Annotated in this window: 49 protein-coding genes (1 of these 49 only partly in view); 12 read left to right on the top strand and 37 right to left on the bottom strand. The window is 51.4% G+C overall.

The genetic code is table 11. The annotated features are described in order from the left end of the window. From CWE06_RS08285 to CWE06_RS08245, 9 genes are all read right to left on the bottom strand, one after another. A protein-coding gene (locus CWE06_RS08285) for a hypothetical protein (RefSeq protein WP_126793034.1) crosses the window boundary here: on the bottom strand, positions 1–418 show its 5' portion. It extends 260 nt beyond the left edge of the window; 418 of the gene's 678 nt are visible here — the first part of the coding sequence; it begins with the start codon at positions 416–418; the stop codon falls past the left edge of the window. After that, positions 396–923 carry a methylated-DNA--[protein]-cysteine S-methyltransferase gene (locus CWE06_RS08280; protein WP_126793032.1) on the bottom strand — a complete coding sequence of 176 codons (528 nt, stop codon included), beginning with the start codon at positions 921–923 and terminating at the stop codon, positions 396–398. Before CWE06_RS08280 ends, CWE06_RS08285 begins: the two co-directional genes overlap by 23 nt. Positions 924–939: 16 nt before the next feature. Further along, positions 940–2,760, bottom strand: coding sequence for a glycerophosphodiester phosphodiesterase family protein (locus tag CWE06_RS08275; RefSeq protein WP_126793031.1), 1,821 nt, complete (start codon positions 2,758–2,760; stop codon positions 940–942). 3 nt (positions 2,761–2,763) lie between these two features. Then, positions 2,764–3,627, bottom strand: a complete 864-nt coding sequence (locus tag CWE06_RS08270) for a copper resistance D family protein (protein WP_126793029.1) — start codon at positions 3,625–3,627, stop codon at positions 2,764–2,766. Continuing rightward, positions 3,624–3,989, bottom strand: a complete 366-nt coding sequence (locus CWE06_RS08265) for a copper resistance CopC family protein (protein ID WP_126793027.1) — start codon at positions 3,987–3,989, stop codon at positions 3,624–3,626. Before CWE06_RS08265 ends, CWE06_RS08270 begins: the two co-directional genes overlap by 4 nt. Before the next feature lie 16 nt (positions 3,990–4,005). Beyond that, complete coding sequence (locus CWE06_RS08260) at positions 4,006–7,719, bottom strand: efflux RND transporter permease subunit (protein ID WP_126793025.1); 3,714 nt, start codon at positions 7,717–7,719, stop codon at positions 4,006–4,008. Next, positions 7,719–9,578: an efflux RND transporter periplasmic adaptor subunit gene (locus tag CWE06_RS08255; RefSeq protein WP_126793023.1), complete on the bottom strand. Its 1,860-nt coding sequence runs from the start codon at positions 9,576–9,578 to the stop codon at positions 7,719–7,721. The genes CWE06_RS08260 and CWE06_RS08255 overlap by 1 nt, the downstream gene beginning before the upstream one ends. Then, complete coding sequence (locus tag CWE06_RS08250; RefSeq protein WP_126793021.1) at positions 9,565–10,896, bottom strand: TolC family protein; 1,332 nt, start codon at positions 10,894–10,896, stop codon at positions 9,565–9,567. The genes CWE06_RS08255 and CWE06_RS08250 overlap by 14 nt, the downstream gene beginning before the upstream one ends. A gap of 68 nt (positions 10,897–10,964) precedes the next feature. Next, positions 10,965–11,453: a hypothetical protein gene (locus tag CWE06_RS08245; protein WP_126793020.1), complete on the bottom strand. Its 489-nt coding sequence runs from the start codon at positions 11,451–11,453 to the stop codon at positions 10,965–10,967. 261 nt (positions 11,454–11,714) lie between these two features. Here CWE06_RS08245 and CWE06_RS08240 point away from each other — a divergent pair, with 261 nt between their 5' ends. Both CWE06_RS08240 and CWE06_RS08235 read left to right on the top strand, forming a co-directional pair. Then, positions 11,715–14,243: a zinc-dependent metalloprotease gene (locus CWE06_RS08240; RefSeq protein ID WP_126793018.1), complete on the top strand. Its 2,529-nt coding sequence runs from the start codon at positions 11,715–11,717 to the stop codon at positions 14,241–14,243. Between the two features lie 38 nt (positions 14,244–14,281). Beyond that, positions 14,282–15,484 carry an Nramp family divalent metal transporter gene (locus tag CWE06_RS08235; RefSeq protein ID WP_126793016.1) on the top strand — a complete coding sequence of 401 codons (1,203 nt, stop codon included), beginning with the start codon at positions 14,282–14,284 and terminating at the stop codon, positions 15,482–15,484. A gap of 207 nt (positions 15,485–15,691) precedes the next feature. Here CWE06_RS08235 and CWE06_RS08230 read toward each other — a convergent pair whose 3' ends face one another. The 9 genes from CWE06_RS08230 to ampD form a co-directional block, all read right to left on the bottom strand. Beyond that, positions 15,692–17,767, bottom strand: a complete 2,076-nt coding sequence (locus CWE06_RS08230; RefSeq protein WP_126793014.1) for a M13 family metallopeptidase — start codon at positions 17,765–17,767, stop codon at positions 15,692–15,694. 126 nt (positions 17,768–17,893) lie between these two features. After that, positions 17,894–18,487, bottom strand: coding sequence for a GTP cyclohydrolase II (gene ribA / locus CWE06_RS08225; protein ID WP_126793012.1), 594 nt, complete (start codon positions 18,485–18,487; stop codon positions 17,894–17,896). Between the two features lie 205 nt (positions 18,488–18,692). After that, positions 18,693–19,199, bottom strand: coding sequence for a hypothetical protein (locus CWE06_RS08220; protein ID WP_126793011.1), 507 nt, complete (start codon positions 19,197–19,199; stop codon positions 18,693–18,695). Between the two features lie 239 nt (positions 19,200–19,438). Further along, a complete protein-coding gene (gene lpdA / locus CWE06_RS08215) occupies positions 19,439–20,863 on the bottom strand; it encodes a dihydrolipoyl dehydrogenase (RefSeq protein WP_126793009.1) in 1,425 nt (474 codons plus the stop codon). A gap of 105 nt (positions 20,864–20,968) precedes the next feature. Beyond that, entirely contained in the window at positions 20,969–22,696 is a 1,728-nt protein-coding gene (gene aceF / locus CWE06_RS08210) for a dihydrolipoyllysine-residue acetyltransferase (protein WP_126793007.1), read from the bottom strand. Positions 22,697–22,706: 10 nt separating this feature from the next. Continuing rightward, positions 22,707–25,376, bottom strand: coding sequence for a pyruvate dehydrogenase (acetyl-transferring), homodimeric type (gene aceE, locus CWE06_RS08205; RefSeq protein WP_126793005.1), 2,670 nt, complete (start codon positions 25,374–25,376; stop codon positions 22,707–22,709). Positions 25,377–25,385: 9 nt separating this feature from the next. Then, on the bottom strand, positions 25,386–26,156 hold the full coding sequence (gene pdhR, locus CWE06_RS08200) for a pyruvate dehydrogenase complex transcriptional repressor PdhR (protein WP_126793003.1): 771 nt from the start codon (positions 26,154–26,156) through the stop codon (positions 25,386–25,388). Between the two features lie 192 nt (positions 26,157–26,348). Then, positions 26,349–27,143 carry a regulatory signaling modulator protein AmpE gene (gene ampE, locus CWE06_RS08195; protein WP_126793001.1) on the bottom strand — a complete coding sequence of 265 codons (795 nt, stop codon included), beginning with the start codon at positions 27,141–27,143 and terminating at the stop codon, positions 26,349–26,351. 90 nt (positions 27,144–27,233) lie between these two features. Further along, positions 27,234–27,848: a 1,6-anhydro-N-acetylmuramyl-L-alanine amidase AmpD gene (gene ampD, locus CWE06_RS08190; RefSeq protein WP_126792999.1), complete on the bottom strand. Its 615-nt coding sequence runs from the start codon at positions 27,846–27,848 to the stop codon at positions 27,234–27,236. Positions 27,849–27,931: 83 nt separating this feature from the next. Here ampD and CWE06_RS08185 point away from each other — a divergent pair, with 83 nt between their 5' ends. From CWE06_RS08185 to yacG, 9 genes are all read left to right on the top strand, one after another. Further along, positions 27,932–28,447 (top strand): retropepsin-like aspartic protease family protein, encoded by a 516-nt coding sequence (locus CWE06_RS08185; RefSeq protein WP_126792997.1) that lies wholly within the window; start codon positions 27,932–27,934, stop codon positions 28,445–28,447. A gap of 29 nt (positions 28,448–28,476) precedes the next feature. Then, entirely contained in the window at positions 28,477–29,364 is an 888-nt protein-coding gene (gene nadC, locus CWE06_RS08180) for a carboxylating nicotinate-nucleotide diphosphorylase (protein WP_126792995.1), read from the top strand. Positions 29,365–29,521: 157 nt separating this feature from the next. Next, positions 29,522–30,004, top strand: coding sequence for a pilin (locus CWE06_RS12605; RefSeq protein ID WP_126792993.1), 483 nt, complete (start codon positions 29,522–29,524; stop codon positions 30,002–30,004). A 14-nt stretch (positions 30,005–30,018) separates the two neighbouring features. Further along, positions 30,019–31,032: a GspE/PulE family protein gene (locus CWE06_RS08170; RefSeq protein WP_126792991.1), complete on the top strand. Its 1,014-nt coding sequence runs from the start codon at positions 30,019–30,021 to the stop codon at positions 31,030–31,032. Further along, positions 31,025–32,221 carry a type II secretion system F family protein gene (locus tag CWE06_RS08165; RefSeq protein ID WP_126792989.1) on the top strand — a complete coding sequence of 399 codons (1,197 nt, stop codon included), beginning with the start codon at positions 31,025–31,027 and terminating at the stop codon, positions 32,219–32,221. The genes CWE06_RS08170 and CWE06_RS08165 overlap by 8 nt, the downstream gene beginning before the upstream one ends. A gap of 30 nt (positions 32,222–32,251) precedes the next feature. Beyond that, positions 32,252–33,193, top strand: coding sequence for a prepilin peptidase (locus CWE06_RS08160; RefSeq protein ID WP_126792987.1), 942 nt, complete (start codon positions 32,252–32,254; stop codon positions 33,191–33,193). Beyond that, on the top strand, positions 33,190–33,825 hold the full coding sequence (coaE, locus tag CWE06_RS08155) for a dephospho-CoA kinase (RefSeq protein WP_126792985.1): 636 nt from the start codon (positions 33,190–33,192) through the stop codon (positions 33,823–33,825). Before CWE06_RS08160 ends, coaE begins: the two co-directional genes overlap by 4 nt. Positions 33,826–33,867: 42 nt before the next feature. Then, positions 33,868–34,617 (top strand): cell division protein ZapD, encoded by a 750-nt coding sequence (zapD, locus tag CWE06_RS08150; RefSeq protein ID WP_126792983.1) that lies wholly within the window; start codon positions 33,868–33,870, stop codon positions 34,615–34,617. Positions 34,618–34,647: 30 nt separating this feature from the next. Next, a complete protein-coding gene (gene yacG, locus CWE06_RS08145) occupies positions 34,648–34,848 on the top strand; it encodes a DNA gyrase inhibitor YacG (protein WP_420808527.1) in 201 nt (66 codons plus the stop codon). A 31-nt stretch (positions 34,849–34,879) separates the two neighbouring features. On the opposite strand, the gene CWE06_RS08140 is transcribed toward yacG, so the two are convergent. From CWE06_RS08140 to CWE06_RS08130, 3 genes are all read right to left on the bottom strand, one after another. Next, positions 34,880–35,284, bottom strand: coding sequence for an NUDIX domain-containing protein (locus tag CWE06_RS08140; protein ID WP_126792981.1), 405 nt, complete (start codon positions 35,282–35,284; stop codon positions 34,880–34,882). 2 nt (positions 35,285–35,286) lie between these two features. Continuing rightward, on the bottom strand, positions 35,287–38,019 hold the full coding sequence (secA, locus tag CWE06_RS08135) for a preprotein translocase subunit SecA (protein WP_126792980.1): 2,733 nt from the start codon (positions 38,017–38,019) through the stop codon (positions 35,287–35,289). Between the two features lie 87 nt (positions 38,020–38,106). Further along, entirely contained in the window at positions 38,107–39,036 is a 930-nt protein-coding gene (locus CWE06_RS08130; RefSeq protein ID WP_126792978.1) for a M23 family metallopeptidase, read from the bottom strand. Between the two features lie 27 nt (positions 39,037–39,063). Between CWE06_RS08130 and CWE06_RS12640 the strand changes: the two genes are divergently transcribed. Further along, positions 39,064–39,369: a DciA family protein gene (locus CWE06_RS12640; RefSeq protein ID WP_126792976.1), complete on the top strand. Its 306-nt coding sequence runs from the start codon at positions 39,064–39,066 to the stop codon at positions 39,367–39,369. A 105-nt stretch (positions 39,370–39,474) separates the two neighbouring features. Here CWE06_RS12640 and lpxC read toward each other — a convergent pair whose 3' ends face one another. The 16 genes from lpxC to mraZ all read right to left on the bottom strand — a co-directional run bounded on the left by lpxC (position 39,475) and on the right by mraZ (position 57,619). After that, positions 39,475–40,389, bottom strand: coding sequence for a UDP-3-O-acyl-N-acetylglucosamine deacetylase (gene lpxC, locus CWE06_RS08120; RefSeq protein WP_126792974.1), 915 nt, complete (start codon positions 40,387–40,389; stop codon positions 39,475–39,477). Positions 40,390–40,707: 318 nt separating this feature from the next. After that, positions 40,708–41,880 carry a cell division protein FtsZ gene (gene ftsZ, locus CWE06_RS08115; protein WP_126792972.1) on the bottom strand — a complete coding sequence of 391 codons (1,173 nt, stop codon included), beginning with the start codon at positions 41,878–41,880 and terminating at the stop codon, positions 40,708–40,710. Between the two features lie 71 nt (positions 41,881–41,951). Then, the gene (gene ftsA / locus CWE06_RS08110) at positions 41,952–43,160 is read right to left on the bottom strand and encodes a cell division protein FtsA (RefSeq protein ID WP_241972522.1); all 1,209 of its coding nucleotides are present in this window, start codon (positions 43,158–43,160) and stop codon (positions 41,952–41,954) included. 45 nt (positions 43,161–43,205) lie between these two features. Next, positions 43,206–43,979 (bottom strand): cell division protein FtsQ/DivIB, encoded by a 774-nt coding sequence (locus CWE06_RS08105; protein ID WP_126792970.1) that lies wholly within the window; start codon positions 43,977–43,979, stop codon positions 43,206–43,208. A gap of 3 nt (positions 43,980–43,982) precedes the next feature. After that, positions 43,983–44,933, bottom strand: coding sequence for a D-alanine--D-alanine ligase (locus CWE06_RS08100; protein ID WP_126792968.1), 951 nt, complete (start codon positions 44,931–44,933; stop codon positions 43,983–43,985). After that, a complete protein-coding gene (gene murC / locus CWE06_RS08095) occupies positions 44,930–46,399 on the bottom strand; it encodes a UDP-N-acetylmuramate--L-alanine ligase (RefSeq protein WP_126792966.1) in 1,470 nt (489 codons plus the stop codon). The genes CWE06_RS08100 and murC overlap by 4 nt, the downstream gene beginning before the upstream one ends. Further along, on the bottom strand, positions 46,392–47,507 hold the full coding sequence (gene murG / locus CWE06_RS08090; protein ID WP_126792964.1) for an undecaprenyldiphospho-muramoylpentapeptide beta-N-acetylglucosaminyltransferase: 1,116 nt from the start codon (positions 47,505–47,507) through the stop codon (positions 46,392–46,394). Before murG ends, murC begins: the two co-directional genes overlap by 8 nt. Next, entirely contained in the window at positions 47,504–48,760 is a 1,257-nt protein-coding gene (ftsW, locus tag CWE06_RS08085; RefSeq protein WP_126792962.1) for a cell division protein FtsW, read from the bottom strand. The genes murG and ftsW overlap by 4 nt, the downstream gene beginning before the upstream one ends. Beyond that, positions 48,747–50,108: a UDP-N-acetylmuramoyl-L-alanine--D-glutamate ligase gene (gene murD, locus CWE06_RS08080; protein ID WP_126792960.1), complete on the bottom strand. Its 1,362-nt coding sequence runs from the start codon at positions 50,106–50,108 to the stop codon at positions 48,747–48,749. The genes ftsW and murD overlap by 14 nt, the downstream gene beginning before the upstream one ends. Positions 50,109–50,132: 24 nt before the next feature. Beyond that, positions 50,133–51,218: a phospho-N-acetylmuramoyl-pentapeptide-transferase gene (mraY, locus tag CWE06_RS08075; protein WP_126792958.1), complete on the bottom strand. Its 1,086-nt coding sequence runs from the start codon at positions 51,216–51,218 to the stop codon at positions 50,133–50,135. Continuing rightward, complete coding sequence (locus CWE06_RS08070) at positions 51,212–52,645, bottom strand: UDP-N-acetylmuramoyl-tripeptide--D-alanyl-D-alanine ligase (RefSeq protein ID WP_126792956.1); 1,434 nt, start codon at positions 52,643–52,645, stop codon at positions 51,212–51,214. The genes mraY and CWE06_RS08070 overlap by 7 nt, the downstream gene beginning before the upstream one ends. Then, positions 52,642–54,135: a UDP-N-acetylmuramoyl-L-alanyl-D-glutamate--2,6-diaminopimelate ligase gene (gene murE, locus CWE06_RS08065; protein ID WP_198679071.1), complete on the bottom strand. Its 1,494-nt coding sequence runs from the start codon at positions 54,133–54,135 to the stop codon at positions 52,642–52,644. The genes CWE06_RS08070 and murE overlap by 4 nt, the downstream gene beginning before the upstream one ends. After that, on the bottom strand, positions 54,128–55,864 hold the full coding sequence (locus tag CWE06_RS08060) for a penicillin-binding transpeptidase domain-containing protein (protein WP_126792954.1): 1,737 nt from the start codon (positions 55,862–55,864) through the stop codon (positions 54,128–54,130). Before CWE06_RS08060 ends, murE begins: the two co-directional genes overlap by 8 nt. Beyond that, positions 55,855–56,190, bottom strand: coding sequence for a cell division protein FtsL (gene ftsL / locus CWE06_RS08055; protein ID WP_241972518.1), 336 nt, complete (start codon positions 56,188–56,190; stop codon positions 55,855–55,857). The genes CWE06_RS08060 and ftsL overlap by 10 nt, the downstream gene beginning before the upstream one ends. After that, positions 56,190–57,164 (bottom strand): 16S rRNA (cytosine(1402)-N(4))-methyltransferase RsmH, encoded by a 975-nt coding sequence (gene rsmH, locus CWE06_RS08050; protein WP_198679074.1) that lies wholly within the window; start codon positions 57,162–57,164, stop codon positions 56,190–56,192. The genes ftsL and rsmH overlap by 1 nt, the downstream gene beginning before the upstream one ends. Further along, positions 57,161–57,619: a division/cell wall cluster transcriptional repressor MraZ gene (gene mraZ / locus CWE06_RS08045; protein WP_126792948.1), complete on the bottom strand. Its 459-nt coding sequence runs from the start codon at positions 57,617–57,619 to the stop codon at positions 57,161–57,163. The genes rsmH and mraZ overlap by 4 nt, the downstream gene beginning before the upstream one ends. Positions 57,620–57,671 lie beyond the last annotated feature (52 nt).

Genomic DNA, 57,671 nt, shown 5'->3' with positions numbered 1-57,671 from the left:
GGCGCTCATCTTCATCGTCGACCCCGGCGAGCAAAAAGAAAGTTCGTAACAAGGCGTTGGTGCCGAGCTCATGGCCACGGCGGAACTCAAGTTTGACCTGCGCACCTTGCTCGTTACCCGGTGCCGCTAACAAAGTGAATGCATAACGGTGCTCGCTCGAGGTTGTTCCCCAGCATACCCAGTAATTTTGATAACCATCGCGACCAAGAATTTGGCCGCGCTCAAAGTCGGTGTTGCAGCCGCGCCATTGCGACAAGGTAAAATCATTCAATACTTGCATCTGCCGCTGCACACTGGGTAATTCTCCCGGTGGTAAAGTCGTGCGTACAGGCTCCGAGCGACCACAACCACTCAGTGCCAAAATACCAACTAAACCAATCGAAGCGACGACAACTTTAACCGCATAAACGTGCTTCATGAACAAGTAACCACTCCTTTTTGTCGAGTCCACCACTGTAACCGCCAAGCCCACCGTCGAGGTTAATGACTCGGTGACAGGGAATTAAAATCGCAATCGGGTTGCGCCCATTGGCCTGGCCGACGGCTTGAAAGCCCCGCGGACGAAACACTTGTTCAGCTAACCAACGATAGCTTTCCGTTGCCCCATAAGGAATCGTGGTCAGTGCTTGCCAAACCTGCTGTTGAAACTCGGTGCCTTGCGGCACCAACGGCACCGTAAACTGCTGTCGCTGCCCGTCAAAATATTCGGCTAATTCTGTACTGAGCTGCGACAACCATCCTTCGGCCTGCGCTTGTTCAGCCGGCTGGGGCTGGGATTGCGTATTTGTCTGGACGCGAGATTTGTCCTGAACCCTAGATTTGTCCTGAACATAAGCCCCAAAATCTAAGCCACAAATTCCCGTAGCCGTTGCTGTAATCGTGATTGGCCCAAGTGGGCTATCGACCACACGCGATGCGATCATGATGATTCTCCTCGGTTTACCAGAGTCGATAGCGAAAACGTAACAACCACCGTTCGACAGGATTCAATTCCGCCCGCTGCTGCAATACTTCAGTCAGTAAATCGGGGCGATCGGTTATAATGCCATCGACACCGATATCGATCATTCGTTCCATGCCAGCGACGTCGTTGACGGTCCAAACATGTACGCCCTGCTCCTGTGCGCGCAGGCGATTTAAGTTTCTTGGGGTCGCTAAAGCCGCTCGAATACCATACATGTCAACGTCTTGCCCTGCTAACCTGCCGACCGACGTATGCACCAGCAAACTGGTTCGCAATTGCGGTTCAATGGCGCGCGCTGCAGCCAAGTCCACTGGAGCTAGTGACGCTAAAATCGTCTCATCGATGAATTCAAGCCGCCGCAGTTCAGCCAATACCATCGGCACTAAATCGGGCATCTGTGGCGCGCCCTTCACTTCTAAATAGAGTCCCGCTCGCCCGCGCAAGAGCTCGACTGCCTGCGCTAATGTGGGCAAACGCTCATTGCTAAACTCCGGCGCGAACCAACTGCCGATATCGAGATCCTGCACTTCGCTGAAGTCCACCGTCCAAATTGGTCTTGGCTCACCGGCTATCCGTAACATATCACGGTCATGAATGAGCACTAACTGACCATCGGCGGTATGGCGGGCATCAAGCTCAACATAATCAGCGCCATCGACAATCGCGCGTTCTATTGCAGCTAAGGTATTTTCGGGAGCGTCCCAAGAGTTACCGCGATGAGCAATATTCAAGACTTCTTCGCTCGGGCGAAATTGCTGAACCGCGTAGGTCACTTGCACCAGCGCAAAAAGCACTAAAACTACTTCAATACCGACCGCGAACAACCCGGTATTACGCGGCTCATTGGTTTGACTCAAGCAGACTTTTTCTTGGCTACCCTCGTTCAAGCAATATTGATGATACAAACGCAGCAAAGCTAAACTATTCCCACTCACGGCAATAAATGCCGCCACTAAGTTCGACAACGCATAACTGACCAACAACACCAAGACGGTCGCGGCAACCACGCGATCATTAGCGGGCAAGATGTTAAATAATGTCCACCCCAGCCCATCAAATAACCAGGAAATGAATAGCGGCAGTGACGCCAAAATGGCTGCAACTGACAACAAGGTCGCCGCAATCCTGCGCCGGGTGCCCAGTGTGAGTTCAGCACTACGATTCAGTGCTGAAACCGGCCCGCGGTTTTCTAACAACATGGCTGGCAAGGCCATGGACCAACGGAGATACAGGTTGCCATGGATAACCAACACCCAGACACTGGCAAGCAAGCAACAGGCGAGGAACGACCAAAGCTCAGGTGGCAGTGCGTTAATCACATAATAGATATCGTAGCCACCAAGGAAATACTGGAACGCCCAACCCACTGCCAGAATCACAGGAAGCAGCAGGGCTAAATGAATCGCGACTTGAATCAAGGCTAAAGTGAGAATGGCTTTACTGTGTAGCAACAAGTACCACAATGCCCGCGCCGCTGTATGAAATTGGCCATTGCGATCGCGCGTCGTAATCAACATCATGCCCGCATGCTGGAAAAACACCGCCACCGAAACCAAAGTTAACGACAGCAACGCCCACACTAAACCGCTAGGCTGCAATAAGAAACGCAACAAGTCTTCATTGCCAACCAAACTTGCGCCACTTGACTTGACCAAAGCGGTTAATAGCCACGCACTGGCTGGCACCAACACGGTCACCATGAGAATGGCAAAATACACATGAAAGGCTAACAATGAACGCCGGTGATAGCGGATGTTCGCCAGAACCTCAAGTTTTAGTCGGGCAATTGAAAGCATGGATTAATAACCAATCACTACGGTAAATACCGCCGTCAGCGCAAACACCACCATCACTAAAAGCATCTCTGCGTAGATAGTCCGGGTTAACCATCGCTGTGCGTGGGCTGTCGGCAAGCGCGGCACGAGAACAAATTTATTGATAGCAGCAAGCAGCAATAACAGACTCACCACCACCAATTTTGCGGTTAATGTCAGACCATAGCGCGACTGCCAGAATTCCGCTAGGTTTTGCAGCAAATAGAATGCCATCACTAGCCCTGAGCCCAGCAAAATTGCCACGAAAATTTGGGCGATTCGACCGAAACTCTCGAGTAATTTCGTCGTGGCCGCACTAACGGGCTGCTGCACTGCTAACCAAAGTGGCAACAGAGCACCACCCCACAGCGCCATTGCAATGACGTGAAGAGTTAGCAATAACTGTACACTGACAGGGGCCTGGGCTAAATGACCGCGTAGCGTAAAACTCCACGCAATAAGCACCAAGCTCAGGATCAAGATAGCTTGACCGACCGGCTTATTTGACCAACGCCATACGAGCGCAATCACAGGGAACAATAGGATTTGCGCCATTACGACTAGGCTGGGCGGATCGAAAATAAGAAAGCTCATGAGTTCGAAGTCGAACGCACCGCGCCAACCGGAGTCATTAATTCCAGCGATGAAACTTAAGTAACCAATAACCGCGAATACTAGGCCAAGCAAAGCTCCAGCGGTGATCATGCGTCGATGCCAAGCATTCACCTGCGGCGACGCCGCAGGGAATACTCGGAGGCAGAGCCAATGACTAAAGCTGCCTCCAATTAACGTTGCTGTCGCGACGTAAACCAGACCTTGGCTAATCGCAAGCAAGGCGTCCCAATTCACTGTCCAGACTCACTCGCAACGGTGAAGTTCACAACACCAGAAACACGATGGCCATCAGCACCAATCAGCGTCCAAGTTAAGTGATACACGTCATCCGCCAATGTCGGTAATTCAAAATGAAAAACGTCGGTGGCGGCACGATTGCGCTGAAAGCCAAAATCAACTGTACCGCTGTTGTCACCCACGAGCTCGAGGCTAAGTAAGCGAACATCCTCATTGAACTCAAGGTGCACAACTGGTGGTGGCGTGCTTAACTGCGCTTGATGTGCAGGCGTTGAGAACACCAATTGAGTATGCGCGCTTACCGTCTGCACAGTCGCTAAAAGCAGCCATAAAAGACCAAATGTCAGTAACTTTTTCATATTTTACTCCATTTTTTTAAGATGAACTTTCTATCTGTGCCGAGCGCCGCATCTGCCAGCGCAAGCTCAGCTCTTCTCGCCAGCAATAAAGCACCGGCACCACAAACATACTCAGAACCACAAAGGTCAAACCGCCCACGGTCGGAATTGCCATGGGGATCATCAAGTCGGCACCGCGTCCGGTGGCGGTTAAAACAGGGAACAATGCGAGAATGGTCGTAGCGCTAGTCATTAAGCACGGACGAACACGCTGCAAGCCCGCTTCGACAGTTCGCTCACGAATTTCCTCGATGGTATGACTTGCCCCTTCCGCGAAACGTTGTTTCAGGTAAGTGGCCATCACCACACCGTCGTCGACGGCAATGCCGAATAACGCCAAGAAACCTACCCACACGGCAACACTTAAATGGGTCACATCGAATTGGAAGATCTCTCGTAACGTCACACCTTGCGTGATCAATGGCAGGCTAAAATTGGCAAACCAACTTTGGCCGTACAAATACAGCATGATGAAACCGCCACCCCAAGCAACCGCGATACCGCTAAACACCATCATGGCGGTACTGACTTGTTTAAACTGCAAATACAACAGAATAAAAATCAGTGTGAGCGAGAGTGGAATCACCACGTTCAACGTCGCCATGGCACTTTGTTGCTGCTGGTAACTTCCGGCAAAGCTATAACTCACCCCAGAGGCAAGTTGCAGTGAACCGTTCTGGCGCGCTTGTGACAAATGCGCTTGCGCCGCTTCAACTGCTTCCACTTCAGCAAAACCATTCGCCGCACCAAAGGTTACGTAGGCGGTTAAGAAGGTGTTTTCCGAACGGATCATCTGCGGGCCCCGTTGAAATTCGATTGTGGCCAAATCCGCTAGTGGTATTTGCGCGCCCGTCGGCGTGCTGACCAACACATTGAGCATGCTCTCAATGTCGTCTCGACGCTCCCGTTGATAACGCACTCGCACTGGATAACGCTCGCGGCCTTCTACCGTCCGCGTCACTTCAACCCCTCCAATCGCTGCTGCTACAGTATTCTGTACTGCCTCAATCGACAGGCCGTAGCGCGCAATTTCGTCGCGTTGCAAATGAACTTCCAAATAAGGGCTTCCAACCACACGCTCCGCACTCACCGAAGCGCGGTTGACGCCGTCTGATTCTCGCAATGCGGCTTCAATTGCCAACGCTGCGGTTTCGAGCGTGGCTAAATCCGGTGCTTGCACCTTCACACCCATCGCCGCACGCATGCCGGTTTGCAACATCAATTGCCGGGTTTCAATCGGCTGCAAACGCGGAGCCGAGGTCACACCAGGAACTTGTGCGGCGCGCACAATTTCATCCCAAATGTCGCGTGGACTTTGGATATGGTCACGCCATTGGCGATACGGTCGACCGCGGCGATCTTCAATCAACTGACCGCGCCCGTCGCGCACAAACTCACCGTTGCCATCGACTCGAAAGTTTAAACGCCGGCCATTGGCGTCGGTTTTAAACTCGCTTTTGTAATTAATGACCGTTTCAATCATTGATACTGGCGCTGGGTCTAACGGTGTTTCCGCCCGGCCGATTTTCCCAACCACAGTTTCAACTTCAGGAATCGCCGCGATCGCGCGGTCCTGTTGACTGAGCACATCAAGTGCTTCACCAATTGAGGCATGTGGCATGGTCGTTGGCATGAGCAGGAACGAGCCTTCGTCTAACGCAGGCATAAACTCACGGCCTAGGCCAGGTACAATCGCTAAACCCGCGATAATGACCAAGGTCGGCAGCGCCAGAAACAGTGCTTTGAAGCGTAAACACCAGCGCAGAAGCGTTTCATAAAATTTCAAAAGTAGGCTGAAACCACCAACGACCACAGCAAACAAGAGCGCGACAAACACAACATTGCGCAAGCTACCAGCGCTTGGCCCCAGTGGTTCCCAAAGCCCAGCCAAACCGACAATCACCACCGCAACTAAGCCGCCATAAGCCAACCGATAGGCACCTTGATGACGAGCTAGCCAGGCGTCGAAACGACTTAAGCGATCGCTCAACAAGATGCGCAGGAGAATGGGAACAACGACCAATGCTAAAATAATTGCCGCAATCAGCACCAAGGTTTTGGTGTAAGCCAACGGCGTGAAGAGCTTTCCTTCCGCGCCAGTCATGGTGAACACCGGCAAGAAGCTAATGACAGTCGTGGCAATCGCAGTCATCACCGCCGGCCCTACTTCTTGACTCCCCTGCACAATCGCGTCATGGGTCGACAGCTCCGGACGCTGCTTGCGCAGTCGCAGGATATTATCGGTAACGATAATCCCCATATCGACGATGGTCCCAATGGCAATCGCGATCCCCGCTAAGGCGACAATATTCGCTTCCACCCCGAATAAACGCATGCCAATGAAGGTCATCAGCACCGCTAAGGGCAACATGGCTGCAACCGTCAGCGCTGAACGTAAATGCAGCAGCATCAACAAGACCACGGCCGCGGTCACGAGCAACTGTTGCATGAGCGCGTCACTTAACGTGCCCAAGGTTTCAGTAATCAGCGTGGAACGGTCGTAAAACGGCACCACAGTCACTTGGCTCAAGTTCAACCACTGCGGCCAGCGTTCACGCGGATGATTCTGCAACCACTGGGTCCATTGCCGTTGTTCGGCATCGTCAAAATTCAGGGTTGCAGCACGATAGTCCGGTAGCCCTTGTGCGCGCGCAAAATCAGCCACCGTGGTCTGACTCACCTGTTGCCAATCAATGACAGCGCGAGCGGGTAAGCTGGGGGCGAGCACGTCGATTTGCGCCTTAGCGTTCTCAATCGCTGCTAGTGGATTAAAGCCTTCGCGCACGGTCACGACACCACCAACGGCCTCGGCGCCAGCCACATCTAGCGCTCCCCGGCGCTCGGCCGGCCCAAGCCCAACGGTCGCAACGTCCGCAACGCGAATCGGCGTGCCATTCGTCGCCACCCGCACCACCGCGGCTTCAATATCCGCGAGGGAGCGAATAAAACCGACGCCACGGACGATATACTCAACCCGGTTAATCTCGGTAGTGCGCGCACCAATATCGAGATTCGACTCAGCCACCGCTTGCATCACCTGCTCGAGGCTGACGTTGTAGTAACGCAGCGCGTCTGGATCCACATCGATTTGATATTCGCGAACGTAACCACCGATTGAAGCGACTTCGCTGATCCCTTCGGCAGCGAGCAGACCATAGCGGACATACCAATCTTGAATGGAGCGTAGCTCGTCCAAGTCCCAACCACCAAGCGGCTCACCATCGGGGTCACGGCCTTCCAGTGTGTATAAATAGACTTGACCAAGTCCCGTAGCATCAGGCCCTAAAGCGGGCTGTACGCCTGCTGGCAAAGTGCCCGGTGGTAAGCTGCTGAGCTTTTCCAAGAGTCGCGCGCGCGACCAGTAAAACTCAATATCCTCATTAAAAATAACTGAGATACTTGAGAAGCCGAACATCGACAAGGTGCGCACATCTTTTACACCTGGAACGCCCATTAATGCCACCGATAAGGGGTAGCTCACTTGGTCGTCGACATCTTGTGGTGAGCGGCCGGGCCATTCAGTGAAGACAATTTGCTGATTTTCACCAAGGTTTGGAATCGCATCAACTGCCACCGGTGAAGACGGTAAGCCAGTATCCCAGCGAAAAGGCGCGACGGCGACACCAGCAACAATGACGCCCACCGTTAGAAGGGCAACGACCAGCTTGTTTTGCAATAACCAGTGCACCATTAGTGGTTTCCTCCTGACAACACACCCATGTGATCACCACAGCGCAACATCCGCGAACCAAAATAAGGATTTAACAGCTCATCTTGTTCTTGTAACCAGTATGCGCCTTCACCGCGACGGGCCATCGGGCAAAACATCAAATGCAAATCACCATGATGATAGCCAGCTTCCGCAAGTGTAATCATGGCTTGCGAATGGGCATAAAACTGGTCACGTGCAACACTGATGCGGTCGACATGATGGGCATGGCCAGCACCAGTCGTTAATTGCTCGTGTTGTGTCGCCAACGCACTTGGCCAAGTCACCGCCGCCACCGCATCATGAAACTCAGTGGCCGCCTGTTGCCAAGCTGCTAAATCGTCGCTATGCAGTGCTGCCCACATTTGGTGATACGCCGCAAATACCGCACTGGCATCAACAGTTGAGTCAAACTCAACCGCAGCAGAGCTAGCAGCCGCATGTTCCGCATGCTCATCCGTGGTACCTGCGCTCCCGCCATGATGCTCGTGCCCAGTGGCTCCGCCACCTTGAGGAGCCATCATGCTTGGCCGACCGCGCAACTGCAGTTCGCTGTCAATGCGGAACGCACCGCGGCTCACCACGAGTTCATCCGCACTCAACCCGCTCAGCACTTCGTAACGGTCACCATAGCGACCACCCAGCTCAACCTCGCGCGCAGCAAAAGCGCCAGAGCTAGCCTCCTCTTGAACATAGACAACTGCACGTTTGCCGGTAATTAATGGCGCCGAAGCTGGAATCGTCAACACGCCCTCACGTTGCAGTTGTAATGTTGCCCGAACAAAACCACCGGCGGCCGCCACAAGATCATCGGCATCTAGCGCAATGCGCACACCACGCGTCCGCCGCTCATCGTCAATGCGTGGCGCCATCGATACAATCGTGCCACTTACTTCGCGCGCCGAACGATGACCCAGCGACAGCTGCAGTTGCACGCTGTCACCGACAACAAAATGGTTTACATCGCGCTCAAACACATCTAAAACCAGCCAGAGTTTGTTGCTATCAGCAATCGCAAGTAGCATGTCGCCAGTGTTCACATAATCACCCTGACTAACCGCCCGCGTTGTCACCAACCCAGAACTTGGTGCATGAATCACCACTCGCTCTTGTGCTTCACCGCGTTCAATCAAGGCGTCGATTTGTTCGGTGGTCATGCCAAGTAAACGCAGCCGCTCGCGTGCTGCGCGTAGGGTTTGCTGATGCCCTTCTTGCACAAATGCTGGGCCTTGACGGTTAGACAACCGGATTGCCTGCAAAAGCTCCTGCTGAGCCACTAAAAGCTCAGGGCTATAGAGCTCGATGAGCGGTTCACCTTGCGTCACCCGCGCGCCCTCATAATTCACTAACAAACGTTCAATGCGGCCACTTGTCCATGCACTAATCGAGGTTAAGCCGCGCTCGTCATAATCAAGCTGGCCAGTTAGTCGCAGTTCGTACTGGGCCAAGCCATCGCGCACCGGCTCGGTTTGTAAACCAAGCAGCGCCAAGCTGCGGCCACTGAACTCAATACGAGTGACATCGCCGTCGTCATCAGAACCTCCGGCAGCGACCGGAATAAGCTCCATTCCACAAATCGGGCAGCGATCATTCGGGTCCGTCGAACGGAAATTTGGATGCATTGAGCAGGTATACTCTTGCTCTTGCGTTTGGGTGAATAGCCCACCATCTGCAGCGCTTTGTTGTCCATTGCTAGAGTGTGCGTGGCCACTATGATCATGATGCTCGCCGTGGTCATGCGCATGCACAGGGGCTTGCAAACCAACACTCAAACTCAACGTAGTCGTAATCAAGACAGCAAATAGCGCCGTAATGGCGGCCGTGGTTTTAATCGTTTTCATGGTGAGCCTCGGTATCTAACTGATAGGCAAAAAAAGAATGAATGGTCGTGACCGCGTCGAGCTGATTCGCCAATGCGCGTTGATAAGCTAACGCAAAGGTCAGCCATTCCTGCTGACTGGCAAGGACGTCGGCAAAGGTCGTCGCGCTATTGGCATACTGTGTGAGGAGCGAAGCCACCGCTTGCTCCGATCGCGGCAATAAAACGTCGCCGTAAAGCTGGCGATTACGGTCGGCTTCTTGCCATTGATACAGCGCCATGCTTAATTCAGCTTGGAGTTCTAACTGCGTGCTTTGCCACCGTGCAATGGCGCTGTCCACGTTGGCCGCGGCGACGTCACGTTGTGCTTGATAACGGCCTCGCCAAATGGGTAATGACACGCCAACCATACCGCCCACTGTGCCCGACTCCATAGCCGTGTTCATATACTCCAAACCGACCATTAGCCGCGGCAGTCCCGCCGTACTGGCTATATCTTGCGCCACTTGCAATGCTTGTAACTCATATTCAGCGACTCGAAGTAATGGGCTCGCTTGCGTTAATTCCGCATACAATTCGCTTTGTTCACGGGGTAATTGACTCGCTTGCGCATGGAAACCGGCCAAACGCAGATCCGACTCGAATGGCTCCGTCACCCCTCGGCTTAAGGCGCTATTTACCCGCGCCAGTTGTGAGCTTTTTAAGGCTTGTAAATTGGCTAAGTCACTCGTGCTTTCTGCAGCTGCATTCTGCGCGCGTAAAAACTCACTTAAGCTAATATTCCCCGTGGCGTATTGTTGTTCCGCCACCAATACCAGCTGCGCGCGTAAGTCGGCCAAATCCTGTTGCACACGAATATTCTCTAACACATATAAATATTCGATCAGTGCCCGCATGACTGCAGTCGTCACCGCCGCTGTTTCTTCCAGGTAGCGTGCTTGCGCGGCGCGCAATCCGGCTTGGGCTTGCTCGATAGCCATGGCTCGACGTTTGAAAATCGGAATATCTTGGCTTACAGCGATTGTTCGCGAGTCAGTATTGTTCAAGCCTTGGCTCAGACTCAGTTCGGGATCCATGAGTGCACCGGCAGCCGTGACTTGTGCTTCGGCACTTCGCAGCTCAGCTTTTGCGGCTTGAATGCGCGGGTGATGTTCATAGGCATAGCGAATCATGGCCGCAATATCTGCATCACGAACCATAGCAGGTGCTTGTTGGGTGTGAACTTGGGCGGCCTGCAAATCCGCTGCGGCCAAATAACTTGGTTGGTAACTTGCGCAAGCAGCAAGGCCGCTAATCACGAATAGCGCCACAGCAAGTCGAATAAATTTGAATGAAAACATACAATTTGCCTATCCAGAAACAAAGTTTCCAGCACACCATTCCGGTTGCTGGCATGACAGTGATTGGATTAAGCAATAATCGGTGGGCGAGAGTTTTGCGCAGGCAATAACGAGTAGAAAGACTCGACAACCCAAGCCACATTGTGTGCTGGGCTTGGGAGGTGACATTCAAGGGTCACTAACGCAGCCATACAACCGTGGCCTGCTGAGACACAATGGCCGCAGTCTGCTGGGCAGTTTAAGTAGCAATCGCTACCTTGGTCACAGCAATCGTGATTGCTGTCGGCGCTATGACTGGTGTGATCAGGCGCGGCATGAGCAACAGCGGTATGCGCGACTTGCTCCTGCATTTTTGCCATCAGTTCGCAGTGTGCGTCGGCTTTTTCGGAGGGAGCGAGCGCTGAATGAACAGTGTCACTGGTCGTCATCCCATGCGCTAAATGCTGAATACCTGTGGTGTGCGTATTACCATACGCCGTCGCACCACCAGCAAATGGTAGTGTGACCAAGGTACTCAGAATAAAAATCACCAGCCAAAGCCGGCCATTTGTGCGCATGTGCTGCTCCTAAAATAACCAACACAGAATAGTCGCCGAGCGTAAAAAAGTAAAGAACTTTCCGCCTCCGATACCTTTGAACGAGCCTCGTATAGGCTATTCACCGCACTTGGTCGCCATATTCATTCATTTACCGCAAATTCAGATTTGTTTACCCCTTATTTTTGTTTATTCGGTTAAGTTATCGTTAGAATCGAACGGTTAAATCCTAAACACACACAACAAGGCTGCATTGAACGGCCACATGCAGGGAACTCAAAGATGAAGAAAACATTGATTGCGACAGCCCTTGCCGCACTACTTGTGACTCCTTTGGTTTACGCCGAAGAAGCCAAAGAAAATGGCGAGAAGAAAGAAGAAGAGAAAAGTTATTCGGATCTGATTAAAGATCTTGATGCCCACGAAGGACTATTTAACCTTTATCAAGATCCGAAAACTGGAAAAATGCAGTTTTCAATTGCTGATGAGCAACTCGACAAACCCTTCCTTTATTTTGCAACCACAGTAGACGGTGTCGTTGAAGCCGGTCATTTCCGTGGTAACTACCGGGAAACGAAAGTCGTTGAGTTCCGTCGTTACTTCGATCGCATTGACATCGTTGTGCTCAACAATAACTTCCACTTTGACGAAGACAGCGCACTTCATCGCGCCCGCGATGCTAACATCAGTGAAGCCACTGTTGCCTCTTTGAAAATCAAGAAGGAAGCTGACGGTCGCATTCTCCTCGACGCCGATGAGTTGTTCTTGAGTGAAGCACTGCACCGCGTATCGCCTTGGGCACGCCCAGGCGGAAACCAAGGCCCAGCATTTTCACTGGGTAATTTGAACCGTAACCAGTCACGCGTCATCAACAAGCGTGCTTACCCGAACAATATGGACGTGGTGGTTGATTATGTATTCAACAACGCCAATCCAACCGTCCGTGGCTCGAACGCAGTGACTGACCCGCGCTCAATTTCAATTAAGCTGCAGCACTCGTTTATCGCGCTTCCAGAAAACGACTTCCAACCACGTCGTGCCGATGCCCGCGTCGGTTACTTCGGTCAGCAAGTCACCAACATGACAACCGCAGACTGGACGCCGTTTAACGACGTCATCAACCGTTGGAACCTTGTGAAAAAAGACCCAGACGCTGAGCTGTCTGAGCCAGTTCAGCCGATTGTTTGGTGGATTGAAAACACCACCCCAGTGGAGTGGCGTGACACCGTTGCTGAAGGTGTGTTGGCATGGAATAAAGCGTTCGAAGCTGCTGGCTTCAAAAACGCGATTGAAGTTCGCGTGCAGCCAGACGACGCAGAATGGGATGCCGGCGACATTAATTACAACGTCATTCGTTGGACTTCGTCACCACGTCCGCCGTTCGGTGGCTATGGTCCATCGTTAGCAAACCCGCTGACCGGTGAGCTGATCGCTGCTGACATCATGATGGAATACGTCTACATGAGTAACCGTTGGATGGAGCACGAGATCTTCGCCGACGACGCTTATGGTTTAGCGCATCAACATGACGAAAATGGCCTGTACTGCAGCCAAGGTCACCTGATTCACTCAAACCTAATTGCCGGTCGCGCTATGGCGGATCTGCTTGGTAACGAATCAATTGAAGACAATGAGCTGCTGCGTCAAGGTATGATTCACGTCATCCTGCACGAAGTCGGTCATACTTTAGGTCTCAACCACAACATGAAAGCATCGATTTTGTGGGATGAGAAAGAAGTACACGACGCGTCTTTAACGCAAGGTGTACTCACTGGCTCAGTCATGGACTACGCACCAGTGAATATCGCACCGCCGGGAATGCAGCAAGGTGACTTCTATCAGTACGTCGTTGGTCCTTACGACGTTTGGGCTATCGAATACGGTTACAGCCCTGCACTTGACGACGCTGACGCCGAAGAAGCGCGCTTAGAAGCTATCCTCAGCCGCTCACACGAACATGGTCTGGCGTTCGGTAACGACGCTGACGACATGCGCGCACCGGGCCGTCACATCGACCCGCAAGTCATGATCGGCGATATGTCATCAAACCCAGTGGCGTATGCACTTGGTCGCTTCCAAGTCGTCAATCACACTCTTGATAACTTGCTTGAGCGCACCCGTGTAGACGGTCGTTCGCATCAGCGCACCGCGACCACTGCCGGCCGTTTGTTTGGTCAATATTCAAGCCAAGCGGGCGTAATCTCACGTCAAATCGGCGGTGTTTACGTTGAGCGTGCGGTGGTTGGTCAAGGCGCAGATGCCAAACCATTTACTCCAGTACCACGCGAGCGCCAGAAAGCAGCTATGCAAGCATTGAAAGACCATGTCTTTGCACCTGACGTCTTGCATCGTATGGAGCCAGTTCTTGCCTACATGCAGAACGAGCGTCGTTTCTTCAACCACTCTGGTCAAAACGAAGATCCGAAGTTCCACAGCATGGTCTTGAACATGCAACGTAACGTCTTTAATCACGTATTACACCCTTGGGTATTACAACGGATTACTGACAGCACGCGGTATGGTAATGAATATCCATTGCATGAAATGATGGGCGACCTGACTGATGCGGTGTTCCAAGCCAACAAGCCGTTAACCACCACCAGCAAGAACCTGCAAATTGAGTACGTCCAACGCCTACTTAACGTTGCTGGTTTCGAAGGCAGTGGTAGTTACGACAACTTGAGCAAAGTGGCTGCCACCGCTCAACTTAATCGTATTCGTGCCATGCGTGCGCCACGTCGTTCAGACTTTGAAGCAACGTCGCACTACGACTATATTAAACGTATTATCGACAACGCGTTTAATAGCTAAGATTGTCCAAGTGACAGTCGCAGCATAAGGATGGCTTAATGCTGAAACTTGGACCTGCCACGTTAGTCGCCGCGGCCTTTATCGGCCCCGGCACTGTGGTTACCGCCTCAGTGGCAGGGGCAAGTTTCGGTTATGCATTGGTTTGGGCGCTCGCCTTTGCAATAGTAGCCACCATGATTCTGCAAGAAATGTCCGCTCGGGTTGGTGTTGTGACGCAACGCGGCTTGGGCGAAAACTTGCGAACTGTGATAGAGCGCCCTTCTTTGCGTCTCCCCTTTTATATTCTCGTCATTGCTGCTGTCGTCATTGGCAACGCAGCTTACCAAGGTGGCAACCTCACCGGGGCTAGTATTGGCGCCGAGGGGCTCCTCGGTACGCATCCGTTTGCCTTTAATTTGTGGGCCGTCGTCATCGGTGCTATTGCCGTTATTGTCCTCTGGCAAGGAAAATACAAAACCGTCGAGCGTACGCTTATTGGTTTAGTCATGCTCATGAGTGTGGCGTTCTTAATTACCTTTTTTCTGACGCGTCCAGACTGGTTATCGCTGGTTCGCGGATTTGTCCCGCGTATTCCCGATGGGGGTGCATTCACCATGATGGCGCTGATTGGCACCACGATTGTGCCCTATGCGTTGTTCTTACACGCCGATAGTGCCCGCGAACGCTGGCAAGACACGGAAACCAAACAAGCGCTGCGCGAAGCACGCGCTGATATCGCCACCTCCATACCAATTGGCGGCTTAATTACCTTAGCGATTCTTTCTACCTCTGCCTCGGCTTTTTTTGCCCACCAACTCACCATTCAGGGGCCTGCTGATTTAGCCAACTCGATTGAACCTGTGTTTGGTCGTTTCGCCGGAATGCTCATGGGTGCGGGCCTATTTGCCGCCGGGATTTCTTCCGCCATTACAGCACCGTTAGCCTCGGCTTATGCCTTAACCGGCATTTTAGGCTGGTCACGCGAACTCAATGGCAAAGGGTTTCGTGCGGTTTGGTTGGGGATTATTTTGATTGGCGTGACGCTATCGTCACTAGAAATTCGTCCGTTAACACTGATTCTTTTCGCCCAAGTCACCAATGGGCTGTTACTACCCCTTATTGCGCTTTTCCTGCTGCTTGCGGTCAATCATCGCGCCATGGGACAGTATCGCAACAACCGCCAACAAAACCTCCTTGGCTTCATCGTTTTCCTGTTCGCCTGCCTACTCTGCGCCCGCACCCTCTGGTTCGCGTTCAACTGATGGGCTTAGGTTGTGAGGCTGGGCCTAGCTTCGCTGGCACGGATCAAAAAAGCCGGCACCTATAAAGGCACCGGCTAGTCTATCGGAGCGCAGTCAGAAACCTCGATAACAAGGCGGAGTCGGGGCAATTGAAGGAGCGTACATATAAGTACGTGACTGATTGCGCACCGATTCCAACGCCGTTAGCGAGGAGTTCTGACAAGCGACCTACCAGAGGATGACGCGTTGCTCTTCTGGTAAGTACATCCCATCCCCCTCCTGCACATCAAAAGCTTCGTAGAAACCTGGGATGTTGCGTGGGGCGCCTAGTGCGCGATATTTGCCTGGGGCGTGTGGGCCGCGGGCTAGTTGTGCGCGCATGGCGTCGTCGCGGAACTTAATTTTCCAGATTTGCGCCCAGCTAATAAAGAAGCGCTGTTCGCCGGTGAAGCCGTCCATGACTGGTGATGGCTGACCGTCGAGTGACTTCTGGTAGGCGCGGAATGCGCTTAACAAACCGACGTGGTCGCCGATGTTTTCACCGAGTGATACACGGCCGTCGACGTTCATGCCTGGCAGTGGTTCAAACTGTGAGTATTGGTCAACCAGTTTGCCGGTTAGGGCTTCGAACTGTTCGCGATCTTGGTCGGTCCACCAGTTGCGGAGGTTGCCGTCGCCGTCGTAGCGTGAGCCTTGGTCGTCAAAACCGTGACCGATTTCGTGGCCGATGACGGCACCGATGCCGCCGTAGTTGACTGCGTCGTCGGCATTCATATCAAAGAATGGCGGTTGCAGGATACCGGCTGGGAAGACGATTTCGTTCGCGGTTGGGCTGTAGTAAGCGTTCACTGTTTGTGGTGACATGCCCCAACGAGTGCGATCGACTGGCTGGCCGAGATCTTCGATATTACGGTCGTAACCAAAGTTTGCAACGCGGATCGTGTTACCGATTAAGTCATTTGGCTGAATATCGAGGTCTGAGTAATCACGCCAGACGTCTGGGTAGCCAATTTTCGGGGTGAACTTGGCTAACTTGTCGAGGGCCATAACTTTGGTGTCTGGGGTCATCCACTCAAGTTCTTCGATTGACTCTTCCATGGCGACTAACAGGTTGTCGATCAACTCGCCCATGCGTGCTTTGGCTTCTGGTGGAAAGTAACGAGCGACGTATTCTTGGCCGAGGACTTCACCTAAAGCGCCATTCGTGGCTTGGACGCCGCGTTTCCAGCGTTCTTGTTGCTCTGGTGTACCACTTAAGGTGGTTGAGTAGAAGTCAAACTGGATATCGGCGATGCGGCTGTGTAGGCGCGACGCAAAGTTACCGAGCAAACGAACTTGCAGGTAGTCTTTCCAAGTTTGCAGGTCGACGTCGTTGTACATTTGGCCGAGCGCTTCAATGTAGCTTGGTGTGTTAACGATGATGTACTCGGCGTGGTCAACACCTGACAGGGTGGCCACTGCGTCATAATCGATGCCGCCCATTAATGCGCGAACTTCGTCGATGGTCATTTTGTTGTAACGCGCTTCTGCGTCACGAATTTCTAAGCGCGTCCAATGATGCTCGGCAAGCTGCTTCTCGAGGTCGTAAATACGCTGAGCAGCGTCTGCGGCATTGTCATGACCGGCTTCGGTCAACATGGCTTCTAAGTACTCGACATACTTAGTACGGATGTTTTCGAAATCTTCACTGTCACGGAAATAGTAGTCACGGTCTGGTAAACCTAAACCTGACTGACTCATATGCAATGCGTAGATTTCTGGGTTTTTGGCGTCGGTTGACACGTACATGCTGAATGGACCACCGAGGCCGTCACGGCGCATTGACGCCATGGTCGTGGTCAGTTCTTCGTGGCTGGAAATTGCCGCGATACGGTCAAGCATCGGCAGAATAGGTGTAATCCCTAATTCTTCGATGAGGTCTTCGTTCATGAAAGAAGCGAAGAAGTCACCAATTTTCTGCTCGTTGCTACCGTGCGCTGCATTTTTCTCTGCAGCTTCTTCGATAATACCGCGTAAGCGAATTTCGTTTTGCTCGGCTAGAATGTTGAATGCACCGTAGGTTGAGCGGTCAGATGGAATTTCGGTGTTGTTATACCAGGTGCCGTTGACGAACATGAAGAGGTCGTCTTGTGGACGTACGCTCATGTCGAAATCTTCCAGCATGAGGCCAGAAGTCAGTTGCTGTGCTGGTTGGGCAGATTGCTGTTGGTTGTTATTTTGATCTGCTGATTGTTGCGCTGGTGAGCAAGCTGCAAGGCCTAAAGCCAATGCAATACTCGCGGCAACTAGTGTTACCTTTTTCATAGGGGTCCCGCCTGATTTTAACGTTTAGGTAGTTGTTAAAAGATTGTACAAACGGGAACTAGTGTAAGACTTTGTTAGCGATTTAGCAAAGCTCGCAGCCGCCTCTGACCCGAGCTTTACCGCAAATTACAGCATGTGGCCGAATTTCTTGCTCTTGGTCGCTAAATAATACTCGTTATGCGGTGTGCCTTCGGTGATATGTGGCAAACGTTCAACGACGTTAACGCCACATTCGGCAAGCTTCTCGAGTTTTTTCGGGTTGTTGGTCATCAGTCTTAGCGACTTCACGCCCAGTTTTTCTAACATCCCTGCGGCGATATCGTATTCGCGAGCATCCGGCGCAAAACCCAGAATTTCATTGGCTTCGACGGTGTCGAGGCCTTTGTCTTGTTCAGCATAGGCACGAATTTTGTTGATCAGACCAATGCCCCGCCCTTCTTGGCGCAAATAGATAATCACGCCGCGTCCAGCGTCAGCAATTTTCGCCATCGCTGCCTCAAGTTGCGGACCACAGTCACAGCGTTGGCTGTACAGTGCATCACCGGTTAGACATTCAGAATGAACGCGCGCTAACACGGGCTCTGCTGTCGTAACATCACCAAGGACCAGAGCGACATGCTCTTTCCCTTTTGGGTCTTCAAAGCCAACCAATTTGAACTCAGCAAACTTAGTTGGTAATCGCGTTTCCGCGGCAATTTTCATTTCGGCAATGTTGGTCATGCTGACTACCACTCTTAATCAACCTGGGTGAGCGCGAATTATACCAGTGTTAGGACCAAATTGCCGCATGCCTGGGCGGGGAAAAATCGATAGCTGTATTCGTGAAAAGAATTTTAAGCACTCAAATTCTAATCGCTAATAACAAAAACGCACTCAAATGAGTGCGTTTTCGAAGTTTTCTGGTGCTTTTAGTTACTGCGTGCTTTTAGTTGCTGCGTGGCAGAGGCGCCATACCGGAACCTAAAACCTGGTCGAAAAACTCACCGTTACGGCGGCGCTCTTCTTCAAGTTGCGCGCGCGTCACACACCGAGTTGTCCGCATGTGCGAACCGGTCTGGCGTTCAGAGCGACAAACAACCTGTTGCGAGTCATCACCCATCACTAAAGCTTGTAAGCGCTCATGCAAATTGAACAAACGCTGCTTCTCGTCCGAGTTCATTTGCTCAACATCGGTGCGGTTACCGATTAATGCGCGTAGGTTGTCCTGAATATTATTGAACTGGTTTAACTCACGCTGCGTCAGTTGACGCGGCTCGCCGTCTTGAATGGAGTTGTGCAGGTTGTCAAGAAACGCAACGTATTCTGGAATAGACACTTGCTGCGGTTGTGCCGTGACTGTGCTATTTGCCGTAGTTCCAGAACCGGAGCTTGCGCAGCCACTCATAAAAGCGACGCAAACCGCCGCTGTTGCCAATAGTTTGATTAATTTCATGGTTACATCCCCCTTGTGAGGTCGACACCTTAACAACCCATTAACAAGGCTACAACGGCTAGTGACATTTTGTTACAAATTAACCGCTGAATAGGCTAAATTTTCAGCTCAACAACCGCTGCTCTCAGGCATTTACCAAAAGAATAGGCCTGTCAAAGACAACAAAAAACCCACCGCTCTGACAAAGAGTCGGTGGGTTTTAGTACAACGGTTAGGTTCTTAGCGAACCAAGTTGTTGCTTACTTTTTCTTGGCTTTTTTGTTTGGCAGATCCGTAATTGAACCTTCCATCACTTCCGCCGCTAAACCAACGGATTCGTGCAGCGTTGGGTGAGCATGCACGGTGAGTGCGATATCTTCCGCATCAGCGCCCATTTCAACTGCAAGGCAGATTTCACCAAGCAATTCACCGGCGTGAGCACCAACCATGGCGCCACCAAGAATACGATGAGTTTCTTTGTCGAAGATCAGCTTGGTAAAGCCGTCGGTTGCGCCTGACGCAATCGCGCGACCAGAAGCAGACCATGGGAACACTGCGGTTTCAATCGCGATACCCTGCTCTTTTGCTTCTTTCTCAGTTAAGCCAGCCCATGCAACTTCTGGGTCAGTGTAAGCAATTGAAGGAATAACTTTCGGGTCGAAGTAATGCTTCTTACCGGAAATAACTTCCGCAGCGACGTGACCTTCGTGGACTGCTTTGTGTGCCAACATTGGCTGACCAACAATATCGCCAATCGCGAAAATGTGGTCAACGTTCGTGCGTAATTGCTTATCGACTTCGATGAAGCCACGGTCAGTGACCTTAACACCCGCTTTTTCGGCACCAATTTTCTTGCCATTCGGCGTACGGCCAACCGCAACGAGTACCGCGTCATATTTAACCGGTTTCTCTGGTGCGTTTTTGCCTTCGAAAGTGACTTCGATGCCGTCTTTCTTCGCTTCAACTTTCGTGACCTTGGTTTCCAGCATGATGTTGTCGAACTTCGACTTCATCGATTTGGTGAAAACTTTGATCAAGTCTTTGTCGGCCGCTGGGATTAATTGGTCCATGAACTCGACGACATCGAGTTTTGAACCCAATGCGCTGTATACACAACCCATTTCTAAACCGATAATACCACCGCCCAAAATCAACATTTTCTTCGGTACGAATGGTAATTCGAGGGCGTCAGTTGAGTCCCAAATACGCTCGTCGTCATGCGGAATAAACGGCAATTCAACTGGCTGAGAACCCGCAGCGATAATTGCATTTTCAAACTTGATCACGGTTTCTTCGTCGCCAGAAACTTTCAGTTCATTTGCGCCTGTGAACTCACCTTTACCGGTGACAACTTTCACTTTACGCATTTTCGACATTTGGCCTAAGCCGCCAGTCAACTGACCGATAACTTTTTCTTTGTGCGCACGGATTTTGTCCAAGTCGATTTTTGGCTCGGCAAAAGTAACGCCAGCGTCGCCTAAATGCTTGGCATCTTCAATGTGCTTCGCTAAGTGCAGCAGCGCTTTTGAAGGAATACAGCCGACGTTCAAACAAACACCGCCAAGAGATTTGTAGCGTTCGACCAGAACGACTTCTAGACCTAAATCAGCTGCACGGAATGCTGCTGAATAACCACCTGGTCCGCCACCTAAAACGACGACCTGTGTTTTAATTTCGTTGCTCATGTTGACCCCTATTGTTTACCGCCAGCTGCTGCGCCAGCCATACAATTCAATTTTCGCGCAATATTGTACCGAGAAAATCTCGGTACGTCTTGTTTCATGCCCCGATTAGAGAATGATTTTGCGCAAATCTGCCAAGACTTGGCTTAAGTACACAGTGAACCGTGCTGCTAACGCGCCGTCAATCACACGATGGTCGTATGACAAGCTCAATGGCAGCATTAACCGCGGTTCAAATTCCTTACCATTCCAAACCGGTTTCATATCGCTCTTCGAGACACCAAGAATAGCGACTTCTGGTGCGTTCACAATTGGCGTAAACGCTGTACCACCAATACCACCTAGGCTCGAAATCGACATACAGCCACCTTGCATATCAGCGGCTTTGAGCTTGCCATCACGAGCACGAATGCTGACATCCGCAAGCTCTTTCGACAGCTCAATAATGCCTTTTTTGTCGACGTCGCGAATGACCGGAACAACCAGACCATTAGGCGTGTCGACCGCAATACCGATGTGAATATACTTCTTCATAACCAAGTGCTCACCGTCTTCATGTAACGACGAATTAAACACCGGGAACTCAGCCAAGGCTTTCGCTAACGCTTTCATAATGAAAACGAGCGGCGTGAATTTCACGTCCGACTTGCGCTTCGCCAGTTGCTCATTCTCTGCTTTGCGGAACGCTTCGAGCTCGGTAATATCGGCTTCGTCGAACTGCGTCACATGTGGAATCGTGACCCAATTGCGGTGCAAGTTCGGCCCGGAAATCCGCTGAATCCGCGTCATTTCCACTTTTTCAATCTCACCAAACTTACTGAAGTCGACTTTCGGTTGAGCAATCACTTGCAAGCCACCTTCACCACCGGTACTTGGCGCTGACGATGCTTTCGGACGCGACAATTCATACTTCACATAATCTTGCACGTCTTCTTTCAGCACACGATTCTTCGGACCTGAACCCTTCACTTTCGACAAGTCGACACCAAACTCACGTGCCACACGGCGCACCGCAGGTGACGCATGAACTAACCCTTCCTCTTTGCCTTTGCGGGCAAGCGGATGATCCGGTACTGGTGGGTCGCGGCGTTCGCTGCGACTGCTGTCGGCAGGCTTCTCACTCGCGCTACTGTCGTCGCTTGCTGCTTTGCTCTCGCTCGTTGCAGCTGCGCTTGCTGACTCTTCCTCAGCATCGCTGTCGTCAGCGTCTTCACCCGCAATTTCCAACTCGAGAACCAGCGAGCCTTCGCTCACTTTATCACCAACTTTCACTTTCAGGCTCTTCACCTTACCCGCTTGTGGGCTTGGTACGTCCATCGTGGCTTTGTCAGTTTCCAGCGTAATTAAACCGTCTTCTGCGGCTACTTCATCGCCTTCACTCACAAGCACTTCAATAACGTCTACTTCGCCTGAATCACCAATGTCCGGCACTGTGACTTCAATTACTTGCGAACCACCAGAAGACTTCTTCGACTTGCTTGCTGCAGGCTTTTCTTCTGCTTTTGGCTCGTCTTTTGGTTCTTCCTTGGCTTCTTTTTTCGGCTCTTCTTTGGCTTCTTCTTTAGGTGCGTCTTGCGCTTTTTCCTCAGCGCTGTCGTCACCCGCTTCGATCATCGCCAGCAAATCGCCTTCACTGATTTTGTCGCCCACTTTGACTTTCAAACTGGTCACTTTGCCCGCGAATGGCGCTGGAATATCCATCGACGCCTTATCGCTTTCAACAGTCACGAGTGAGTCTTCAGCATTAACGCTGTCGCCTTCACTGACCAAAATCTCAATGACTTCAACACCATCCCCACCAACGTCGGGAACTAAGACTTCTTTTTCAGCGGCCATTGTTTGCTCCTTATGCGTTTAGTGGGTTCATTTTTTCAACATCGATACCGAAGTCTTTAATCGCTTTAGCGACTACTTTCTTGTCGATATCACCCGCTTTTGCTAGTTCCGCCAACGCAGCTACCACAATGTAGTGAGCATTCACTTCAAAGTGACGACGCAAGTTTTCGCGGCTGTCTGAGCGACCAAAACCGTCCGTGCCAAGGACGCGATAAGGTGCTGGTACCCATGCCCGAACTTGATCCGCATACAGCTTCACATAGTCAGTGGCAGCGATAACTGGGCCAGAGCCTTGCTCAAGCGCTTTGGTAATGTACGCCTGCTTTTCTTTCTTAGTTGGGTTCAGCATGTTGTAACGTTCAACGTCTAAACCATCGCGAGCGAGTTCATTGAATGACGTTGCACTAAACACCGTCGCTTCAATATCAAAGTCGTTCGCCAACATATCGGCGGCTTTGCGAACTTCTTGCAAAATGGTACCTGAACCTAACAACCGCACTTTGCCTTTGGCTTTCTTCGCTTTGACTTGGTCAAGCTTATAGATACCGCGCAAAATGCCTTCTTCAACGCCTTCTGGCATTTCTGGCTGTTTATAGTTTTCGTTCATCACGGTCAGGTAGTAGAACACGTTTTCTTGTTCCGCGAACATGCGACGCATACCGTCTTGCACGATCACCGCGACTTCATAACCATAAGTTGGGTCATAAGTAATACAGTTTGGAACCGTACCAAAATGAACATGGCTATGGCCGTCTTGGTGCTGCAAACCTTCGCCGTTCAGTGTCGTCCGACCGGCTGTACCGCCAACCAAGAAACCACGTGCTTGGCTATCGCCTGCCGCCCAAACTAAATCGCCGACACGTTGGAAACCAAACATCGAGTAGTAGATATACACCGGGATCATTGGCTCGTCATTGGTCGAGTAGCTCGTTGCTGCTGCCACCCAAGACGCCATTGCACCCAGTTCGTTAATCCCTTCTTGCAGTACCTGACCTTTCTTATCTTCACGATAGTAAGCGACTTGGTCAGCGTCTTGCGGGGTATACTTTTGGCCTTGGCTCGAGTAAATCCCAACCTGACGGAACAAGCCTTCCATACCAAATGTACGTGCTTCATCAGGAATAATTGGTACCACGCGCTGACCGATCTTTTTGTCTTTCAGCATGGCGGTTAATACCCGCACAAAAGCCATCGTGGTTGAAATCTCACGATCACCTGAACCTTTCAGAACGGCGTCAAAGGCTTTCAATGAAGGCACTTCAAGTTCAACGCTAGTCTCTGCGCGACGAACTGGCATAAAGCCACCGAGTTTCTCGCGACGTTCGCGCAAGTACTTCATTTCATCGCTGTCTTCGTCAAACTTATAGAATGGAATATCTTCGAGTTTGTCGTCTGGAATTGGAATATTGAAACGGTCACGGAAGTGTTTAATGGCATCCATATCCATTTTCTTCACTTGGTGAGCAACGTTTTTACCTTCACCAGCGGCACCCATGCCATAACCTTTTACGGTCTTCGCAAGAATGACCTGAGGGCGACCTTTGGTGTTCACCGCTTTATGGTAAGCCGCGTAAACTTTAACTGGATCGTGGCCACCACGGTTTAAACGCCAGATGTCTTCGTCAGACAGGTTGGCAACCATGGCTTTGGTTTCTTCGGTCTTACCAAAGAAATGCTCACGCGTGTAAGCGCCGCCTTTGGCTTTGTAATTCTGATACTCACCATCGACGCTAGTTTGCATAATTTCAGCCAGCTTGCCTTCGGTGTCGCGATACAACAATGGATCCCAGTAGCGGCCCCAAATGACTTTAATCACTTCCCAGCCAGCGCCGCGGAAGGTACCTTCCAATTCTTGAATAATTTTGCCGTTACCACGAACCGGGCCGTCTAAGCGCTGTAAGTTACAGTTCACCACGAACGTTAGATTATCGAGACCTTCACGTGTGGCGAGGCCAATAGCACCTAAGCTTTCTGGCTCGTCCACCTCACCGTCACCGAGGAAACAGTAAACCCGCTGGTTCGAGCAATCTTTAATGCCACGGTCGGTCAAGTACTTGAGGAAGCGTGCAGTATAAATCGCCTGCATTGGACCAAGACCCATCGATACCGTCGGGAACTGCCAAAAATCTGGCATCAATTTCGGGTGAGGATATGACGAAATACCATTGCCGTCGACTTCTTGACGGAAACCGTCAAGTTGCTCTTCGGTAATCCGGCCTTCAAGGAAAGCACGGGCATAAATACCCGGAGAAACGTGACCTTGAATAAACAGGAAGTCACCACCGTCGCCATTGCTTGGCGCTCGGAAGAAATGGTTGAAACCAACATCGTACAACATTGCCGAAGAAGCAAAACTAGAAATGTGACCTCCCAGCTCAAGCTCTTTTTTCGAGGCGCGTAAAACCATGGCCAACGCATTCCACCGAATCGCCGCACGAATACGCGCTTCTAACGTATGGTCGCCTGGCATGACGGGCTCTTGGCTCACTGGAATCGTATTTAAATACGCGGTCGTTGGCTGATAAGGCAGGTACGCACCACTGCGACGGGCTTTATCAATCAGTTGCTCTAACAGGAAGTGCGCGCGTTCTGGACCTTCAGCGTCAAGCACTGCTTCTAGGGCGTCCAGCCACTCCTGCGTTTCCTGTTGGTCAATATCGTGTTGATCTAAATCTGCCATAATGATTCCTTACTTCTCCATTGGAGTCGATAAAGGTTCACTCCGCCGCAACGCTCGCTGCAGCCGGGTGTGTTCCCGATTCAGGTGTAACAAAGTTTTCTCAATATAGGCTAAATGCTGATGACAAGCGTCACGCGCTGCTTCAGGTTCGCGTGCAATAATGGCATCGACAATAGCCTGACGGTGTACTTGTAGCTGTTCCCGCACGTCGCTCCGTTCGGACAAGACTGCAAGGTTACGCCGCATGTTTTCTTTCAATAAATCACGCATGCCGCGCACTAAGTGCAACAACACCACGTTGTGTGATGCTTCGGCAATACTGGTGTAAAACTGCATTAATGCTTCCGCTTGCTGCTCGAGTGGGGCTGCCGCCACGTTTGCTATATGTTGGAAGCTCTGCGCAATGTGTTCAAGGTCGCTGTCGGTCCCCCGCATTGCCGCATAAAAAGCCGATACGCCTTCAAGCGCATGGCGGAATTCAAGCAAATCAAACTGAGACTCTGGATGCCGAGCAAGCAATTCAAACAATGGCTCGCTGACGTGTTGGTCGAGTGCTCCGGACACATATGTACCGCCGCCTTGGCGACGATTAACCAGCCCTTTCACTTCGAGTTTTTGAATGGCTTCGCGTAACGACGGCCGCGACACCTGAAACTGAGCAGCAAGATCGCGCTCGGAGGGCAGCTTTTGCCCCGCGCTCCAAGTTCCAGCAACGATCATTGACTCGATTTGAGCAACAATGACGTCGGACAACTTTGTTTGTGCAACTCGTTGAATCATAATGCCTTCGTAGCTTAAGGTGCGTTAAATCCGGCTTGAATCAGTAGATTAAATTGGTCTTACCAATTTACCAGAGGCCGACATTATAACGCTGAATGCATGAAAAACCAATCACCCTAAGCTACCCAATTGGTCATACCTCCTTGCTTACTGCAGCAACCATGGTTTAACGCACCCAATTAACGCACCCAATTAACGCACCCAACCTAACAAGGTTGCTATCGCTACCACAACAAGCAATAGAATCATGCTGCGTCGAGCTAAATTCACTAATAACTCGGCTTCCGATTTGTTGTCATCGGCGTTGATATTGACGTCTTCAGCAGCAACTGCAATTTCCGTTAACTGCAATTCCGCTTGCTCTGGTGCCCGTCCAAGAACCCGTAGCCATGCAGGCATCGCCCGCGAGAAATGGCCAACCAACAAATAGGCAAAACCAGCTACACGCAATGGCAACCACTCAACCCAAGCCATCAGACGCGGATAGTCTTCGGCACGACTGCGCAAAATACCATAAGCGAGCGCGCCAGCAGCACCAAATAAAACAAACCAGAATGACACGGCGAAATAATAACGGAAGTTAAGCCATATCACTTGGCGGCCAATGGTCATGTCTTCGTGCGGCGAATATTTTAGAATTTTAGCCGCTTCAGCAAGGGCTTCTTCGTCGCCACGTTCGGCGGCCAGAAAATAGTCACGCAGCGCTTTGCGTTGTGGTCGGCAGCCAATCACGAGGGTGAGAATGAGCACGCTTACCAAGACACTACCGACTCCACCACCGGCTAACCACAATAACAATGCCAATAGAATGGCCGGTGCGATGAGTAAGAGTGGTCCGAACAATTCGTGTTCATGCCAGTCACGCATTTGCTCGTGCTCTCGTAACCACGTGTCCCAGCGCTGCGCGAGCGGGTCGATCTGCCAAGCGTCGGGAGTTACTCGTAAACGCTCAATAATTAAGGCAATAAACAATGAAAAAACTAGCATGTTGCTGTCATCCTCGATGTAATCGTGACGCAAGCCAGCAAGCTTGCGATTTTGTGCGCAATGCACTGTCCTTTACTGCAATTCGTTACGTCAATCTTCTTGTTGCGCTTCTTGTTGCGTTTCCTGTTGCAATAAACTGCGAAAATAATCCCAATTAAACGCTGGGCCAGGGTCGGTTTTGCGTCCCGGTGCAATATCTTCATGGCCAACAATTCGGTCAGCAGAAAGACGCGGATAGTGCTTTGTTAACGCGCCAGCCACCTGCGCTAAAACCTGATACTGTGATTCAGTGTAGGGCGTGTTATCGGTTCCCTCAAGTTCAATTCCAATCGCAAAATCATTACAACGCTCGCGCCCTTGCCAACTCGAGACCCCAGCATGCCAAGCCCGCTGATCAAAATCCACATACTGAATAATTTCGCCGTCGCGCCGGATCAAGCAATGAGCAGATACGCGCAAGCCTTCCAGCGGTGCAAACTCAGAATGTGCAGTACAGTCTAATTCGCCCAAAAATAAATCCGTGATAAACTCTCCACCAAACTGCCCAGCTGGCAAACTGATACCGTGAACCACCAGTAAACTGATATCGTTTGGGTCTGGACGCGCGTCAACGTGTGGCGACGGGCAATACCGAACACCCTGTAAACGGTGCTGTTTAATCGCAAAAGCGGCTGCTGACTTGGCAGTTAAGGTAGACTTCGGCATATGCATTGCTGGCCTGTTTCGTAACTTATCATGCACTTAAGTATCCGAGTTTAGCGACAAAAGTAAAGCAAGAGGCGTTTCTCATGCAGTCAGACCAAGATACAAGTAAGACCTTTGGCCGCTGGTTTAACTGGCTGGCGTGGATTCTCCTGTTGTTTGTTTTTTATTGGTTTTTTAGCGGCTACCTCGAAGAACAAGAAAATCCCAACCAACAAGTGCGCAGTTATCATGACGGTCAAGTTGCGGTCGTCGAGCTCGATCAAAACCGCGCTGGCCATTACCTTGCCAATGGTCGCATTAATGGTCGCCTGGTGACCTTTTTACTCGATACCGGCGCGACTCAGGTCGCCATTCCCGGGCGCATGGCTAATTTACTTGGCGTTGAGCCAGGACCCGCGGTGCAAGTTCGCACTGCTAGCGGAATTGCCACCGCCTATCGAACTGAAATTGCCGAGCTGCAACTTGGTGACATTCGGTTGTATAATGTTGCCGCAACCATTGTGCCGGATTATGACAGCGAGCACATATTACTCGGCATGAGTGCGCTGCGGTCGCTCGAATTTACCCAGCGCGATGGTGTTCTCACCATTCGTCAGTAAGCCCACGGACGCCAAGGAACGATAATTCCATGACCATTGAAGTACCCTACCAAGCAGAACTCGAACGCACCTTAAGCGAACAGGTGCATGCTGCACTTGTTGAAGACCTCGGCGGCGTTGCTGATGCTGACCACGATATTACCGCCAGCCTGATTCCTGCTGAAGCGCAAGCCGAAGCCCGTTTAATTACTCGGGAAGCAGGCGTTATTTGTGGCGTTGCATGGGTTAACGAAGTGTTTCAGCAACTTAATCACCCAACTTATGGTGCAGTGAGCATTGACTGGTTCGTAGCCGATGGCGATAGCGTCGAGCCCGATCAAGTGCTCTGCCATTTGCGTGGTCCGGCGCGAGCCTTACTAACCGGTGAACGCACCGCCATGAACTTCCTGCAAACCTTGTCAGCCACTGCCACCGTGGTTGCCAACGCAGTGAAGCACTTAGCCGGCAGCAACACCGAGTTGCTCGACACCCGCAAAACGATTCCAGGTTTACGCCTAGCGCAAAAATACGCCGTCCGCTGTGGTGGTGGTAGCAATCATCGCATCGGCTTGGCCGACGCCTTTTTAATTAAAGAAAATCACATTGCTGCCTGTGGGAGTATTGCTGCTGCCGTTGCAACCGCACGAGCGAATTTCCCTGGCCGTTGGGTTGAAGTTGAAACGGAGTCACTTGCCGAGCTCGAACAGGCCTTAGCTGCTGGTGCCGACGTGATTATGCTCGATAACTTCTCAATGGACGATATTGCCACGGCTGTTGCACTGACCGCTGGGCGTGCAAAACTGGAAGTGTCGGGCAACATTACCCCTGAAAAACTCGCCGACTATGCCCGTTGTGGTGTCGACTATATTTCCTCGGGCGCCTTGACCAAACATGTCCAAGCACTCGACTTGTCGATGCGCATCACTACTTTACTTTGAACACGTTACTCGATACACATTGCTTTAAACACGTACGAAGAAACACGTGCTGAAAAAACGCTAGACGATCGCTGAATTCGCGGTCGTTTGCTTTTCACCTGTCGGTTCCTTTGCTATTGATGAAGGCCTTAATTTCATCGCCAAAAGGAATCGGCACATGCCTCGTTTACCCTTACTCAACGCACCGCAATTTAGCGGTTTCATTCGTGGTTTTAACCTCATCGAATTAATGGTCGTGGTTGCCATACTCGCTATTCTCACCTCGTTTGCAGTTCCCGCTTATTCTGACTACAACCAGCGTGCCAAAGCCGGTGCCGCACTCATGGGCCTGCAACCATGGCAAACCGCGATTAATTTGTGTTGGCAAATGCAGGGGACCTTGTCGCCCTGTAGTCAGTTTGGTCAGCGCGGTATTCCGGCGGTGACGACGCCGTTGCCAAGCGGTATTGCTAGCCTCGCTGCCGGTACCCAAGCCGGTTCCATTGCCGCAGAACTAGAAGTCGTCAGCCAAGCGGGAACGCCGGTGCGGATTGAATTACGGCCAAGTACCACAGCCACCCAATTACATTGGCAACTCGCCTGCTCCGACTATAGCGACAGCGGCACAATGCGGATTCCGCATTGCAGTAGTGCGTTATAAACAGGAGTACAACCATGCACCAGTTACCTGAAACCCTCGGGCAGTTTATAGCGCAACACGCCCTGAATCAGTGTTCGGACTTACATCTCGAAGCGCAGCAAGATGGTTACCGTTGGCGAGCACGAAGACTCGGTCAGATGCACCAACTCGACAGCATCAGTGTCGATGAAGGCCGACGACTCATCGCTGCAATGAAATCAGCTGCTGGACTCGACACCACCGAGCGCGTGCGCCCGCAAGATGGTCGTTTTGATTTTGCTGTGTTTGACGAAGCGGTGCAGGTTGATTGCCGCTTGAATACAGTTGCCACACTGCATGGGGAAAAGCTGGTGATTCGCGTGCAAGTGTTAGCCGCGGGCAATTTACCACTCGACGAGCTCGGCTTACTGCCATCCCAACTTGCCGCCATGCGCGCAGCCAGCCAAGCCGAACATGGCTTGATTCTGGTTACTGGCGCCACCGGCAGTGGTAAAACCCGCACGCTGTATGCATTGTTGCAAGCCATTACCGGCGAGCAAAAGAATATCGTCACCGTTGAGGATCCGGTTGAAATGGCACTGACTGGCATCAACCAAGTGCCCGTCAATCATGCTCAGTCACTCGATTTTGCGAAGATTCTCAGAGCTTTACTACGCCAAGATCCCGATGTCATCATGATTGGCGAAATCCGTGATGCCGAAACTGCCCAAATCGCCTGCCAAGCCGCGCAAACCGGACACTTGGTATTAGCGACTTTGCACGCCAGCAATGCACTCAGTGCATTTGTGCGTTTACAACAGCTCGGTGTCGACTACTATCAGTTAGCCGCCTGTTTGCTGATGCTCAGTTGCCAACAACTCGAAACCCATGGCGAACGACGACAAGCACGCTTTCAATTACTGCCGCGGCAAACGCAGCTGATTAATACCTTGCTCGCACATCAGCAAGACGACTTTTGGCCTAACTTAGCTGCTTTGTGTCGCAATAAAGAAGTGAGTACGCAACCCAGTCTTGTACGTGAGCATGTGATGGTGCGCAAGCATGGCTAGCAGACTCGTGTGGTATAAGTGGCGGGGGTTACATCCCGAGCGCCACCACATGCACGGTGTCTGCGCAGCACTCAACCCCAAACATCTAAAAATCGAGCTATTGCAGCATCAAACCTTGTTACAGTCGTGCCAACGTTTACCCAACCGTTGGCAGTTGCGCACCGCCGATTGGATTCAACTCATTCAGCAATGGCGAACATTAACCACAGTCGGTTTTGATCAACAAAAATGTTGGCAATTGCTCCGTGACCGCAGCAGAAATCAGCGCCTCGCTAGCGGTTGTCAGCACATTATTAGCGGTATCCAACAAGGGCAAAGCATTAGTGCAGCCATGCGACAATTACCCCGAGTCTTTCCAAGTTGGCTGATCCCTTGGATAGAAAGTGGTGAACAAAGTGGGCAGCTCGGTTCGGTTCTCGGGCACTTAGCCGCAACCCTCAGTGTTCAACTTGCACGCCAACGCCAATTACAACAAGCCATGCGCTATCCGCTGATGGTGCTGGGTTTAGCTTTTCTTATGTTAGTGCTGATGTTGCAGCTACTGGTACCGCGCTTTGCCACTATCTACGCCGATATGGACCGTGCTTTACCCCCGCTGACAGCGCTGGTTATCCAATGGAGCGCCATGCCGTGGTCGCTGATGGTTGGAGTGCCTTTGCTTATATTAGGTAGTTTAGCGATAGGGGCACACGTCTTAAAACGCCTACTGCGGCAACGCTCCCGATGGCAAGAGGTCTGCTATCGTCTTCCTGGTCTTGGCCGTTGGTGGTGTGAACGCCATCTCTATGATGACTTGGTCATGGTGCAATTGGGCTTGCAGAGCCAAATGAACCTCGTGCAATTGTGTGACTTACAAGCGCAGTACAGCGCAAGTAGCTATTGGCGCCAACAATGGCAACATGCACGTCAGCAATTACAACAAGGCCGACCATGGTCTCTCAGCTGGCAGTCGACCCTGGCGCCGGAACTTCTGCTTGCTGCCATTGCGATTGGCGAAGAAAGTGGTCAGTTACTTGAACAATTGCGAATTGCCACCCAAGAGCTTGGCTACAGTGTCGAACAATTTGCCCAACGCCTGCATACCGTCATTCCCGCTTGTGCATTATCTGTGGTAAGTTTAATCGTCATGTTGATTTTATTGGCAATTTATCTACCCTTATTTCAACTTGCTGGTGCTGTCGCAGTATAATGGCGCATAACTTATAAAAAGGATTCTCGTGTGACAGAAATTCTCCAAGTCTGGCCCTGGTTCGGTTGGGTATTCGCGCTGTTGATTGGCTTGTGTTTTGGTAGTTTTGCTAACGTTGTCATCGCGCGCTTGCCGGTGATGATGCAAGCCCAATGGCGGCGCGACTGCGCTGAGCTAACTGGGGCTGAGCTAACTGGGGCTGAGCTGGCGGGATCAGAGTCAACCGGCGCTGAAACCAAGAGCGCCAAGGCAAACAAGGACGCATCGGCAAAAAGCGAACCACAAACCTTCAACCTTGCCCAGCCCGCTTCACAATGCCCCACATGCCAAACACCAATTCGTTGGTACGATAATGTGCCGTTGCTCAGTTATGCGCTGCTGCGTGGGCGCTGTCGTAGCTGCAACACCTCAATCTCAATTCGTTATCCGTTAGTCGAGCTATTCACGGCAGCTCTCACCGCAGTCACCATTTATACATTCGGGTTCAACGCACTCGGTTGGAGTTACGCGCTATTTATTTACGTGTTGCTCATTCTAACCTTGATCGACCGCGACCATATGTTGCTACCCGATCAACTCACCTTACCGCTGCTCTGGTTCGGATTAATCGGTAGTATTTTCTGGTTACCGGTTAGCCCACAAGACGCAATTATCGGTGCCACCGCCGGCTACTTATTCTTATGGTCGGTCTTTTGGTTGTTCAAGATATTTACCGGTAAAGAGGGTATGGGCTACGGCGATTTTAAATTGCTTGCCGCACTGGGTGCTTGGCTCGGTTGGCAACATCTACCGCTGATTATTTTACTCTCGTCGGTTGTCGGTGCGGTGTATGGCATTGGCCAAATACTACAGCGCAACAGTAGCAGCAGCCAACCCATGCCATTCGGGCCATTTTTAGCCATTGCCGGAGGCATCAGCCTGTATTTCAGTGAACCCATTTATCGTTGGTACTGGAGCATCGCCCTCGGATGAGCACACCCACTCAATCGCAAACAAAGAAAGAACCTTGGATACTGGGCGTCACCGGCGGTATCGGGTCAGGCAAAAGTACCGCAACAGAGCGATTTGCCGCGCATGGCATTGTGGTCGTTGACGCCGATGAAGTAGCTCGCCAAGTCGTTGCACCGGGCTCGGATGTGCTTGCCAAAATCGCTAAACAGTTTGGTCCACGCGTGTTGACGCAGGATGGCAGTCTCAATCGCGCCGAGCTCCGTCAGATCATTTTTGCGGATCCTGAGGCCAAAGCTTGGCTCAACCAACTCATGCATCCGGCAATTCGCAGCGAAATGCTGCAACAGCTGCAAGCCGCCACGTCACCGTATGTCATTCTGTCAGCCCCCTTGCTGCTTGAGAATGGACTCGAGCAATATTGCCAGCGTGTATTAGTCATTGATGTTGCCGAATCGGTGCAGCGCGAGCGTACGCAAGCGCGCGACCAAGTCAGCAGTGAGCAAGTCAATGCTATTTTGGCCTCACAACTCAATCGCGAACAGCGCGTTGCGAAAGCTGACGATATCGTTGATAACAGTGGCAGTGTTCGCGACCTCCAAGAAAAAATCGATCGCTTGCACGAATATTACTTAAGGATTGCCTTATCTGCGTGAGTCGGTATCATGACGCTGAGTGCACATTAAGAACAACGGATCATGGACTTTAAAACCTACGAGCACCCGCTTGAAGAAAAAATTCGCGTCTATCTGCGTATAGAAGCTTTGTTGCGGCAAATTAAAAGCGCTGCGACAGCTATTGACGCAACCTCCTACCCGTTATTTTTTGGTGGTCTGTTTAACCTACTCGACTTACTCGACCGCACCGACACGCGTGCCGATCTGATCAAAGATCTAGAACGCCGTGAAGGGCGTCTAATGGCCTACTTTAATCACCCTGCGGTGAATCAGCATCGCTTACAAGAAGTGCATCAAGAGTTACGCAAGCTATTACAAGCGCTTTGCGAAGGCCACAAATTTGGCTACGCATTGCGTGAACATCGCATGTTAGCCAACGTTCGCCAACGCATGGGTCTGATGGGCGGTCAATGCCACCACGAATTGCCTGACTTGCAGTTCTGGTTGCAGCAAGACACCGCACAGCGCCAAGCCGACGCCAATGCCTGGCTTGAACAACTTACGGTTTTACACGACGCTTTAGCGATGGAACTGAAAATGTTACGCGAACAAGGTAGTTTTGAACAACTTGAGGCGGAAAATGGCAGTTGGCAAGCGAATGCTGATAAACTTGCACTGCTGCGCTTACGCGTGCCGAATGAGTATGCGGTGTATCCACTGATTAGCGGCCATCGTCAGCGCTATAATATTCGTTTTATGCAAGCGGACAGTCAGGAACGCGTGCCGTATCAAGACACTGTGGTCTTTGCCCTCGCCCGCTGCACTAATTAATTCACCCGTTTTACCCGAGTAGAGGTTTGTGTGTCTAGTCGTCAGTCCCCCATGACCGTCCAATGTCCAACCTGCGACAAGCCTGTCGCGTGGACACCTGAAGCGAAGTTTAAACCTTTTTGTAGTGAGCGCTGTAAGCTGATCGATCTCGGTGAGTGGGCAGCTGAAGAGAAACGTATTGCCGGTGAGCCATTACCACCCACCGCCAATGAACATGAAGAGAATTATTGATTTTTGGCTATGCCGTTTAACGAGCGAATCGTTAACCAACTAAAAGCGCCACCGTAGCGGCCACAATCGGTTCGTTGGCCGCTGGGAACTCTAAGGTTTGCAGTTGTTCGGCATCGACCCATTGCCAAGGTTGTCCCTCGTTGGCGCGAATCTCACCCGTGTGCATAGCGACATGCCAGATATCGAGGCGCACAGCTTTATCACCGTAGTCATGCACAACTTCCAACATGGGTTCTGCGCTTTCAACTGTGACGTTCAGCTCTTCTTTCAGCTCACGTGCCAACGCTGTGCGCACATCTTCGTGCGCTTCAACCTTACCACCGGGAAATTCCCACAAACCACCTTGGTGCTGATGGTCAGCACGGCGACTCACTAAAACGCAATCGCCGCGGGTGATAACACCCACGGCGACATGTACTGGATTAACTGCCGACATACTTAAGCGAGCTTACCGTGGCAGTGCTTGTACTTTTTGCCCGAACCGCATGGGCATGGGTCGTTTCGACCGACTTTTTCGCCATCACGCACCAACGGCTGTCCACTTGCACCAGCGCCAACACCGGCTGGTGCCGCGCCTGTGGCTGAAGGCGCACTCTCGTGCTGATACTGCTTCGGAGCTGAGTCTTTCTGACGACGCTGAGCTTCCATTTCCTCAACATCTTCTTCGGCCCGCACCCGCACTTTACTTAGAATGCTAATGACATCGACCTTCAGCGCTTCCAGCATATCCATAAACAAGTCATAGGCTTCACGCTTATATTCTTGTTTCGGGTTTTTGTTGGCATAACCGCGCAAGTGAATCCCTTGACGCAGATGATCCATCGCCGCTAAGTGCTCTTTCCAATGTTGGTCAAGGCTTTGCAGCATGACTGCTTTTTCAAAATGACGCAGAACTTGCTCGCCCACTTGTTGTTCTTTCTCGCCGTACGCTTTCACCGCTTCTTCAACAATGCGTTCACGGAGAATTTCTTCAAACAGTTTGTCGTCTGAGTCTAACCATTGCTGGATTGGCAAATGTAAGTCGAAGTCAGCGCGCAGACGATCTTCAAGCCCTTCGATGTTCCACATTTCTTCCAGTGACTGAGGTGGAATGTACTCGTCGATTACGCGATTAATCACGTCTTCACGAATTACCGCAATGGTGTCTTTAATGTCTTTGCCGTCAAGCAGGTCATTCCGCTGCTCGTAAACCACTTTCCGTTGGTCGTTGGCAACATCATCATACTCAAGTAATTGCTTACGAATATCGAAGTTACGACCTTCAACCTTACGTTGCGCGTTCTCAATTGCTTTGGTAACCCAAGGATGCTCAATCGCTTCGCCTTCTTTCATACCAAGGCGCTTCATCATTGCCGCCATGCGGTCCGAGGCGAAAATACGCATGAGTGAGTCTTCGAGTGACAAATAGAAACGTGACGAACCCGGGTCACCCTGACGACCCGCACGACCACGTAACTGGTTGTCGATTCGGCGTGACTCATGACGCTCGGTACCGACGATATGCAAACCACCAGCGGCGATTACTTCGGCGTGACGTTTCTTCCAGTCTTCGCGAATCTTCTTAATTTGCTCTTCCGTTGGGTTTTCTAAATCGGCGATTTCAGTTTGCCAGTTACCACCGAGCATAATATCGGTACCACGACCGGCCATGTTGGTGGCAATGGTGACCGAGCCAGCTTGACCTGCTTGGGCAATAATCTGTGCTTCTTGAGCATGGAATTTAGCGTTCAAAACTTGGTGCTTAATTTTCTCTTTCTTCAGCAACTTAGACACAAGTTCTGAGCTCTCGATTGAGCTGGTACCGACCAACACCGGTCGGCCAGCGTCACGCTGCTCACGAATATCTTCAATAATCGCTTTGTATTTTTCTGCAGCGGTTAAGAAGATTAAGTCTGGCATATCGTCCCGAACCATTGGCTTGTTGGTTGGAACCACGACCGTTTCAAGACCGTAAATTGATTGGAACTCGAATGCTTCAGTGTCGGCCGTACCGGTCATACCTGCTAGCTTCTCGTATAAACGGAAGTAGTTCTGGAAGGTAATTGACGCTAACGTTTGGTTTTCGTTTTGAATTGGCACGCCTTCTTTGGCTTCTACCGCTTGGTGCAAGCCTTCTGACCAACGGCGGCCTTCCATTGTCCGACCCGTATGTTCGTCAACAATGACGATCTGATCATCTTTGACAATGTAGTCAACGTCCCGATGGAATAAATGATGCGCGCGCAAGGCCGCGTTCACATGGTGCAGCAAAGAAATATTCGCCGGCGAGTACAGCGAGGCGTCTTCGTCAAGCAAGCCATTCTCTTTCAGAATTGCTTCAATATGCTCTTGACCATGTTCAGTTAAATACAACTGACGCGCTTTCTCATCAATGGTGTAATCGCCTAGTTCAGCGCCTTCTTCACCTTTACCATCTTCATGGGCTTGGCGAATCAGTTGCGGCACCAGCGTGTTGATACGCATGTACAGCTCTGACGAGTCTTCCGCTGGACCTGAAATAATCAATGGTGTCCGTGCTTCGTCAATTAGGATCGAGTCGACCTCGTCCACAATTGCATAGTGCAGGTCACGTTGAACGCGATCTTCAGGCGTAAACGCCATGTTGTCGCGCAAGTAGTCGAAACCAAACTCATTGTTTGTACCGTACAGGATGTCACAGGCGTAGTTTTCTTTCTTTTCTTTCGGGTGCATGCCAGCAACGTTAATGCCGACTTTCATGCCTAAGAACTCAAAGAACGGACGGCTCCAGTCGGCATCACGACGAGCTAGGTAGTCGTTCACGGTAATAATGTGCACGCCACGGCCAGTTAAGGCGTTCAGGTAAGCCGGCAGGGTTGCCGTTAAGGTTTTACCTTCACCCGTACGCATTTCCGAGATACGGTGTTCATTGAGGATCATGCCACCAATCAACTGCACGTCGAACGGGCGCATTTCAAAAATTCGCTTACTCGCTTCACGCGCAACTGCAAACGCTTCAACAAGGAGGTCGTCAATAGTCTCCCCGTTCGCTAAACGCTCTTTAAACTCAGCTGTTTTCGCTTGTAATTGTTCATCACTTAACTGCTCGTATTCGGCTTCTAGGGCGTTAATTTGATCAACACGCTTCCGGGCTGCACGAATAATACGATCGTTCCGACTACCAAACATTCGTTTAAAGAGACTACCAAACATGTTTTTACTAATTCCTGTACCAAAAAATTCTGCTGACGGAAAAATAAACGGCACCGCTACGGTGCCGGTATTTACGACTCACCGTGATTATTCGCCAGGTGCTTCGCGAAACACATACTTAGACGGATTCACTTGGCGACCGTTTTCAAGCACTTCATAATGCACGTGCGGGCCAGTTGAGCGTCCGAGGTTACCGACACTAGCAATTACTTGCCCTCGTGTCACGACATCTCCAACCCGCACGTCGATCGATTTCATGTGACCATAACGAGTGCGTAAACCTGCACCGTGGTCAATTTCAATTAAATTACCATAGCCTGAGCGGGCGCCTGCAAACGTCACAATACCAGCACCCGTGGCATGGATTGGCGTGCCTTCCGGTGCGGCAAAGTCAATACCGCGATGCATGGTTGGGTTGCCATTAAATGGGTCACGACGGACACCAAACTGAGAAGACAACCAGCCTTCATTGATCGGACGACCGGCAACGAACCGCTCTTCTTCGATATGGTGATGAAGCATGACACTTTCAAGGAGGCGAAGCTGTTTTTGGCGAATTTCTAATTTTTCCAAAATGCCATCAAGTTCCGACAGCAATGGATGATCACTTAACAATGGCCATTCCGGCAATGGTTGGTCGGGACCACCAATCGGTAACGGTGAACTAAAATCGAAGTCGCTGTGCTCGAGTTGCGCTTCGGCAACGAGTCGCTGACCGAGGGCTTCTAAACGCATGATTTGCGCTTGCAGTTCACCCACTTTCATTGCCATTGCGGTAAGCTCGCGCTGCGTCCGTTCCCGCACGTCTTGCACTAACTCCGACTGCATGGCTAGGTTGCGCTGCTCTTGCTGCACACGTTCTTGATTCACTAACGCATCAAATGACAGTCCCTGCCATGGCTGTACAATGGCCAGCGATAAAAACGCCGCAATCCCAGCAAAAGAAAGCATGCGCCGCTTGCTTATCTGCAGTTTAAAGCGTACTTTTTTACCTTGATATTCGATTGCTAAACTCATGTACGTTCCGAGTAACTAAATTAAATTATGCTAAAGCGACCACCCAAGAGTGTCCAAGTCCTGCTACAAAAAGGACCGCTGGCCCAACTCAATGAGCAACATCATCGCCAAGTTAACTTACAAAATTTGTGGTGCGAAGCAGTGCCTGCTGATCTAGCTGTCAACTCGCGCTGCTTAGCCATTCAAGGGCAAACCCTAATTGTCTATGTTCGGAGCGGCGCTTGGGCCACTCGTGTTCGGTTACTACAACCTAAAATTATTCAAATTTTTCAAGCGGCTACTAAAACTACGCTGCGTAGTTTAGAGATAAAAGTTAAGCCGTCCTTGCAGTAGCACCGAATCTCAACGTCTAAAATAAGCCTGTTCGACAGAATGCGCAACTTTTCTGTCCGATTTAACGCAAAAAGGCCGCTAGTCAATTAGCGGCCTTTGCTGGTCTTAAGCCAGTACAGGGCTGAGGTAACTAATGGGTGCCTCTGCACTTTGCTCTTCGAACGTGGCGAACTCCCAAGCCTCTTGGTGTTGCATCAGCGCAACCAAAAGCTTGTTGTTCAGCGCATGTCCTGACTTGAATGCGCGTAAATGGCCAAGAATACTATGCCCAGCCATATACAAATCGCCGACTGCGTCGAGGATTTTGTGTTTCACAAACTCGTCGTCGTAACGTAAACCGTCGCTATTTAAGACGCGGAATTCGTCAAGCACCACGGCGTTGTCGAAACCACCACCGAGCGCTAAATTATTGGCGCGCAAGTATTCAATGTCTTTCATAAAACCAAACGTCCGGGCGCGACTAATGTCGCGAATAAACGATTGGCTGCTGAAGTCCATTGACACCACTTGATTGGTATCAGCAATTGCTGGGTGGTCGAAATCGATGGCGAAGTCGATTTTAAAGCCGTCGTGGGGTAACAGTTCGGCCCATTTATCACCTTCTTCGACACGAATAGGCTGCTTCACTTTAATGAAGCGCTTGGCTTTCCCCTGCTCTTGAATGCCAGCTGACTGCAGCAAGTAAATAAACGGGTGCGAACTGCCATCCATAATTGGGATTTCGTGCGAGTCCACTTCGACATACAAGTTGTCGATACCCATACCTGCCACCGCTGCAAGCAAGTGTTCGACCGTCGAAATGCGAATATTGTCGTCGTTAATCAGACAAGTACACATGCGCGTGTCTTTCACTAGCTCAGGAGAAGCTTTGATTTCAACCATTGGATTCAAATCGGTGCGACGAAATACAATACCGGTATCCGGCGCAGCAGGACGCAGCACCAAGTTTACCTTGTTGCCTTTGTGCAAGCCCACACCAGTGGTTGCTATCATCTGCTTGATTGTACGTTGCTTAACCATACTGAATCCTCCCTCAGCGTATTTACTTTCGCCCGCAGATTCCTTCTGTCAGGCCCATAAATTCTTTATTTGCCCCCGACTAGTACGAAAACCATTCCGTTTTCGTTGCCACTAGCCCACGGGTAAATGGGGGCGAATTATAGCAATTGCTAATACTATCGTCAATAACTGGACTGATCAGTTCAGTCAGTCACAGACGCCTCAGTTAAGTCAGTCACAGACGCCTCAGTTAAGTCAGCCAAAAGCGTCTCAGTCAAGTCAGCCGCAGGCGCCGAGCTACAACTCGGCTGCCGCTAGCCAAACTTGAGCGTCAGCGCCTTAGTCAGCTTGGCGTCGCAAGAATGCAGGAATATCCAGAATATCTGGTTCCGCTTGCTTGCGCGTCACTGGCCGCTCTTCTAACTCGAAATCGACTTCTTCTTCGAATTTTGGCGCTGTGGCTTGACGACCATAGCTTGGGCTCGTTGTTGGACGGCTCGGCGCGACTAAGTCAGGCTTCTTGTCCACTAACGAGATATCCGGCTTTCGCTCGGCACCAATACCCGTTGCAACGACGGTCACCCGCATTTCGTCCGACATTTCCATATCGATAACCGTACCCACAATCACCGTTGCATTCTCTGAAGCGAACGAGCGAATCACGCTACCAACCGTTTCGAATTCATCGATACCCATGTCCATGCCCGCGGTAACGTTAACCAACACGCCACGTGCACCTGACAAGTCGATGTCTTCTAACAATGGGCTATTAATCGCCATTTGCGCTGCTTCTTGCGCGCGATCTGGGCCACTTGCGACACCGGTACCCATCATGGCGGTACCCATTTCACGCATAACCGCTTGCACGTCAGCAAAGTCGACGTTAATCAGACCCTGACGAGTGATTAGCTCAGCAATACCTTGCACTGCGCCAAGTAACACATTGTTTGCCGCGCCAAACGCGTCCAACAGTGATGTGCCTTTACCCAGTACTTTCAACAGTTTTTCATTGGGAATGGTAATCAATGAGTCAACGTGTTGTGCCAGCTGTGCAATCCCTTCTTCGGCGGCAGCCATACGCTTTTTGCCTTCGAATGGGAATGGCTTGGTCACCACCGCAATGGTCAAAATGCCAAGTTCTTTGGCAATTTCAGCAACAACTGGTGCGGCACCGGTACCGGTACCACCACCCATACCGGCGGCAATGAAAATCATGTCTGCGCCTTCTAACTGCCGAGCGATTTCTTCACGATTTTCTTCCGCTGCAATGCGACCCACTTCTGGGTTAGCGCCAGCACCTAAACCTTTGGTGATTTCGTTGCCCAGTTGAATGAGCACGTCGGCATCATGCTTACGTAATGCTTGTGCATCGGTGTTGGCAGCAAGGAATTTAACCCCTTCAATTGACTGCGCAACCATGTGTTGAACGGCGTTGCCGCCGCCTCCGCCTACGCCAATGACCTTGATCACTGCGTCTGCTTCAAAATTATCCATAACTTCAAACGTTTGCATAATAGTTACCTCTCCACTTACCCGTATTTTCCGTTGTTACCCCATAAAAATCAAAATCTTATTACTTTTTTCTAAAATTCACCCCGGAACCAGCTTTGAATGCGCTGAATCCAGTGTGGTTTTTGACTTCGTTGTCGTTCTTCTTGCTGCTCGTTCAGGTCTAACTGACCGAAACGCAACAAGCCAATGCTCGTGGCATAGGTCGGGTCGCTGACATAGTCACTCAACCCTTGAATGCCAATCGGTGTTCCCAACCGCACTGGCATTTGAAAAATCTCTTCGGCGAATTCAATAGCGCCTTCCATTTTTGCTGTTCCACCGGTTAAGACGACACCCGCTGCAATTTGTTCTTCTAAACCGCTGCCGTAGATCTGATCCCGTACCAGCTCAAAAAGTTCCTGATAACGCGGTTCAACAACTTCCGCCAAGGTATGGCGCGACATCGAACGCGCCGGACGACCACCGACCGAAGGCACTTCGATGTTGTCTTCCATGCTAACCATTTGTCGCAAAGCGCAGGCATATTGCACTTTAATCTCTTCCGCATGGCTTAATGGCGTGCGGAAAATCTTCGCGATGTCATTCGTTACCTGATTACCCGCCACTGGAATAACCGCGGTATGACGCAAGACACCGCCAGCAAAAATACTAATGTCGATGGTGCCTGCGCCCATATCGACGAGTGCAACGCCAAGCTCTTTCTCATCTTCGGTCAGTACCGCAAGGCTTGAAGCCAGCGCCGAGAACACCAAGCGCTCAACTTTCAAGTCGCAGCGCTCCACCGCTTTGACAATATTGCGTGCCATGTCATTGGCACAGGTGATCATGTGCACCCGCGCTTCCATCCGCACGCCCGACATGCCGACTGGGCTTTTAATGCTTTCTTGTGAATCAATCACAAACTCTTGAGGTAGCACGTGCAAAATACGGCGCTCTTGCGCAACCGGCACTGACTTAGCGGCGTGAATCACGCTATCAACGTCGTCCTGAGTCACTTCGGCGTCGTTAATTGGCACCATGCCATTCTCGTTCTGACAGCTAATGTGGCGACCACTAATGTTTAAGTACACCGCTGACACACGGCAGTCCGCCATCAATTCAGCTTCGTTAACCGCCCGTTGAATCGACTGCACCACGAGGTTGAGGTCGTTGACACCACCTTTATCCATGCCGCGAGCAGCGGTGACACCAACACCAATAACGTTTATGTCACCGTCTGGCAAAATTTCGCCAATCAGCGCAGTCACCTGACTAGTGCCGACATCCAGGCTGACGATCATGTTGTCTGTTTCACTCTTTGCAATCACTGCTGTCTCACTTTCTAGTTAATTGTTTTGGTTGTCTTTCCAGCCTATTGCGATACCGGTGTCGTAACGTAAATCTGCATAAGCAATCGTTTTGTCCGGTTCTTCCGCTGCAATTAGCGGATATAAATCCATAAATCGTTGTACTCGCTCCAGCCGCGCTTCGCGTCCGAGCCTTAATTCAATGCCGTTCTCAAGCCATGCGCTGACGGCAAACCGCTCACTAAGTTCTAACTTCACTAACCGGCTGTCGTACACCCGCAGAACTTCGCTAATGCGCCGAAACTGATTTAATACTTCCTGTTCAGCGTCTTCCGGCCCGGCTAACTTGGGCAAATCGGCCACCTCTTCGGTGATCTCAGCCGCAAACAACTGCCCTTGGTGGTTCATTAACTGCTGCTGATTCCAAATCGCGAACGCTTGCTGTTCAACCAAGTAAATCCGCAGCCGCTGTGGCCACTCTTTGCGTACCGAAGCTGAATACACCCAAGGTATCGCTTCTAAACGCAACCGAATATCATCGACATCAGCGGTGAAAAAACTACCCACTTCACCAGCCAAAATCGCTGTGCGAACGTCATCCTCGGTAATGAACTGCCGCTCGCCTTGAATAATTACGCCGGTGAGTGGGGTTTCTTCTGCATCGGTCAACTTTTCCACCAATGCATAACCACCAACCAGCAATCCGCTTACAATCACCAAGAACAACACAAACCCAATCATGGACTGCCATTGTGCTTGCCGGTCGGCATCTGCCGCCGTTTGCTCGTCCTGCTTCTTTGTGTTGTCCGTCACACCTTAGCGCTCCGCTGCCTCAGTGTTCGCCAATAACTCTGCCGCTGGTAACGTCGTGCTTAGAATCTTCACGACCAGCTCACCAAAACTCATGCCAAGCTGCGCTGCCGCTTTTGGAACTAAGCTCTTTTCCGTCATTCCTGGCACGGTATTCAGTTCTAATAGCTGTAATTCGCCACGACTATTTTCCATCAAGTCGACACGACCCCAGCCTTCTGCGCCAACTGCTGCAAATGCTTCCAGCGCCAAAGCTCGGACTGCTGCTTCCCGGTCGACACTCAAACCAGCCGGACATAAATATTCCGTGGTGTTGTCCTGGTACTTTGCCGCGTAGTCGTAAAAGGCATGCGGGGTTTTCACCCGAATCGCTGGCAACGCTTCGCCAGCAACAATACCCACCGTGTACTCAGGGCCACTCAACCACGTCTCGACCAGCATTTCATGGTCAAAATCCGCTGCTGCTGCCAATGCTGCTGCTAAAGCGTCAGCACTATCAGCCATGGCCATGCCAATGCTGCTGCCTTCGTGGGCTGGTTTAACCATGACCTGGCCACCTAAGTCGGCCAGTAACTGCGCGAAATTAACGTGCTCGCCACGTTTCACCGTGACGGCTTGCGCCGTTGGCAAACCTACTCCACGCCACAATGCTTTCGTACGTCCTTTATCCATCGCAAGGGCACTCGCAAGCACACCACTGCCGGTATACGGCAACCCAAGCATCTCTAGAATGGCTTGTGTTTGACCGTCTTCACCACCACGACCATGCAGGGCGATAAACACGCGCTCCACACCAGTCGCTAATAAGTTCTGCCAACCGCGTTCAGCGGGGTCGTACAAAAATGCATCCACCCCTTGCTCGACCAATGCTTTGTGCACTGCCGCTCCTGAGCGCTGAGACACTTCCCGCTCGGCTGAATCACCACCCGCTAGCACAGCTACTTTGCCAAACTTCATGAGCGCTCCTCAGAACTTGCCGTCATGCGTTGACGATCTAACTGCAAGTCATTTAACAAGCGAGCCAAACTACCCACATTACCGGCGCCTTGGGTTAACACGATGTCCCCTGGTTGAATCACTTCAGCTAAACGCGCAGGCACTTGCGGTACGTCTTTCACATACATGGGGTCGAGCTTGCCACGTTGGCGCAGCGACCGACACAATGAACGACTATCTGCGCCTGGAACTGGGTCTTCACCAGCACTGTAAACTTCCAGCATGATCAAGGTGTCGACTTCACTCAAGACGTCGACAAAATCTTCATACAAATCGCGAGTCCGACTGTAACGGTGCGGTTGGAAGCACATCACCAAACGGCGCTCTGGCCAGCCACTTTTCGCAGCTCGAATGGTCGCCAGCACTTCTGACGGATGGTGACCATAGTCGTCCACTAGCAACACATCGCCATCATCACAGGCAAACGAGCCATATTGCTGGAAGCGACGACCAATACCAGCAAACTTAGCGAGTGCCGCAACAATGGCGCCGTCGTCGATGCCTTCGTCACTGGCCACGGCAATCGCCGCTAGCGCATTCAAAACATTGTGTTGGCCTGGCAAGTTAAGCTCGATATCGAGCGGCTCTTTGCCTTTGCGCAGCACAGTAAAATTACTTTGGTGACCGGTTTGGCTGTAATGAATCGCCCGTACATCGGCGTCTTCGTTAAAGCCATAACTAATAATCTGACGACCAACCCGCGGCAACAAATCGCGGTTCACTGGGTCGTCCGTACACATCACCGCTAAACCGTAAAACGGTAAGTTGTGTAAAAACTCAATATACGTGTCGAGCAAGCGGTTAAAGTCACCTTCATAGGTGTCCATGTGGTCCGCTTCCACGTTCGTGACCACTGCCACCATCGGCTGTAAGTGCAAGAAAGAAGCATCACTTTCGTCAGCTTCAGCAATCAAGAACTTACTATTACCCAAGCGGGCATTGCTGCCGGCACTGGTTAACAAGCCACCAATCACAAACGTCGGGTCGAGCTCTGCTTCGGCAAAAATACTGGCAATTAAGCTCGTTGTTGTAGTTTTTCCGTGGGTACCAGCAATCGCGATACCATGGCGGAAACGCATAAGTTCAGCCAACATTTCCGCTCGGCGCACAATCGGAATAAGTAATTCTTGCGCCGCTAATAATTCTGGGTTGTCGCGCTTAATCGCACTCGACACGACGATCACGCTGGCCGTAGCGACGTGTGCCGCATTATGGCCAATCGCAATTTTCGCACCGAGCTGACGCAAACGCTGGGTATTTGGGTTCTCGGCAATGTCCGAACCGGAAATTTGGTAGCCTTGGTTCAACAAAACTTCGGCAATACCCGCCATACCCGCACCACCAATACCGACAAAATGAATGCGGCGTACCCGACGCATTTCCGGCACGTTCACGATGGTGAATGGTTGGCTTATGGCTTTAGTCATTTTTTTGCTCCGCTTTTACTGCTTTCGGGCTCTTTGGTGTAACCTCTAAAAACTCATTACACACCGCCACGATGTTATCGGTTGCGTGCAATTGTGCGCTATTTCGGGCTGCGCTCGCCATACCTGATAGTCTGTCTGCTTGATTACTCAACAGTTTTAATTCCGCACTTAACCAAGCTGGTGAAAATTCATTCTGACGTACCATCACTGCCGCACCAACAGCGACCAAAACTTGCGCATTTTTCGCTTGATGGTCGTCGACCGCATGCGGGTACGGCACTAAAATTGATGGAACTCCGGCGCAGGCTAATTCAGCAATTGTGAGTGCGCCGGCACGACCGATGACCACGTCGGCCCATGCGTACGCAGCTGCCATGTCTTCAATAAATTCACTCACGTCCACCTGCACGTTTGCTGGCTTATTGTTATAAAGGCTTTGAACCTCGGCAACACGGCCTTTACCGACTTGATGACGCAGAGCAAGGCCCCCACCTTGCCAGTCGGTAATTGCCGCCGGCACGGTTTGGTTGAGGTGGGCTGCCCCCAAGCTGCCACCAACCACCAACACCCGTAGTCCTTCATGAGGTTCTTTGCGAGTTTCCGCTAACGCCTGAATTTCAGCCCGCACCGGATTTCCAACCACAAGAGCTCCCCTAAGCTCACTTTCTGCCTCGGCAAAACCGAGTAAGGTTCGCCGGGCAATCTTATGTAACAGTTTATTGGTGAGACCCGGAACCGCATTTTGCTCGTGAATCACCAAAGGCGTGCCATTACTCCATGCGGCAACACCCGCTGGACCTGCGGTATAACCGCCAAAGCCAAGTACTAAATCAATGTTCCGTTGCCGAATAATTTTCCGTGCTTGCAGTACCGACCGCGTTAAACGCACCGGCGCCGCTAATTTCGTTAATAAACGACCACCGCGCAATCCCGCTTGCGCCATGCCAATAAACTCGAAACCAGCTTGCGGCACCACGCGCGATTCAATGCGCGTTTCGGTACCCAACCAAAGCACTTCGTGACCGTCCGCGCGTAATCGTTCAGCCACTGCCAACGCTGGAAAAACGTGCCCACCAGTTCCACCTGCTGCTATCAGTACACGACTCATGCAGCCTCCCCGGCACCAGCACGGTGACCTTTATGCACCCGCTTCTCGCCTTCTGAACGCAGGAGGCGATAGCCCGTACGCACTTCGTAATCAATCCGCAGCAACAAAGCCATGGCGACCAAGCTAATCAGTAAACTACTGCCACCGTAGCTGACCAGTGGCAAGGTCAAGCCCTTCGTTGGCAGCATGCCTGACGCAGCGCCGATGTTAACGGCTGCTTGAAAGGCAAACCAAATGCCAATTCCTTGCGCCAAGTAACCGGAGAACGGACGTTTTTGGCGCAACGCTCGCTGGCCTAAAAATACCGCTTTCAGCACCAGCAAGAATACCAACACAATGGTGACCGCCACACCTAAGAAACCAAGCTCTTCGCCGATGACTGACAAAATAAAGTCGGTATGCGCTTCAGGTAAGTACTGCAGCTTCTGCAAGCTGTTGCCAAGTCCTTGCCCTAACCAATCGCCGCGGCCAAAGGCCATCAGTGACTGGGTCAACTGATAACCGGTATTAAACGGGTCTTCCCACGGGTTCATAAACGAGGTCACCCGCGCCATCCGATACGGCTCAAAAATAATCAGCAAAATAAACACGGTGACCAAGGTCAGCGCTACCGAGAAAAACTGCACCAAGCGTGCACCTGCAACCCAGAGCATCCCTAACGCCGTGACGCCCAGAACAATCACCGAACCCATGTCGGGCTGCTTCAACAGTAAAATCGCCATGACCCCCATGACAATCAAAGCTTTAATAAAACCTTTCCAGTTGCGACGCAGTTCGTCGTAGCGCCGGTCTAAGTAGCTCGCCATGAAAATGACAAAGAACAGTTTGGCAAATTCAGCCACCTGCAAGGTCATCGGGCCGATGCGAATCCACCGTGTAGCACCGTTGACCGTGGTGCCAATCACCAAAACTAACAACAACATACCAATGGCCAGCACACACAACATGCCGCTGTAAGCTTGCCATTTAGCCACCGGAATCATCATCACGATCACTGCCGCAGCCGAACCGATAAACAAGTAAACCGCATGGCGGGCGACAAAATAAAATGGATTTCCGGTTAAACGTTCGCCCACCGGGATCGAAGCAGACGCCACCATAATGAAGCCAAGCCCCATCAACAGCAGAGCAATCCACAATAGGTGACGGTCGTAAAACTGCATGGTTGAGCCATTCAAGAATGTGCTCAACCGTTGTCGCCACGGTTGTTGTGGGCTAATCTCGAGTTCGAGTTGTGGTTCAGTGGCTCGCATACCACTCCTCCACCGCGGCTCGGAACTTCGCGCCACGCTCTTTGTAGTTACTAAACATGTCGAGACTTGCACAAGCTGGCGACAATAACACCACGCTGCCTTCACTCGCCTGCTGCGCCGCATAAGCAACTGCTTCATTGAGGCTTTGCACAGGCCGCGCACCTGCCTTCAATGCCGCAATTTTGTCACCATCGCGACCAAGCGTAATCAATACATCAACTTGTTCTGCTAATACCGGTGCTAATACTTCTAGGTCGGCACCTTTGGCGTCGCCGCCCATAATCAAAATAAGCTGACCCTGAGTAGCCGGACGGAAACCCGCAATGGCCGCAATTGCTGCCCCGGGATTAGTCGCTTTCGAGTCGTCAATCCATTGCACGCCGTTATAGTCACCAACATACTCGCAACGATGGGGCAACGCGCGGTAACCTGCCAAAGCACTCAAGGCTTCAACGGTCGCAATACCCAGTGCTTGTACTAAAGCGAGAGCGGCTTGAATATTCAACCAATTGTGCACGCCAGCGAGTGGTAAGTCGTTGCAAGCCACCATTTTTTGGTTGTCATAAGTCAACCAAAACTCTTGGCCGACACGGGTTAAACCAAAGCCTTTGGTGACGTCGCTTTGACCAAAACTGACTAAATGTTTGTTACGTGGTGCATGCAGTGGCCGCGTTGCTTCGTCGTCGCGATTCCAAACGCAGGTCGACGCGTGCGCATAAATCCGTTGTTTCGCCCGCGCATAAGCGCGTTCGTCATCGTAGCGGTCAAGATGATCGGAGCTGACATTCAGAATCGTCGCGGCCGCCAATTCAAGGTTTTCGATTAATTCGAGTTGGAAGCTAGACAATTCAATCACATAGCAGTCGTGCTCAGGCGCTGTTGGTAACAAGGCGTCCAATACTGGGGTACCGATATTGCCAACTAGCATTGGCTGCATGCCAGCGTTGCGTAAAATGTGACCACAGAGTTCAGTGACCGTTGATTTGCCGTTTGAACCGGTAATGCCAATCATTGGTTTGGTCGCAAACCAAGCAAACAGTTCGACATCGGATATCATTTCGACACCGGCGTCAGCAGCCATCGCAATTACGCCGTCGCGGCAATCAATGCCTGGGCTGACAATCACAATGTCGCTTTGCAGTAAATGCTCAAGCTGTAACGGCCCGAAATGACTCTCGCAGTAGTCGACTAACTCCGGGGCTTGCTCTAAGCCCGGCGGCTTCTGGCGTGTGTCGAGCAAGACTGGGCGGATGCCTTGGCTGAGAAGGAAACGCGCACACGAAACACCGGTTAGGCCAAAACCTAATACCGATACTGTCTCATACTGTTGTAAACGTTTCGCGCCCATAGTCTTTCCCTAATCCTATGCCAATTAACGAAGCTTCAAAGTTGCTAGTCCGACTAGCACCAAAATCAATGAAATAATCCAGAAGCGGACAATCACCCGCGGCTCTGGCCAGCCTTTTAATTCGTAATGGTGGTGAATCGGCGCCATGCGGAAAATTCGCTTGCCGCGCATTTTGTAGGAGCCCACTTGTAACATGACCGACAAGGTCTCGATAACAAACACACCACCCATAATGAACAGCACTAATTCTTGGCGCACCAAAATGGCGATAATGCCCAGCACTGCACCAAGTGCAAGCGACCCAACGTCACCCATAAAGACTTGCGCTGGATAGGTGTTAAACCATAAAAACCCTAAACCAGCACCGGCAATAGCGGCGCACACCACGGTCAACTCTGCGGCTTCCGGGATATAAGGAATTTGCAGGTAGTTGGCAAAATTGACGTGACCTGTCACATACGCAAATACACCCAGTGCACCAGCAACCATGACCGTTGGCATAATCGCCAAGCCATCGAGACCATCGGTGAGGTTCACTGCGTTACTGGTACCGACAATGACGAAGTACGCTAAGAGAATATATAAAGCACCAAGCTGCGGCATGACGTCTTTAAAGAACGGAATCAATAATGCCGTTTCTGCCGGTTGCGTTGCCGTCCAGTACAAATACGTGGCTATCGTTAAAGCCACCACCGACTGCCAGAAATATTTCCAGCGCGCGACAAGACCCGCTGGGTCTTTGCGAATAACTTTGCGGTAGTCGTCAACAAATCCGATAATCCCGAACGCGGCAAGGGTAATGAGTGTCACGACCACGTAACGATTACTTAAGTCCGCCCACAACAAACCGGAAATTAAAATACTGAGCAGGATTAATACCCCGCCCATGGTGGGGGTGCCCGACTTGCTCAAATGACTTTGCGGGCCGTCGTCACGCACCGTTTGACCAATTTGCATGCGCTGCAAGGCTTTAATTAAGCGTGGTCCAATCCATAACGAGAGAATTAAGGCGGTCAAAATTCCCAAGATCGAGCGCATGGTTAAGTATGAAAAAACGTTAAAGCCTGAGGCCACGTGTAGTTGTAAGTATTCCGCCAACCAAACTAGCATGCGGCATTCCCCCATTTTTGTTGTTCTTCTTTTGCCGCTGTGAGCAGGGCGTTAACAATGCGTTCCATGCGTGCACTGCGCGATCCCTTCACCAAAATAGTCAGCGTTTGGCCTGCTGCTACTTCTTCTTGTAAACCAGTCACCAGTGAATCCACCGAGTCAAAATGACGTCCACCGTGGCCATTAAAAATTTCACTGGCACTTTGGCTCAGTACTCCGAGCGTATAAAAACCGTCGATCCCTGCCTCAATCCCATGAGCACCGACTTCTTCGTGATAAGCACGTGCTTGGGTACCGAGCTCCCCCATATCACCGAGGACAAAAATCCGACGTCCCGGCAAGCTCGCCAACACATCAATGGCGGCTTTTGCCGAGCCGACATTGGCGTTGTAAGTGTCATCAATTAAGCGCACATGCGGCCATGGTGAATGTTGCAACATCCGCCCCGGCACCGATTGCATATGCTGGAAACCCGTGAGGATTTCCGCCATCGGTACACCTAAACCCCGACACAAGGCAATTGCTGCCAAGGCATTAGCAACATTGTGACGACCTGGAACTGGCAACGTAAGTGAGTACTCACCCTCTGGCGTCGTAATACGACACTCGGCACAGCCATCTTCATTGAGCTGAATGTCATGAGCTTGATAATCTGCGTTGCGTTCGCTACCCAAGCCAAAGGTCTGCCAATGCTTGTTGGCTAATTCACGCTGCCAATAGTCATGGAACTCAGAGTCCGCGTTTGTCAGCGCGATACCTTGCTCACCAAGTCCCCGGAAGATTTCGGTTTTCGCTTTGGCGACGCCACAAATGTCGCCAAAACCTTCAACATGCGCCGGTGCGACATTGTTGATCATCGCCACGTCAGGTTTTACCAAGCTGGTTGTGTATGCAATTTCACCACGATGATTCGCGCCTAACTCAAACACGCCATAACGGTGCGCATGGGTTAATCGCAGGAGCGTCAGCGGCACACCGATGTCATTATTAAAATTACCTAGTGTTGCCAGAACATCACCGTCAACCGAAGGCGCATGGCGTAGAATTGCCGCGACCATTTCTTTTACCGTGGTTTTGCCGCTACTGCCGGTAATTGCCACGGACTTGGGTTGGACTTCGGCTTTCACTGCAGCGCCAAGCGCACCAAGCGCCAAACGCGTATCAGGCACAATGATTTGTGGAATATCAAGGCCGAGATCACGTTCAACCACACAAGCAAGCGCACCTTGTTCAGCGACTTGGGCACAAAAATCATGACCGTCAAAATTCGGGCCGATAATGGCGATAAATAAGTCACCCGGCTGCACATTGCGGCTGTCGATAACCACATCGCCAGTTAACATAAGCTCGCCAGCACTCTGGTCCGAATTTGCGAGAAGCTGTCCTTGAGTTTGCTGACAAATCCATTCAAGAGTCACCGGAATCATACGCGGCCTCCTAGAACATCTTGCACCCATTGGCGCTCGTCATAAGCAACGGTTTTACGCCCAATAATTTGATAGTCTTCGTGACCTTTACCAGCGCAAACAACCACATCACCGACCTGAGCTTGGCGAATTGCCCATTTCACAGCATCGGCACGTCCCGGATGGGCGTGATAGTTTGCAGGTGAATGGCCGTCACTACTCATACCCGAAACGATATCGGCAATAATTTGCTCCGGTTCCTCGGTACGTGGGTTGTCATCGGTAACCACCACTACATCGGCTAATCGCGCAGCCACAGCACCCATTTGCGGACGCTTACCTCGGTCACGGTCACCGCCGCAGCCAAATACGCACCAAAGCTTGCCGGTGCAATGGCGACGAGCAGCCACCAGAACTTGTTCTAACGCGTCTGGCGTATGCGCATAGTCGACTAACACTAACGGCTGTTTTGCCGAGCCAAAGGTTTCCATGCGTCCTGGCACAGCCTGCAAACTTGCAATCAGTCCCGCCACGTCAGCTAACGCATACCCAGCACCAAGCACGGTTAAGCTCGCGGCCAGCACGTTAGCGACATTAAAGTCACCGAGTAAACTGGTTTTAACGTCAATTTCTTCAACTTGCGACGCATCGGCTTCATGCCCTGACCAGACGAGGGTAAAACCGGTGCCGTCATGTTTGTATTGAATATTCTTCGCCACGAGCGTGCGCGGTTGGCCAATTCGTTGCGCATCTAAGCTAAACCATAAGGTGCCGGGCTGTTGCCATGCGGCCACTTTCGGATCGTCGGCATTCAGAATTTGCACCCGAGCAGTAAAGTCGGTAAACAGACGCTTTTTCGCCGCTTCATAGGCTGCCATTGAACCATGGTAGTCCAAATGGTCGCGGCTAATATTAGTCGCCACAGCGGTATCAAAATTCAGCGCTTCAACACGGCCTTGAACCAGTGCATGTGACGATACTTCCATCGCGACAACTTGCGCGCCTTCCGCTAAAAATCCGGCTAAACGGTGCTGCACAGTCACTGCGTCTGGGGTCGTGTTTTTTTCAGGTAGAAGCTGTTTCAACAAGCCGCTGCCAATGGTGCCCAATACGGCAGCTTCTGGCTTCAGTTGCTGCCATAATTGTGCGGCTAAGTTGCTCACCGTGGTTTTACCATTCGTTCCTGTGACGCCAATTAAGCGCATCCGCCGCGAAGGATGTTGATAGAATGCGCCAGCAATCGCTGACACTTGCTGTTTCAACTGCGGCACACCAATTAATGGCACGCCATCCAGTTCACCATGCGTCCACTCATCCATATCCGCTAGCACAACACTTGCGCCAGCACTAATGGCTGCTGGAATGTAGTCACGCCCGTCAGTTTCATAGCCTGGCACGGCAATGAAGGCATCACCGCTGGTGACTTTCCGGCTGTCGAGCTTCAAGCCGCTAATCGCCACATCGGGCAATGGGAACGGGCTGTGTGGTAATAAACGCGCGAGCTTAATCATTGCTGCGCCCTCCCCAACCCGCGACACGTAATTCACGGCCATTTAAGTTATCGGGCGCAACGTTAAGTACCCGCATAGCTTCTTCTGCGACTTTTGCGAAGACCGGTGCGGCGACCGTACCGCCATGATAACTATCGCCGGCAGGTTCGTTGATCATGACCACAATCGCAACACGTGGGCGGCTAGCTGGAATTAAGCCAGCAAACAAACCAATATATTCGTCGCCATAGCCACCAGCGACGGCTTTCCGGCTAGTGCCAGTTTTGCCAGCGACCCGATAGCCAGGTACTCGCGCTCGCGAGCCGGTGCCTTCTTGAATCACGGCTTCCATTAACTGCACGGTTTGTTGGGTATATTCACGAGAAAACACCCGACGACCTGGATGCGGTTCATCGACTTTAATAATGCTGAGTGGCCGTTTGACCCCGCCATTACCGAGAATGGCGTACATTTGCGCGAGCTGTAAGGTCGTCGCCGACAAGCCGTAGCCAAATGATAAGGTCGCTTTTTCGAAATCTGACCAACGGGTACGGTGTTGCATGAAGCCACTGCTTTCACCCAGCAAGTTGATCCCTGTGTCATTACCAAAGCCTGCTTGACCATACAGGTCGAGGAAATCGTTTAACTCCAGTTCCAACGCCAGACGCGAGGTGCCAACGTTGCTTGAGTGCGCTAAAACACCGGCTAAATCGAGGTCGCCATAATTGCGTGCATCTTGCACACGACGGCCGCCAATACGCATCCAGCCTGGACTAGTTTTTACCGTTTCATCGGCACGGACAATGCCTGCTTGTAAAGCGCCGAGCACCACTAATGGTTTCACCGTCGAGCCGGGTTCGAAACTGTCAGCAATAGCGCGGTTGCGCATTTGGTGTGGTTGCACACCGGCGCGATTATTAGGATTGTATGAAGGGTTGTTGACCATAGCCAGCACTTCACCCGTCTCCACATCAAGTACCACAACTGAGCCAGACGTTGCTTGGTGATAGCGTACCGCTTTGGTTAGTTCGCGGTAGGCCACAGTTTGAATCCGCTGGTCGATACTTAGGGTAAGATCCTGCGGCAATTCTGACTCAGTAAACTCTAATTCCTCAACCATCCGACCAGAGCCATCTTTGCGATAACGACGTTGCCCCGGTGTACCCGTGAGTAAATCGTTATAAATCGCCTCGACGCCGTCGATGCCTTCAGCGTCAATATTGGTAATGCCAATGATGTGGGCGGAAATTTCACCCGTCGGATAGAAGCGGCGCGATTCTTCTTTCAGGCCAACACCGGGAATCCGTAACTGATGAATGTAATTCGCCACGGCCGGTGTCACCATGCGCTCAAGATACACAAATCGACGCTGTGGATTTTCGACTTTACGCAATAATTGCTCTTCGCTGGTGTTCAGCACTTCTGCGAGTGCTTGCCAACGCCGAGGGTCGGCAAAACCATTGCGATCATGAACCACTTTCGGGTCAGCCCAAACCGTGTGTACAGGCACGCTAATCGCCAGTTCAATACCATTGCGGTCGGTAATGTTGCCACGCTGCACGCGTTCTTGAGCAACCCGCACCGAACGCAGGTCGCCTTCCATACGCAAACGATCAGGCTCAATCACCTGAATATAAGCAGCGCGTGCCAACAGCGAGCCAAAAACGAGACACATGCCAGCGACCAACACCATAAAGCGAATTGGCAAAGGTTCAGGTCGCAAAATACGTGCGTTACGTTTTACCGCCATGGCACCAGTACCTCCTGTGCATCGGTCGGGCGCCGCATCCCCAATTGCCGTTGGGCAATGGTTTCAATGCGACTATGCTCGCCTAACGAGTTTTGTTCGATAATCAAGTGACGATATTCGACATCAAGGGCGTCCCGGTGCTGTAGCACTTGCTCACGCTGCGCAACTAACTCACGGTTAATGTGCGTCAGGTAAACAGCCGCCAAACCGCTCAACAAGGCTAAACTGCTCCAGAGCAGCAAGCCGCGATAGAGCCGCAAATCATGTGCAATGACCTGCAAAAGGCCTTTGTGAGCTGGGATTTTCTTGAGATCAATTTTTCTCATCACTGATCTCCCTGCGCTTTCGGTTCTTTGTCGACCAGCCGCTCAGCAATGCGCAGCACCGAGCTACGCGCGCGCGGATTCACTTTTAACTCCGCAGCGCCTGGCTTAATCGCTTTGCCGATAGCTTTTAACGTCCGGTCATCGGCAATTTGGTCTTCCCGCAACGGTAAACCCGCAGGCACTTGCGCCCGCGTGCTTTGCGTCCGAATAAACTGCTTCACAATGCGGTCTTCAAGGCTGTGGAAGCTGATAACCGCTAAGCGGCCGCCTGGCTTCAACGCACTCAGCGCCGCTGCAAGGGCGTCTTCAACTTCACCGAGTTCACGGTTAATGTGAATCCGAATCGCTTGGAAAACCCGCGTCGCTGGGTGCTTATGCTTTTCCCGTGTCGGGCTCACTTTCGCAATCAGGTTCGCGAGTTCTGCGGTCCGCGTCAGTGTATGCTCTTGGCGATGTTCAATGATCGCGCGGGCGATACGGCCGGCAAAACGTTCTTCACCATAATGCCGGAACACATGCGCCATTTCGTCGAGGTCAGCATGCACTAACCACTCGGCGGCTGACTCACCTTGTTCAGGATTCATGCGCATATCTAAGGGGCCATCGCGCATAAAACTAAAGCCCCGCTCGGCGTCATCGAGTTGTGGGGATGACACGCCAAGGTCAAACAAAATTCCGGCCACTTGGCCAGTGAGGTGCTGCGCAGCGAGGATTTCTGCGAGTTGAGAGAAAGGAGTGTGGAAAAAAGTAAGACGTGAATCTTGTGCAGCAAGTGCACGTGCTTCTGCCGCGGCTGTGGGGTCGCGGTCAAACGCAATCAAGCGCCCGTGTGGAGAAAGGCGCTCAAGAATGGCACGGCTGTGCCCACCACGACCAAAGGTCGCGTCGATGTAGATCTGGTCCGGCTGGATCGCTAACGCTTCAATCGACTCCGCTAGCAACACCGGTACATGTTGCGATGATTGCGTCATTATAGTGAAAAATCTTGTAGTCGATCAGTTAATGTAAAGTCGCCTGCCTGCTCTGCGGCAATATCGTCCGCCACTTGTTGCTGCCAGGTTTCCTCATCCCAAATTTCAAATTTGTTGAGTTGCCCAACGAGCATGAGTTTCTTATTCAGTCCGGCATGTTGACGCAACGGCGTGGCAATCAGAACGCGTCCGTTCTTGTCCATTTCGCAGTCGTCTGCATAACCGAGTAGTAAGCGTTGGAGGCGACGCTCTGCGGGGTTCATTGAGGAGAGTTTGGCAAGTTTTTGTTCAATGATTTGCCATTCAGGAACCGGGTACAATAGAAGGCAAGGCTGCTTGATATCAATCGTGCAGACCAATTTGCCGTCACAGTCCAACGACAATAGGTTGCGATACCGAGCTGGTATTGCAAGCCGTCCTTTGTCATCCAAACTGATACTATTAGCGCCACGGAACATAATTTATTAGCGGGATCACCAGAATGATCCACTTCTCTCCACTTTTCCCCAC

The sequence above is a fragment of the Aliidiomarina haloalkalitolerans genome (assembly GCF_003987315.1).
GTDB classification, from domain to species: Bacteria; Pseudomonadota; Gammaproteobacteria; order Enterobacterales; family Alteromonadaceae; genus Aliidiomarina; species Aliidiomarina haloalkalitolerans.
Note: the sequence above shows the minus strand (reverse complement) of the source record. Positions and strands in the feature narration are given on the sequence as shown.

Coding starts and splice junctions, on each gene's coding strand:
- CWE06_RS08280 (WP_126793032.1), bottom strand. CDS start 923: ATGATCGCATCGCGTGTGGTCGATAGCCCACTTGGGCCAATCACGATT.
- CWE06_RS08275 (WP_126793031.1), bottom strand. CDS start 2,760: ATGCTTTCAATTGCCCGACTAAAACTTGAGGTTCTGGCGAACATCCGC.
- CWE06_RS08265 (WP_126793027.1), bottom strand. CDS start 3,989: ATGAAAAAGTTACTGACATTTGGTCTTTTATGGCTGCTTTTAGCGACT.
- CWE06_RS08260 (WP_126793025.1), bottom strand. CDS start 7,719: ATGGTGCACTGGTTATTGCAAAACAAGCTGGTCGTTGCCCTTCTAACG.
- CWE06_RS08255 (WP_126793023.1), bottom strand. CDS start 9,578: ATGAAAACGATTAAAACCACGGCCGCCATTACGGCGCTATTTGCTGTC.
- CWE06_RS08250 (WP_126793021.1), bottom strand. CDS start 10,896: ATGTTTTCATTCAAATTTATTCGACTTGCTGTGGCGCTATTCGTGATT.
- CWE06_RS08245 (WP_126793020.1), bottom strand. CDS start 11,453: ATGCGCACAAATGGCCGGCTTTGGCTGGTGATTTTTATTCTGAGTACC.
- CWE06_RS08240 (WP_126793018.1), top strand. CDS start 11,715: ATGAAGAAAACATTGATTGCGACAGCCCTTGCCGCACTACTTGTGACT.
- CWE06_RS08235 (WP_126793016.1), top strand. CDS start 14,282: ATGCTGAAACTTGGACCTGCCACGTTAGTCGCCGCGGCCTTTATCGGC.
- CWE06_RS08230 (WP_126793014.1), bottom strand. CDS start 17,767: ATGAAAAAGGTAACACTAGTTGCCGCGAGTATTGCATTGGCTTTAGGC.
- ribA (WP_126793012.1), bottom strand. CDS start 18,487: ATGACCAACATTGCCGAAATGAAAATTGCCGCGGAAACGCGATTACCA.
- CWE06_RS08220 (WP_126793011.1), bottom strand. CDS start 19,199: ATGAAATTAATCAAACTATTGGCAACAGCGGCGGTTTGCGTCGCTTTT.
- lpdA (WP_126793009.1), bottom strand. CDS start 20,863: ATGAGCAACGAAATTAAAACACAGGTCGTCGTTTTAGGTGGCGGACCA.
- aceF (WP_126793007.1), bottom strand. CDS start 22,696: ATGGCCGCTGAAAAAGAAGTCTTAGTTCCCGACGTTGGTGGGGATGGT.
- aceE (WP_126793005.1), bottom strand. CDS start 25,376: ATGGCAGATTTAGATCAACACGATATTGACCAACAGGAAACGCAGGAG.
- pdhR (WP_126793003.1), bottom strand. CDS start 26,156: ATGATTCAACGAGTTGCACAAACAAAGTTGTCCGACGTCATTGTTGCT.
- ampE (WP_126793001.1), bottom strand. CDS start 27,143: ATGCTAGTTTTTTCATTGTTTATTGCCTTAATTATTGAGCGTTTACGA.
- ampD (WP_126792999.1), bottom strand. CDS start 27,848: ATGCCGAAGTCTACCTTAACTGCCAAGTCAGCAGCCGCTTTTGCGATT.
- CWE06_RS08185 (WP_126792997.1), top strand. CDS start 27,932: ATGCAGTCAGACCAAGATACAAGTAAGACCTTTGGCCGCTGGTTTAAC.
- nadC (WP_126792995.1), top strand. CDS start 28,477: ATGACCATTGAAGTACCCTACCAAGCAGAACTCGAACGCACCTTAAGC.
- CWE06_RS12605 (WP_126792993.1), top strand. CDS start 29,522: ATGCCTCGTTTACCCTTACTCAACGCACCGCAATTTAGCGGTTTCATT.
- CWE06_RS08170 (WP_126792991.1), top strand. CDS start 30,019: ATGCACCAGTTACCTGAAACCCTCGGGCAGTTTATAGCGCAACACGCC.
- CWE06_RS08165 (WP_126792989.1), top strand. CDS start 31,025: ATGGCTAGCAGACTCGTGTGGTATAAGTGGCGGGGGTTACATCCCGAG.
- coaE (WP_126792985.1), top strand. CDS start 33,190: ATGAGCACACCCACTCAATCGCAAACAAAGAAAGAACCTTGGATACTG.
- zapD (WP_126792983.1), top strand. CDS start 33,868: ATGGACTTTAAAACCTACGAGCACCCGCTTGAAGAAAAAATTCGCGTC.
- CWE06_RS08140 (WP_126792981.1), bottom strand. CDS start 35,284: ATGTCGGCAGTTAATCCAGTACATGTCGCCGTGGGTGTTATCACCCGC.
- secA (WP_126792980.1), bottom strand. CDS start 38,019: ATGTTTGGTAGTCTCTTTAAACGAATGTTTGGTAGTCGGAACGATCGT.
- CWE06_RS08130 (WP_126792978.1), bottom strand. CDS start 39,036: ATGAGTTTAGCAATCGAATATCAAGGTAAAAAAGTACGCTTTAAACTG.
- CWE06_RS12640 (WP_126792976.1), top strand. CDS start 39,064: ATGCTAAAGCGACCACCCAAGAGTGTCCAAGTCCTGCTACAAAAAGGA.
- lpxC (WP_126792974.1), bottom strand. CDS start 40,389: ATGGTTAAGCAACGTACAATCAAGCAGATGATAGCAACCACTGGTGTG.
- ftsZ (WP_126792972.1), bottom strand. CDS start 41,880: ATGCAAACGTTTGAAGTTATGGATAATTTTGAAGCAGACGCAGTGATC.
- ftsA (WP_241972522.1), bottom strand. CDS start 43,160: ATGATCGTCAGCCTGGATGTCGGCACTAGTCAGGTGACTGCGCTGATT.
- CWE06_RS08100 (WP_126792968.1), bottom strand. CDS start 44,933: ATGAAGTTTGGCAAAGTAGCTGTGCTAGCGGGTGGTGATTCAGCCGAG.
- murC (WP_126792966.1), bottom strand. CDS start 46,399: ATGACTAAAGCCATAAGCCAACCATTCACCATCGTGAACGTGCCGGAA.
- murG (WP_126792964.1), bottom strand. CDS start 47,507: ATGAGTCGTGTACTGATAGCAGCAGGTGGAACTGGTGGGCACGTTTTT.
- ftsW (WP_126792962.1), bottom strand. CDS start 48,760: ATGCGAGCCACTGAACCACAACTCGAACTCGAGATTAGCCCACAACAA.
- murD (WP_126792960.1), bottom strand. CDS start 50,108: ATGGGCGCGAAACGTTTACAACAGTATGAGACAGTATCGGTATTAGGT.
- mraY (WP_126792958.1), bottom strand. CDS start 51,218: ATGCTAGTTTGGTTGGCGGAATACTTACAACTACACGTGGCCTCAGGC.
- CWE06_RS08070 (WP_126792956.1), bottom strand. CDS start 52,645: ATGATTCCGGTGACTCTTGAATGGATTTGTCAGCAAACTCAAGGACAG.
- murE (WP_198679071.1), bottom strand. CDS start 54,135: ATGATTAAGCTCGCGCGTTTATTACCACACAGCCCGTTCCCATTGCCC.
- CWE06_RS08060 (WP_126792954.1), bottom strand. CDS start 55,864: ATGGCGGTAAAACGTAACGCACGTATTTTGCGACCTGAACCTTTGCCA.
- ftsL (WP_241972518.1), bottom strand. CDS start 56,190: ATGAGAAAAATTGATCTCAAGAAAATCCCAGCTCACAAAGGCCTTTTG.
- mraZ (WP_126792948.1), bottom strand. CDS start 57,619: ATGTTCCGTGGCGCTAATAGTATCAGTTTGGATGACAAAGGACGGCTT.